This is a genomic window from Alienimonas sp. DA493, assembly GCF_043951915.1.
Classification (GTDB): Bacteria; Planctomycetota; Planctomycetia; order Planctomycetales; family Planctomycetaceae; genus Alienimonas.
In genome coordinates this window covers 1-57,671 of record NZ_JBINJD010000003.1, presented here as the reverse complement: position 1 = coordinate 57,671, position 57,671 = coordinate 1, and the positions used below count along the sequence as shown (strand labels likewise).

At 69.4% G+C, this 57,671-nt stretch carries 43 protein-coding genes and 1 tRNA gene (1 of these 44 running past the window's edge); 34 read left to right on the top strand and 10 right to left on the bottom strand.

What is annotated here, in order from left to right; genetic code table 11:
* Nucleotides 1–692 carry the beginning of a SpoIIE family protein phosphatase gene (locus ACG2DA_RS00975; RefSeq protein WP_395253585.1) on the bottom strand. Its footprint begins 994 nt before the window's first position, so 692 of the gene's 1,686 nt are visible here — the first part of the coding sequence; the start codon lies at nt 690–692; the stop codon falls past the left edge of the window.
* Between the two features lie 96 nt (nt 693–788).
* The gene (locus ACG2DA_RS00970) at nt 789–2,171 is read right to left on the bottom strand and encodes a glucuronate isomerase (protein WP_395253584.1); all 1,383 of its coding nucleotides are present in this window, start codon (nt 2,169–2,171) and stop codon (nt 789–791) included.
* Between the two features lie 88 nt (nt 2,172–2,259).
* Between ACG2DA_RS00970 and ACG2DA_RS00965 the strand changes: the two genes are divergently transcribed.
* Nucleotides 2,260–2,883, top strand: coding sequence for a Uma2 family endonuclease (locus ACG2DA_RS00965; RefSeq protein ID WP_395253583.1), 624 nt, complete (start codon nt 2,260–2,262; stop codon nt 2,881–2,883).
* A gap of 43 nt (nt 2,884–2,926) precedes the next feature.
* Entirely contained in the window at nt 2,927–4,168 is a 1,242-nt protein-coding gene (ribA, locus tag ACG2DA_RS00960; RefSeq protein ID WP_395253582.1) for a GTP cyclohydrolase II, read from the top strand.
* Nucleotides 4,169–4,431: 263 nt separating this feature from the next.
* On the opposite strand, the gene ACG2DA_RS00955 is transcribed toward ribA, so the two are convergent.
* Together ACG2DA_RS00955 and ACG2DA_RS00950 are read right to left on the bottom strand one after the other, a co-directional pair.
* Complete coding sequence (locus ACG2DA_RS00955) at nt 4,432–6,168, bottom strand: S41 family peptidase (protein ID WP_395253580.1); 1,737 nt, start codon at nt 6,166–6,168, stop codon at nt 4,432–4,434.
* Nucleotides 6,169–6,233: 65 nt separating this feature from the next.
* The gene (locus tag ACG2DA_RS00950) at nt 6,234–6,512 is read right to left on the bottom strand and encodes a carbon storage regulator (protein ID WP_395253579.1); all 279 of its coding nucleotides are present in this window, start codon (nt 6,510–6,512) and stop codon (nt 6,234–6,236) included.
* 365 nt (nt 6,513–6,877) lie between these two features.
* Here ACG2DA_RS00950 and gatC point away from each other — a divergent pair, with 365 nt between their 5' ends.
* The 3 genes from gatC to gatB all read left to right on the top strand — a co-directional run bounded on the left by gatC (nt 6,878) and on the right by gatB (nt 10,205).
* On the top strand, nt 6,878–7,189 hold the full coding sequence (gene gatC, locus ACG2DA_RS00945) for an Asp-tRNA(Asn)/Glu-tRNA(Gln) amidotransferase subunit GatC (protein WP_395253578.1): 312 nt from the start codon (nt 6,878–6,880) through the stop codon (nt 7,187–7,189).
* Nucleotides 7,190–7,251: 62 nt separating this feature from the next.
* On the top strand, nt 7,252–8,721 hold the full coding sequence (gene gatA / locus ACG2DA_RS00940; protein ID WP_395253599.1) for an Asp-tRNA(Asn)/Glu-tRNA(Gln) amidotransferase subunit GatA: 1,470 nt from the start codon (nt 7,252–7,254) through the stop codon (nt 8,719–8,721).
* A complete protein-coding gene (gene gatB / locus ACG2DA_RS00935) occupies nt 8,718–10,205 on the top strand; it encodes an Asp-tRNA(Asn)/Glu-tRNA(Gln) amidotransferase subunit GatB (RefSeq protein ID WP_395253577.1) in 1,488 nt (495 codons plus the stop codon). Before gatA ends, gatB begins: the two co-directional genes overlap by 4 nt.
* A 97-nt stretch (nt 10,206–10,302) precedes the next feature.
* Here gatB and ACG2DA_RS00930 read toward each other — a convergent pair whose 3' ends face one another.
* Complete coding sequence (locus ACG2DA_RS00930; RefSeq protein WP_395253576.1) at nt 10,303–12,030, bottom strand: alanine/glycine:cation symporter family protein; 1,728 nt, start codon at nt 12,028–12,030, stop codon at nt 10,303–10,305.
* A gap of 205 nt (nt 12,031–12,235) precedes the next feature.
* Between ACG2DA_RS00930 and ACG2DA_RS00925 the strand changes: the two genes are divergently transcribed.
* From ACG2DA_RS00925 to ACG2DA_RS00870, 12 genes are all read left to right on the top strand, one after another.
* Nucleotides 12,236–12,904: a helix-turn-helix transcriptional regulator gene (locus ACG2DA_RS00925; RefSeq protein WP_395253575.1), complete on the top strand. Its 669-nt coding sequence runs from the start codon at nt 12,236–12,238 to the stop codon at nt 12,902–12,904.
* Nucleotides 12,901–13,575: an NADH-quinone oxidoreductase subunit B gene (locus tag ACG2DA_RS00920; protein ID WP_395253574.1), complete on the top strand. Its 675-nt coding sequence runs from the start codon at nt 12,901–12,903 to the stop codon at nt 13,573–13,575. Before ACG2DA_RS00925 ends, ACG2DA_RS00920 begins: the two co-directional genes overlap by 4 nt.
* A 72-nt stretch (nt 13,576–13,647) precedes the next feature.
* Nucleotides 13,648–14,478: a Fe-S cluster assembly ATPase SufC gene (gene sufC / locus ACG2DA_RS00915; RefSeq protein WP_395253573.1), complete on the top strand. Its 831-nt coding sequence runs from the start codon at nt 13,648–13,650 to the stop codon at nt 14,476–14,478.
* Between the two features lie 64 nt (nt 14,479–14,542).
* Complete coding sequence (gene sufB, locus ACG2DA_RS00910; RefSeq protein ID WP_395253572.1) at nt 14,543–16,006, top strand: Fe-S cluster assembly protein SufB; 1,464 nt, start codon at nt 14,543–14,545, stop codon at nt 16,004–16,006.
* A 71-nt stretch (nt 16,007–16,077) separates the two neighbouring features.
* Entirely contained in the window at nt 16,078–17,400 is a 1,323-nt protein-coding gene (gene sufD / locus ACG2DA_RS00905; RefSeq protein WP_395253571.1) for a Fe-S cluster assembly protein SufD, read from the top strand.
* Nucleotides 17,401–17,455: 55 nt separating this feature from the next.
* Complete coding sequence (locus ACG2DA_RS00900; RefSeq protein WP_395253570.1) at nt 17,456–17,764, top strand: metal-sulfur cluster assembly factor; 309 nt, start codon at nt 17,456–17,458, stop codon at nt 17,762–17,764.
* 436 nt (nt 17,765–18,200) lie between these two features.
* Nucleotides 18,201–19,061 carry a sugar phosphate isomerase/epimerase family protein gene (locus ACG2DA_RS00895; RefSeq protein ID WP_395253569.1) on the top strand — a complete coding sequence of 287 codons (861 nt, stop codon included), beginning with the start codon at nt 18,201–18,203 and terminating at the stop codon, nt 19,059–19,061.
* Between the two features lie 97 nt (nt 19,062–19,158).
* A complete protein-coding gene (locus ACG2DA_RS00890) occupies nt 19,159–19,914 on the top strand; it encodes a PIG-L family deacetylase (protein ID WP_395253568.1) in 756 nt (251 codons plus the stop codon).
* A 156-nt stretch (nt 19,915–20,070) separates the two neighbouring features.
* Nucleotides 20,071–20,835 (top strand): PP2C family protein-serine/threonine phosphatase, encoded by a 765-nt coding sequence (locus ACG2DA_RS00885; RefSeq protein ID WP_395253567.1) that lies wholly within the window; start codon nt 20,071–20,073, stop codon nt 20,833–20,835.
* A 328-nt stretch (nt 20,836–21,163) separates the two neighbouring features.
* Complete coding sequence (locus ACG2DA_RS00880; RefSeq protein WP_395253566.1) at nt 21,164–24,139, top strand: zinc-dependent metalloprotease; 2,976 nt, start codon at nt 21,164–21,166, stop codon at nt 24,137–24,139.
* Nucleotides 24,140–24,255: 116 nt separating this feature from the next.
* A complete protein-coding gene (locus ACG2DA_RS00875; RefSeq protein ID WP_395253565.1) occupies nt 24,256–25,053 on the top strand; it encodes a hypothetical protein in 798 nt (265 codons plus the stop codon).
* Nucleotides 25,054–25,219: 166 nt separating this feature from the next.
* Nucleotides 25,220–26,896, top strand: coding sequence for a PQQ-binding-like beta-propeller repeat protein (locus tag ACG2DA_RS00870; protein WP_395253564.1), 1,677 nt, complete (start codon nt 25,220–25,222; stop codon nt 26,894–26,896).
* On the opposite strand, the gene ACG2DA_RS00865 is transcribed toward ACG2DA_RS00870, so the two are convergent.
* Entirely contained in the window at nt 26,893–27,240 is a 348-nt protein-coding gene (locus ACG2DA_RS00865) for an FHA domain-containing protein (RefSeq protein ID WP_395253563.1), read from the bottom strand. The two genes, ACG2DA_RS00870 and ACG2DA_RS00865, sit on opposite strands and share 4 nt — an antisense overlap.
* 255 nt (nt 27,241–27,495) lie before the next feature.
* Between ACG2DA_RS00865 and ppdK the strand changes: the two genes are divergently transcribed.
* The 5 genes from ppdK to trxA all read left to right on the top strand — a co-directional run bounded on the left by ppdK (nt 27,496) and on the right by trxA (nt 36,023).
* On the top strand, nt 27,496–30,222 hold the full coding sequence (gene ppdK / locus ACG2DA_RS00860; RefSeq protein WP_395253562.1) for a pyruvate, phosphate dikinase: 2,727 nt from the start codon (nt 27,496–27,498) through the stop codon (nt 30,220–30,222).
* A 388-nt stretch (nt 30,223–30,610) separates the two neighbouring features.
* A complete protein-coding gene (gene fusA / locus ACG2DA_RS00855) occupies nt 30,611–32,743 on the top strand; it encodes an elongation factor G (RefSeq protein WP_395253561.1) in 2,133 nt (710 codons plus the stop codon).
* A 71-nt stretch (nt 32,744–32,814) separates the two neighbouring features.
* On the top strand, nt 32,815–33,705 hold the full coding sequence (locus tag ACG2DA_RS00850; protein WP_395253560.1) for a triphosphoribosyl-dephospho-CoA synthase: 891 nt from the start codon (nt 32,815–32,817) through the stop codon (nt 33,703–33,705).
* 37 nt (nt 33,706–33,742) lie between these two features.
* On the top strand, nt 33,743–35,119 hold the full coding sequence (locus ACG2DA_RS00845; protein WP_395253559.1) for a DUF1598 domain-containing protein: 1,377 nt from the start codon (nt 33,743–33,745) through the stop codon (nt 35,117–35,119).
* Nucleotides 35,120–35,159: 40 nt separating this feature from the next.
* Nucleotides 35,160–36,023 carry a thioredoxin gene (gene trxA, locus ACG2DA_RS00840; RefSeq protein WP_395253558.1) on the top strand — a complete coding sequence of 288 codons (864 nt, stop codon included), beginning with the start codon at nt 35,160–35,162 and terminating at the stop codon, nt 36,021–36,023.
* Nucleotides 36,024–36,074: 51 nt separating this feature from the next.
* On the opposite strand, the gene ACG2DA_RS00835 is transcribed toward trxA, so the two are convergent.
* Both ACG2DA_RS00835 and lpxD read right to left on the bottom strand, forming a co-directional pair.
* Entirely contained in the window at nt 36,075–37,082 is a 1,008-nt protein-coding gene (locus ACG2DA_RS00835; RefSeq protein ID WP_395253556.1) for an LpxI family protein, read from the bottom strand.
* Between the two features lie 33 nt (nt 37,083–37,115).
* A complete protein-coding gene (gene lpxD, locus ACG2DA_RS00830) occupies nt 37,116–38,225 on the bottom strand; it encodes a UDP-3-O-(3-hydroxymyristoyl)glucosamine N-acyltransferase (protein ID WP_395253555.1) in 1,110 nt (369 codons plus the stop codon).
* A 173-nt stretch (nt 38,226–38,398) separates the two neighbouring features.
* Here lpxD and aroH point away from each other — a divergent pair, with 173 nt between their 5' ends.
* The gene (gene aroH / locus ACG2DA_RS00825) at nt 38,399–38,767 is read left to right on the top strand and encodes a chorismate mutase (RefSeq protein ID WP_395253554.1); all 369 of its coding nucleotides are present in this window, start codon (nt 38,399–38,401) and stop codon (nt 38,765–38,767) included.
* A gap of 19 nt (nt 38,768–38,786) precedes the next feature.
* Here aroH and ACG2DA_RS00820 read toward each other — a convergent pair whose 3' ends face one another.
* Nucleotides 38,787–39,242: a thiol-disulfide oxidoreductase DCC family protein gene (locus ACG2DA_RS00820; protein ID WP_395253553.1), complete on the bottom strand. Its 456-nt coding sequence runs from the start codon at nt 39,240–39,242 to the stop codon at nt 38,787–38,789.
* Between the two features lie 129 nt (nt 39,243–39,371).
* On the opposite strand from ACG2DA_RS00820, the gene ACG2DA_RS00815 reads away from it, so the two are divergent.
* The 6 genes from ACG2DA_RS00815 to ACG2DA_RS00790 all read left to right on the top strand — a co-directional run bounded on the left by ACG2DA_RS00815 (nt 39,372) and on the right by ACG2DA_RS00790 (nt 48,345).
* A complete protein-coding gene (locus ACG2DA_RS00815) occupies nt 39,372–41,030 on the top strand; it encodes an AMP-binding protein (RefSeq protein WP_395253552.1) in 1,659 nt (552 codons plus the stop codon).
* 145 nt (nt 41,031–41,175) lie between these two features.
* Nucleotides 41,176–41,248, top strand: a tRNA-Ala gene (locus ACG2DA_RS00810).
* A gap of 203 nt (nt 41,249–41,451) precedes the next feature.
* Complete coding sequence (locus ACG2DA_RS00805) at nt 41,452–41,778, top strand: hypothetical protein (protein ID WP_395253551.1); 327 nt, start codon at nt 41,452–41,454, stop codon at nt 41,776–41,778.
* Nucleotides 41,775–42,635, top strand: a complete 861-nt coding sequence (locus ACG2DA_RS00800) for a purine-nucleoside phosphorylase (RefSeq protein ID WP_395253550.1) — start codon at nt 41,775–41,777, stop codon at nt 42,633–42,635. Before ACG2DA_RS00805 ends, ACG2DA_RS00800 begins: the two co-directional genes overlap by 4 nt.
* Before the next feature lie 93 nt (nt 42,636–42,728).
* On the top strand, nt 42,729–46,295 hold the full coding sequence (locus ACG2DA_RS00795) for a class I tRNA ligase family protein (RefSeq protein WP_395253549.1): 3,567 nt from the start codon (nt 42,729–42,731) through the stop codon (nt 46,293–46,295).
* Nucleotides 46,296–46,488: 193 nt separating this feature from the next.
* The gene (locus ACG2DA_RS00790) at nt 46,489–48,345 is read left to right on the top strand and encodes a hypothetical protein (RefSeq protein ID WP_395253548.1); all 1,857 of its coding nucleotides are present in this window, start codon (nt 46,489–46,491) and stop codon (nt 48,343–48,345) included.
* A gap of 43 nt (nt 48,346–48,388) precedes the next feature.
* On the opposite strand, the gene ACG2DA_RS00785 is transcribed toward ACG2DA_RS00790, so the two are convergent.
* On the bottom strand, nt 48,389–49,561 hold the full coding sequence (locus ACG2DA_RS00785) for a hypothetical protein (RefSeq protein ID WP_395253547.1): 1,173 nt from the start codon (nt 49,559–49,561) through the stop codon (nt 48,389–48,391).
* Nucleotides 49,562–49,861: 300 nt separating this feature from the next.
* Between ACG2DA_RS00785 and ACG2DA_RS00780 the strand changes: the two genes are divergently transcribed.
* The 5 genes from ACG2DA_RS00780 to ACG2DA_RS00760 all read left to right on the top strand — a co-directional run.
* Nucleotides 49,862–53,497 carry a secretin N-terminal domain-containing protein gene (locus tag ACG2DA_RS00780; protein WP_395253546.1) on the top strand — a complete coding sequence of 1,212 codons (3,636 nt, stop codon included), beginning with the start codon at nt 49,862–49,864 and terminating at the stop codon, nt 53,495–53,497.
* A 1-nt stretch (nt 53,498) separates the two neighbouring features.
* A complete protein-coding gene (locus ACG2DA_RS00775; protein WP_395253598.1) occupies nt 53,499–55,181 on the top strand; it encodes a GspE/PulE family protein in 1,683 nt (560 codons plus the stop codon).
* 155 nt (nt 55,182–55,336) lie between these two features.
* Complete coding sequence (locus tag ACG2DA_RS00770) at nt 55,337–56,572, top strand: type II secretion system F family protein (protein WP_395253545.1); 1,236 nt, start codon at nt 55,337–55,339, stop codon at nt 56,570–56,572.
* Nucleotides 56,573–56,748: 176 nt separating this feature from the next.
* Nucleotides 56,749–57,213 (top strand): type II secretion system protein GspG, encoded by a 465-nt coding sequence (locus tag ACG2DA_RS00765; protein WP_395253544.1) that lies wholly within the window; start codon nt 56,749–56,751, stop codon nt 57,211–57,213.
* On the top strand, nt 57,210–57,671 hold a 462-nt coding region (locus ACG2DA_RS00760; RefSeq protein WP_395253543.1), incomplete at its 3' end, for a prepilin-type N-terminal cleavage/methylation domain-containing protein. The genes ACG2DA_RS00765 and ACG2DA_RS00760, both read left to right, overlap by 4 nt.

Sequence of the window (57,671 nt, the reverse complement as noted above, 5' to 3'; positions counted from 1 at the left end):
TTCTCCTCGACGACCTTTCGAAGGATCGTGCGGCTCATCTTGACCGTGGAGTCCTCCCCCTCCTGCCGCTGTTTTTGCGCAGCGGGGTAGAACCCGGCGCTGAGGTCCCCGCCCTTACGCAGCAGGATCACGCCGCGGTCGGCCCCGGGGAAGATGTTGAACAGCGTTTGCAGGACCTGCGGGAGCAACCCGGTGACGTCGTCCGCCGCGGCGGCCGCCGCCAGATCGCGGGCGATGCTGATGACGGCCTCGAGCTTCTGCTGCGGGCGGACGTCCAGCAGCCCGTACCCGCTGCCCGCCGAGGCGCTGCCGGTGACCGTCGCGCTCTCCGGCCCCTCCTCCGTCAGCGAGAAGGAGAGCACGGAATCGAGGTTCGGCGCCGCGGCCCGTTCGGCGGTTTCGTCTTCGAAGCGGGCCAGCACCGGGCCGAACTTCAGCCGGTCGCCGCTGTTGAGGTCGACCGGCGTCGTGATCCGCTTCCCGTTGAGGAAGGTGCCGTTGCCGCTGTCCAGATCCTCCAGGGTCCAGCCGCCGTTGCCGCCGGGCTTCTTGGTGAAGATCGCGTGGCGCCGCGAGACCATGTTGCTGTCGATCTGCACGTCGACCTCCGGCAAGCGGCCGACGATCGCCTTCTCGCCGCTGATGCGGCGGGTGTCGGCGGTGTCCCCTTGCAGGAGAACGAGCTTGGGCATCGGCGGGGCGGGGGGCGGGACGGAGCGGACCGCGGCGGGCCGGCGAAGATACCGCTCCCCCGGAGGCGACGCACCCCGTTCCGCCGGGCCCGACGATCAGCCGCCGAAGAGCCGTTCGGAGTTTCCTCGCAGGACTTTCAGCCCGAATTCGACGGCCCGCTCCTCGCTCCAGCCGCGGCTCTCGCAGAACTCCGCCGCCAGTTCCTTCGCCAGGATCTTGCGGTACATCGCGAACTTCGGCAGCACGAACTCCAGCTTGTAGGCGTCGGAGTAGTAGCCGACCACTTTGTCCCCCGGCACCGCCTGCAAACGGGCCCGCAGGTTCGGGGCGATGTGGGCCGGAATGTTCGAGTACCACCAGTGCCCGTTGGCGACGACGTTCGGGAAGATCCAGGCGTAGCTGACCAATTCCTGGTTCATCGTCGGCGCCAGCACGCTGACGGGGAACGTCACCTCCGGGAAGGCGTTGAACAGCTCGGCGTATTGGCTGAGGCTACACCGACTGTCGTACAGGTCCCGGCCCTGGTGCACGCCGGCCGGGTAGACGTTGCGGTTCACGCCGATCATCAGATCGAACGGCAGCCCGAACTCCCGGCAGTGCTCGGCGAGCGTCCAGAAGACGAACCGGCTGACGTCGTACTCGCCGCCTTCCACAAACATCCGATCGAGGTCCTCCGCCGTCAGACCGGCTTTCTCGGCTGCGTCGCTGACGACCTCCGGCAGTTCCATTCGTAACCCGGCGATCGCCTCCTCGTCGCCGCGGAATGCCTTCAGGTATTCGTTGATCGTCAGATCCTCGTCCGGTTCCCCTGGCTCGAAGTCCGGCGGCAGCGAGATCGCGCAGGCCCCCGCGCCCTTACTCGTGAAATGCTCGAACAGCTTGCGGATCGCCGCCCGCAGGCTGTCGGAGTCGCCGACTTCGATGCCGGTCGCCTTCGCCAGCCGTTCCCGCACCTCCGGCGTGTGCAGCTTGAAGACGAGGTCGTCCGTCCGCAGGCAGGGGACGTAGAAGTTCGTGTCGAAGTCTTCGAGCGGGTCGTCGAAGTCGTTTGTCAGGAAGACCTTTTCGAGGTTCGTTTGCCGGATGATCCGGTCGGTGTAGCCGGGCTCGGCCATCTGCTTGGCGGCCTCGTCGTACAGCGCCTCCCAGTTGTCGCGGGTCAGCCGGTCGCCGTCCCAGCCGAAGAAGGTCTGCGCAAGTTCGATGAACCAGCTCAGCTGGACGGTGTTGTCCAGCCGCTCCAGCGTCGGCACGAGGTTGGCGACGAGTTCCTTCGGGTCGAGCGGGCCGGCGGCCGGTTCGATCTGCTCCTTGGCCAGCCCGGCGGAGCGGGCGAGCTCCGTGTAATAGTGGTAGCCGAGGATGTCCGCGAGGGTCTCGCTGGTCGGCGAGTGCGGATTGATATGGGAGTGCGGGTCGAAGATCGGCGCCGCCTCCAGGCCGGAGAGGATGCGGTCGGCGGCGGTTTCATTCGGCATGGGAGCGACTCCGGAGGGGGGGGCGAATGATGCCGTTTCCGCCGTACCGCCGCGACCCACCGGGCGGGGCGGGGGTTATGATGCGGATATGGTCGCCGCCACGCCCCTCGCCGCCCTGCCGCCCGGCCCGCTCGTTCAGGACCCCCACGCTGCCCGACATCTCCTGGAGGAGCGTCGGCGCAGCGGCCTCGATCGTTACGACGAGGTGTGGGACGGGAGATACATCCTTATGCCGCTGCCCGGGAATCAGCATCAGTCGATCGTCAATCGAATCGCCTTTCAGCTGACGCGATACTTGGACGACGCGGGCGTTTCCGAGGCGGTACAGCCCGGCGCGAACGTCTCCGATCGATCAGACGACTGGACGAAGAACTACCGCTGTCCCGACGTCGTCGTCTACCTCCCCGGGAATCCCGCCGAGGACCGCGGCAGTCACTGGTTCGGCGGACCGGACCTCGCGGTGGAAGTCCTGTCAGAGGGGGACCTCGCTCTCGAGACTCTGCCGTTTTACGCCTCGGTAGGCGTGCGGGAGCTTTGGTTGCTCGACCGCGATCCGTGGCGGCTCTCCCGCTTCCGGTTGCAGGACGGGGCGTTGATCGCCGACGGCGTCGCGGAGCCGGGCGGGGCACCGGTCCGCAGCGTCGTGCTGCCGTTGGACTGGTCGCTCTCGTCGGAGGAGCCGCCGGCGGTGCGTCTCGCCGCGGCGAAGTGACGGCACGGTCGGACGAAGCGGGTCGTGAGCCTACGATGCTCCCATGACCGAGTCTGCCACCCCCGACCGCCGCGACACGATTGAGGACGCCCTCGCGGCGCTGAAGGCCGGCCGGCCGGTGATCGTCGTGGACGCCCATGAACGGGAGAACGAGGGCGACTTCGTCGCCGCCGCCTCGACGATCACCGCGGAAACCGTCGACTTCATGCTGCGGCACGGCCGCGGCGTGCTGTGCGCCCCGATCACCGCGGACACGGCGAACCGACTCGACCTGCGGCCGATCGTGGAGGAATCCGCGAACACGGCGCCGCACCGCACGCCGTTTCTGGTGCAGGTCGACCACATCGCGGCCGGCACCGGCGTTTCGCCGGAGGCCCGAGCCGGGACGCTGCGGGAGATGGCGAACCCGCACAGCGTCGCCTCGGACTTCGTCAAACCCGGCCACATCTTTCCGCTGCTGGCGAAGCCCGGCGGCGTGCTGCGGCGGGCCGGGCACACCGAAGCCGTCGTCGACCTGATGACGCTCGCCGGCCTGCCGCCGGTCGGCTGCCTGATCGAAATCGTCTCCGCCGACGGGAAGGGGATGGCCCGGGGCGAGGAGCTTCAGAGGCTCGCCGCGGAGCACGGCACGCCGGTCGTCAGCATCGAGGACCTCATCAAGTACCGCACCTCGCGGGAACGGCTCGTCACCCGGGAGGCCGAGGTGCCGATTCCCACCCGTCAATACGGCACGCCGCGGGTGATCGCCTACAAGGTCGAGCACCAGACCCAGGAACCGGTCGCGCTGGTGTGGGGCGACCTGAGCGAGGGAGCCGGCGACAAGCCGCCGCTGGTGCGGATGCACTCCTCCTGCTTCACCGGGGACCTGCTGGATTCGCTCCGCTGCGACTGCGGGGATCAGCTGCACCTCGCCATGACCCGCTGCCACGAGGCCGGCCGCGGGGCGGTGGTCTACCTCCCGCAGGAGGGCCGCGGCATCGGCCTGACGGCGAAGCTGAAGGCCTACGAACTGCAGGACGCCGGGGCGGACACCGTCGAGGCGAACCACAAGCTCGGCTTCAAAGCGGACCAGCGGGACTACATGGTCGGTCTGCAAATCCTGAAGGACCTCGGCCTCTCCCGCATCCGCCTGCTGACGAACAACCCCAAGAAGCGGGAGTCGTTCGTCAGCTCCGCGATGGGACTGGAAGTCGTCGAACAGGTCCCGATCATCGCCCCCCCGGAGCCCACCCGGGAGAAATACCTCGCGACGAAGCGGGAAAAGATGGGGCACGCGCTGCCCTAGCGGGCAAATTCCAAGAGACAAGAATTCAAGAACCAACATAGATGGGATTCGCTCCCTCCTGTTTTGGTTCTTGATTTCTTGGGATTTGAAGCTTCCGGCGAAGCCGGTCTTCTGCACGCTGTCGGGGGCCAGCTTCTTGATGGCCGCGGACGCCGGGCAGATGCTTCTCAACTCGCCTCGCACTCGGGTCGCCTCGTCGTGAGGCCGTTTTGAGAAGACGGTCCGCACTCCGTCTTGGAGTGGGCGGAGGTCTGGGCGGGTCGTTACCGAACCGAGCCGGGGTTCGCGGCCATCGTGGCGGCGGTCTGGCTGGTGGCGGCCTTGATCGCGGCGGCGACGTCGGCGTCGCGGTTCAGCGGCAGGATCTCCCGGTCTTCGCTGACCAGCACGTCCGGGGCGACGCCCTGGTCGGCCATCTGGCGGTCGTTGGGGCTATAGAACATCGCCGTGGTCAGCTTCAGGTCGCCGGAGACGGTGCGGACCGGGAAGTGCGTCTGAACCGTGCCCTTGCCGTAGCTGTTCCGTCCGACGATCACCCCGCGGCGGTTGTCCTGGATGGCGGCGGCGAAGATCTCGCTGGCGCTGGCCGAGCCGTCGTCCACGATCACCGCCATCGGCACCTTCCAGGTCCGGGTTTTCTTGGCCGTGGCGGACATGTTGTCCTCAGCCAGACGGCCCCGGGTGCTGACGATGGTGCCGGCCGGCAGGAAGGTGTCGCTGACGCTGATCGCCTGATCCAGCAGACCGCCCGGGTTGCCGCGGAGGTCCATCACGAGGGCCTTCATCCCGCCCTGGTAGAGCTGCCACAGGGCGGCGTTCAGTTCGGTCTGGGTCGTCGCGGCGAACCGGTCCAGCTTCAGGTAGCCGACCTTCGTGCCGTCGGCGGCGGTCATCAGCTGCACGACGCTCACCGTCTTCAGCTCGACGCGGGCCCGACGCAGGTTGAAGGTGCCGAAGCGTTCGCCCCGCATCACCCGCAACTGCACCGTGGTGCCCTCGCGGCCGACGATCAGGTCGGCGGCGGCGTTCAGGCCTTTGCCGGCCAGGTCCGTGCCGTTGACCGCGACGATCACGTCGCCCCGCTGCAGGCCGGCGTTGGCGGCCGGGCCGCCGGCCAGCGGCTTGACGATCACCACGCCGCGGTCGTGCTCCTTCAGTTCCACGCCCAGCCCGACGACGCTGGTGTCCAGCGGGCCGGCAGTCTGCTCCGCGGCGTACTGGGCCGGGATCACCGTGGCGTCCACGCCGTAGCCGGTGCGGGTCTCGCTGGGCAGGAAGCCGCTGAACTTGTCGAGGGACTCCACGGCGCCGAACAGAAACTCCGCCGCGACGGCGTCGGCGCTCAGGCCGAGTTCGTTCTGGGCGAGGCTCGCCGTCTGCCGCATCACCTCCAGGGCGCCGCTCCGGTCCCGCACGTTGCGGGCGTTCAGGCCGGCCAGCCGGCTGCGGAAGCTCTGCACCTTACGGCTGTCAGCGGTCAGCCGGTGGGCCTGACGGAACGAGTCGTTGCCGACGGCTTCAGACAGGTTCTCCAGGGCCATCGCCACGCGGTCGGCGTAGCTGTTCGGCTCCCGGTGACGGGCGTCGATCAGCTGGCTGCTTTCCACGTACAGGTTGACCAGCCGGCTCCAGCCGGTGCCCGTGGCGAACCGCACCACCTTCGGGTCGTCGTAGCGGTAGGCGAGACGCTCCGCGGTGCTCGGCTGCGGCTTCGGGGTCGCTTTCGGGACGGCCCGGCCGGCCGGCTCGGTCTGGTAGTCGCCGTAGGGGCTGCGGGTCGGGGTTTCGAAGCCGCGGTCGTAGCCGCCGTTCGATTCGTAACGGGCGGTCGCGGAGGGGTCCGGGCCGAAGTCGGCGGCGGTGCGGTCCTGGCCGCAGGCGACGGCCGGGACGAGCAGCGCCAGGCCCAGGGCGGCCAGCTCGATCAGCGAGCCGGCGGTGAACCCAACCTTGGCCTTCGGCCGAACGATCGGGGCGGTGCGGGTGAAAGAATCGTTCATCGCGTCAGAGTCCTTGCTGAGGCGGGCCACACGGCCCGGGTGATGAGAGGGGAGGGAGGTCGGCGTCAGGCGACCGCGGGCAGGGCGACGTACCCGCCGCAGGCGACGCTCATCGGGAGGGCGAACTCGTTGTCGGCGTCGAAGGCGAAGGCGTCGTCCTCCTCGTCGTCGTCGCGGCCCTTTGCGTCGCCGGCCGCGTCGGCCAGTTCGCCGCGAAGGATGCGGACGTCGCCGGGCGCTTCGATGCCCAGCTTCACGGTGCCCTTGCCGGTGCGAATCACTTTGATGACAATATCCTCGCCGATGCGGATGGCTTCGTCGGACTTGCGGGTGAGAACGAGCATCGTGCTGTCTTTCGTGGGGCGGCGAAGTCGGCCGCGGCGTTGGGGGGCGGCTCGCGTCGTCGCGGGCCGTCAGGAACGAAATAGCCTTGACGCATCGGGCGTGCCGTTTCCGGCGCCTGCCGGCGGAGGAGGGGTTGATTTGACGTAAGTCGTTGTCTGTCTTGAGGAAGAGTTTCACCGGGAGATCCCTTAGCACCCGAAGAGTTCCCCCGGCTTCTCCTGAGCGACCACGGAGAATCTGCAAACGACGGCCGGCAACGCAGTGACGTTGCACTTCTGACACACCTCCCGGAGGCCGCGTCGTCCAGACGGACGACAGCCGCGTGCCGCTTGCACCCGCGACGCGACCTGCCGACACTCCGCCCATGGCCAGCCCCGCGAACCCGCAGATCACCCGGAAAGAGGTCGCCCGCGTGGCGAAGCTCTCCCGGCTCGCGTTGAAGCCGAACGAGCTGAACGCCTTCACCGCTCAGTTGCGGGCGATTCTCGGCTACGTCCACCTGTTGGACGAGGTCGACACGGCCGACGTCGAACCGATGGCCCACGCCATCGACGTGCGGGACGTGCTGCGGGAAGACGTGCCCACGCCGATGCTGCCCCGGGAGGCGGCCCTCGCCAACGCCCCGGCCAGCGACGGGGAGTGCTTCCTGGTGCCTCAGATTCTCGGCGGGGAGTGACGACGCCCGTGCCGCCCGACCCCGCTCACCCGTTCCCGACCGCCGCGGACTTCGCCGCGGAGATTCGCTCCGGCAGCCGCTCCGCGGTGCAGATCGCCGCGGACGCCCACACCCGCATCGCCGCGGTGGACGGCGGAATCAACGCATTCCTGCACACCGACGCCGATCGCTCCGCCGTTTTCGCCGCGGAGGCCGATCGGCGGATCGCCGAGGGCAGCCAGTCCGGCCTCGCCGGCGTACCGGTGGCGATCAAAGACAACCTCTGCGTCGAGGGGGAGCCGTGCACCTGCGCCAGCCGAATGCTGGCGAACTTCCGCCCGCCCTACACGGCGACGGCCGTGCGGCGGCTGCTGGATGCCGGGGCGGTGCCGGTGGGCCGGACGAACCTCGACGAATTCGCCATGGGCTCCAGCACGGAGAACTCCGGCGCCGGCCCCACCCGCAATCCGTGGGAGCCGGTGCGGGCGCCGGGCGGGTCCAGCGGCGGCAGCGCCGCGGCGGTCGCGGCCGGCATGGCGCCAATCGCCCTCGGCAGCGATACGGGCGGCAGTATCCGCCAGCCGGCCGCCTTCTGCGGCGTGGTCGGTTTGAAGCCGACCTACGGGCGGGTGTCGCGGTACGGACTCGTGGCGTTCGCCAGCTCCCTCGACCAGATCGGCCCGTTCGGCCGGACGGTGCGGGACGCGGCCGCCGTGCTTCAGGCGATCGCCGGCCACGACCCGCTGGACAGCACCAGCCTGTCCGACCCGGTGCCGGACTACCTCACCGACCTCGACGAGCCGCTCGCCGGGCTGCGGGTGGGCGTGGTCGCGGATCACTTTGACGTCGGCCTCGACCGGGAGGTGTCCGACGCGGTGAAGGGGGCGATCGAGCTGTACCGCTCCCTCGGGGCGGAGGTGGTGGACGTTACGCTGCCGCACAGCAAATACAGCGTGGCGACCTATTACCTCATCGCCCCCTCCGAGGCCTCCAGCAACCTGGCCCGCTACGACGGCGTCCACTACGGGCACCGGGCGGCGAAGTTCGATTCGCTGGAGGAGATGTACGAACGCAGCCGCGGCGAGGGCTTCGGCGACGAGGTGAAGCGCCGGATCATGCTGGGCACCTACGCCCTTTCCAGCGGGTACTACGACGCCTTCTACCTGAAGGCGATGAAGGTCCGTCGCCTGATCCAGCAGGACTACGTCGCCGCCTTCAAGACCTGCGACGTGCTCGCCTCGCCGGTGACGCCGACGACCGCGTTCGCCATCGGGGAACTCGCCGACGACCCGCTGGCGATGTACCTCTCGGACGTCTACACGATCAGCGCGAACCTCGCCGGCATCCCGGCGATTTCGCTGCCCTGCGGGTTCTCCAAAGGCCTGCCGATCGGGCTGCAACTGCTCGGCCCGGCGCTGTCGGAGCCGAGCCTGCTGCGGGCCGCCCGGATGTACGAGGCGGCCACCGATTGGCACAAGCGGGTCCCGCCGCTTCAGGATCAGACGGGACAACCCACTCAGACGGGGCACAACGTGACGAGGACGACGCCGTGAGCGACGATCGGAAGGTCACGCCGGTCATCGGGTTGGAGGTGCACGTCCAGCTCGCGACCCGCACGAAGCTGTTCAGCGGTTGCGCGGCGGACTTCGCCCCGGACGAACCGAACACCCGCACTGACCCGCTGGTGCTCGGCCTGCCGGGCTCGCTGCCGGTGTTGAACGCCGCGGCGTTTCGCATGGCGGTGAAGGTGGGCCTCGCGCTGAACTGCGAGATCGCCCGCTTCTGCAAGTGGGACCGCAAGCAGTACTACTACCCGGACCTGCCCAAGGGCTATCAGATCAGCCAGTACGACCTGCCGGTCTGCGGCGAGGGCTGGCTGGACATCGACGCCGACGAGGGGACGAAGCGCGTCGGCATCACCCGCGCCCACCTCGAAGAGGACGCCGGCAAGAACATGCACGCCGGCGGCGTCAGCCGCGTCGACCTGAACCGGGCCGGCACCCCGCTGGTGGAGATCGTCTCCGAACCGGACATGAGCAGCGCCGCGGAGGCGCGGGCCTACCTCGAACGGCTCAAGCTGCTCCTCACGTACCTCGGCGTCTCCGACTGCAACATGCAGGAGGGCAGCCTGCGGTGCGACGTGAACGTCAACTTCAAGATCGCCACGCCGGAGGGCGTGAAGGCGACGCCGATCTGCGAGGTGAAGAACCTCAACTCCTTCCGCGGCGTCGAGGCGGCGATCGAGTTCGAACGCACCCGTCAACTGGACGAGTTCGACCGCACCGGCCACACGATCAAGGACGCCCCCAAGAGCACCCGCGGCTGGGACCCGGACAAGCAGGTCACCGTCGCCCAGCGGACCAAAGAGGAAGCCAGCGACTACCGCTACTTCCCGGACCCGGACCTCGTCCCCGTGACCCTCACCGAGGAGGCGATCGAGGAGCTGCGGGGCGAACTGGGCGAATTCCCGGCCGACCGCCGCGTGCGGATCGGCGAGGTGTGGGAGCTGAGCGACTACGACGCCGGCGTGATCATCGAGCGCGGCAAACCGTTCGCCGACTACTACGAGGAGGTCGCCCAGACCGCCGACGACGGCAAGCGGGCCGCGAACTGGTGCACCCAGGACGTGCTCCGCGACCTGTCGGAGCTGAATTACGAGATCGAAACGTTCCCGATCCCCGCGGGGACGCTCGGCCATCTGCTCAAGCGGGTCTCGGCCGGGGAACTGAACACGAAGGCCGCCCGCGACGTCTACGCGGACCTGCTGGCCCGCCCGCGGGACCAGAACACGCCGGAGACGGTCGACGCGATCGTCGACGAGCGCGGCCTGATCGCGGTGACCGGCGGGGCCGAATTGGAGGCCGCCATCGACGACGCCCTGGCGAACCCGAAGAACGCCGTCGCCGTGGAGACCGTCCGCGGCGGCAAGCAGCAGGCGGTCGGCCCGCTGATGGGTCAGGTGTTGAAAGCCGTCTCCGGCGCCGACCCGAAGACCGTCCGGGCGATGCTGCTGGAACGGATCAACGGCACGGCCTGACGGCCGCGTTCGAATCGCACCGCCAGAACGGGACCTCACGCCAGCGTCCCGGACCCTCGAAGGGTCCGAGACGCGACGCTCTCCGGACCTCGCCGACTCAGCTGGCCGCTTTTTCAGCCGCTTCGAACTCCGCGGCGACCTCCCGCTTCAGCTCGCCGCTGCGGTACTTCGACCAGTAGGCGTTCAGATCCCGCTTCACGACGGGGGAGAGCAGCACGACGCCGATGATGTTCGGGATCGCCATGCCGAGGATCATCAGGTCGCCCAGTTCCAGCACGTTCGTCGCGCTGATGATCGAGCCCAGGAACACGAAGATCAGGAAGATGATCCGGTAGACGATGGAGGCGGCGTCGCCGAACAGGTAGCACCAGCTCCGCTCCCCGTAGTAGCTCCAGGAGATCATCGTGGAGTAGGCGAACAGCACCGCGGCCCCGGACAGCACGTAGGGGAACCAGGAGATTTCGCTGCCCATCGCGGCGCTGGTGAGGGCGGCGCCGTTGTTGTTTTCGACGTACGTGGCGAGTTCCGGGTCGGCGTAGGCGCCGGTAATCACGATGACGAGCGCCGTCATCGTGCAGACGACCACGGTGTCGATGAACGGTTCCAGCAGGGCGACGATGCCTTCCTGAATCGGGTACTCGCTCTTCGCCGCGGAGTGGGCGATCGCCGCGGAGCCGACGCCGGCCTCGTTGGAGAACGCCGCCCGGCGGAAGCCCATGATCAACACGCCGATGAACCCGCCGTAGGCGGAGTCCCATTTGAACGCCTCGCCGACGATCGTGCCGAACGCGTCGGGGATCTCGGTGAAGTTCTTGCCGAGGATGAACAGGCAGGCGGCGACGTAGATCCCGCACATCAGCGGCACGATCTTGCCGGCCGTCGCGGCGATCCGCTGAATCCCGCCCAGGATCACCAGCCCGACCAGGAAGGTCATCACCAGCCCGTAGACCCAGCGATATTCGAGCAGCTCGGGAAACTGCTTACCGACCGCGCCGAGGGACTGATTCACCTGGAAGGCGTTGCCGCCCATCATCGACCCGCCGACGCACAGCACCGCAAACAGCCCCGCCAGTACCACGCCCAGCGGTTTGAGATTGATGCCGCTCAGCCCGTCGCTGAGGTAGTACATCGCCCCGCCCATGATTTTGCCGTCGGCCCGGACCTTCCGGTACTTCTGCCCCAGCGTGCATTCCATGAATTTGCTGGACATGCCCAGCAGGCCGGCGATCACCATCCAGAAGACCGCCCCGGGGCCGCCCATACTCACGGCGATGGCGACGCCGGCGATATTGCCCAGGCCCACCGTCGCCGACAAGGCGGCCGCCAGCGCCTGGAAGTGGCTAACCTCGCCCTCGTCGCCGGGGGTGTCCCATTTCCCGGCGGTGATCTCCAGCGCGTGCTTAAAGGCGCGAAGGTTGATGAAGCCGGTGTAGACGGTGAAGAAGATGGCGGCGAGCACCAGCATCACCACGACCGCGGCCAGTCCGATCGGTTCCTCCATGAACGGGGAACTGAGGTCGTAGAACATGACGGTCGCCATCGCCCCCGCGACGGCGCCGGCCCCCTCGTTCACGGTCGCCTGCCAACCCGTCGCCTCCGGCGTGAGCGCCTCGACGCCTTCGACGTCGGCCTCCCCCTCCGCCGCGACTGTTTCCGGCGGGGCGTCCTCCCCGATCTCTTCGCCGCCTTTCACGGCGATCGGGTCGGTGGCCGCTTCCGCGGCGGGCTCATCAGCGAGGGGGGCGTCCTGTGCCGGGGCCGGGCCGGCTGCAAAGAACAGTGCGAGCAGGAGTGCGAACGAGGTGGCTCGGGGCGAAGTCGACATCTGCCAGGGGGCGGGGGGTTCGAACATTCGGCCGACGCGAGGCCCGTCGGCGGGAGGCGGCCATCATGGCTAGAGCGACTCCGCCGCGGTAGGCAAGGCCAAAAGGGCGGGACAGTTGGTGGGATCGCATCTCAATGCGGGCTCATCCCCCGGCATTTGTCACACCCCCAGTTGTTGAAACGTTCGGCCCCCGTACGATGACCCCGTGAGCGAACCCGTCTCCGCCGCCGACCGCACCTTGCTCGCCCGCCTGAACCGGCGGTCGCGGGCAGGAATTGAAGAGTTGTGCGACGATCTCGGCGTGACCGCGACCGCCGTGCGGCAGCGGCTCACCCGGCTCTCGGACGCCGGGTTGGTCGATCGCCGCCCCGTCAGCGTCGGCCGCGGACGGCCCCGCCATCTGTACGGGCTCACGCCGGACGGCCGCCGGGCCCTCGGCTCCAACTATCAGGAGTTGGCCGACGCGATGTGGTCCGCCCTGTCCGAGGTGGAGGACGAGAAGGTGCGGGCGTTCCTGTTCGGCCGTTTGCAGGACACGCTCGTGTCCCGCTACGGCGGCGACGCCGAGGGAGAGGGCGAGTTGCGCCAGCGGCTCGCGGGGCTCCGCGACGCCCTGCAGGTGCACGGCTTCACCGTCGAAATCGACGACAGCGGTCCGCTGCCGATCCTGCGGGAGCACCACTGCCCGTATCTGGACATTTCCGAGGACGATCCTCAGATCTGCGAGTTGGAACAGAAGGTGTTCGAGCGCGTGCTCGGCACCGGCGTCGCCCTGACCCGCTGCTGCCGGGACGGGGATTCCTGCTGCGAATTCACGCCGAACGGCTCGGCCCTCGTCGGGGCGGCTCCGGCCAACGCGGGGGGTCGATCATGAGCGTCGCCGCCGTTCCCGCCGCCGCCTTCGCCGACGATCCCGGCACGCTCCTGGAGCGTCCGCCGACCTCCCAGCCCGCCGACGGCGGCTGGCTGGAGGGCCGGTTCGAGGAAAACGTCGTCCTTACCACGGTTTCGCAGGCTCTCAACTGGGGGCAGGCGAACGCGATCTGGCCGATGACCTTCGGCATCGCCTGTTGCGCGATGGAGATGATGGCCATCGGCGGCCCGCGGGTGGATCTCGAACGGTTCGGCTGCGGCGCCTTTCGGGCCTCGCCCCGTCAGGCCGACCTCATGATCGTCGCCGGCACGGTGACGCACAAAATGGCTTCCCGGCTGCGTCGGCTCTACGAGCAGATGCCGGAGCCGAAGTACGTGCTGGCGATGGGCGCCTGCACGGTCGGCGGGGGACCGTACTTCAAACACGGGTATCACGTCGTCAAAGGCGTGGACCTGGTAGTGCCGGTGGACGTGTACGTCCCCGGCTGCCCGCCCCGGCCCGAAGCGTTGCTGGAAGGCATCCTGCGGCTTCAGGACCGGATCAACGCCCGCACGCTCGCCCGCCGGTCAGGAGCGACCGAGGAGCGGCTGCCCGTCCCGCATCATTCCGGTCGCGTCGCCCTGCCCGTGTTGGCCGGCGACGCCGTGACCGTCCGGCCGCTCGCCGTCTGACGCGACTTTTTTATCCATCCAGAGTGACGACCGGTCGCCGCGACCGGTCAATAACGAAGCTATCCGAGCGCAATGAGCACCCTCCAAATCACCGATCTGCACGTCTCCGTCGGCGACACGCCGATCCTGCGCGGCGTGAACCTCACGCTCAACAGCGGCGAGGTGCACGCCCTGATGGGTCCGAACGGCAGCGGCAAAAGCACCCTCGCCTACGCCCTCGCCGGGCATCCCGGCTACGCGGTGACCTCCGGCAGCGTCACGCTGGACGGGGAGGAGATCATCGAACTGGAAGCCGACCAGCGGGCCCGCAAGGGGCTGTACCTTGCCTTCCAGTACCCGGTCACGATCCCCGGCGTGAAGGTGGCCGACTTCCTCCGGCACGCGGTCTCCAACGTCCGCAACCCGGACCGCAAAGAGGGCGGCGACCTCATCCCGATGCGGGAATACCGCCGCGAACTGTACGAGCGGATGGACGAACTGAGCGTCGACCGCGCCTTCGCCCGCCGGTACCTCAACGAGGGCTTCAGCGGCGGGGAAAAGAAGCGGATGGAGATCGTCCAGATGGCGATGCTCCGCCCCCGCTTCGCCTTCCTCGACGAAACCGACAGCGGCCTGGACACCGACGCGGTGAACGTGGTCTCCGAGGGAGTCGCCAAACTGGCCAAGGAGCAGGACACCGGCGTCCTGATCATCACCCACCATGATCGTCTGCTGCACTACAACACGCCGCAGTACACGCACGTGATGCTCGGCGGGCGGATCGTGGAGACCGGCGGCAAAGAGCTGGCGGAAGAACTGTACTCCCAGGGGTACGCCGGCGTTCGCGAGCGGCACCCGGACGCCGCCGCGGAGGCGGATTCGCTCAAGGCCGGGACGGAGTCCGAATTGGCGGGGGTCGCCTGAGCCGGCCCGCACCGGCCGCCGCCCCGCCGTCACCGCTGCTATTTCCTCCTTCCGACGCACGACCATGCCCGCCGCCCTCGACACCCCGACCGCCGACGCCCCCGCCCGCGACTTCGAGTCCCCGGTCGCCGACCGGCCGGACGTGGACCTCGGCGATTATCGCTTCGGCTTCCACGATCCGACCGACAAGTACGCGTTCAAGTCCCGCAAGGGGTTGAACCGCGAGGTCGTCGCGCAGATCTCGGAGATGAAAAAGGAGCCCGCCTGGATGCGGGACTACCGGCTCGACAGCCTCGCCCTGTTCGAGCAGCGCCCCACGCCGGACTGGGGCGGCGATCTCGGTAAGATCGATTATCAGGACATCTATTACTACATGAAGGCCAGCGCCGGGCAGGAGCGCAGCTGGGACGACGTGCCGGAGGACATCCGCAAGACGTACCAGAAGCTCGGCATCCCGGAGGCGGAGCAGAAGTATCTCTCCGGCGTGAAGGCCCAGTACGAGAGCGAGGTCGTCTACGGCTCGCTCCAGCAGGACCTGACCGATCAGGGCGTGATCTTCACCGACACCGACAGCGCCCTGCGGGAGCACGAGGAGTTGTTCCGCGAGTACTGGGCGACCGTCATCCCCGCGGACGACAACAAGTTCAGCGCCCTGAACAGCGCCGTGTGGAGCGGCGGGAGCTTCATCTACGTCCCGCCGGGCGTGTCGATCCAGTTCCCGCTGCAGGCCTATTTCCGCATCAACAGCGAGAACATGGGCCAGTTCGAGCGGACGCTGATCATCGTCGACGAGGGTGCCAACATTCACTACGTCGAAGGCTGCACGGCCCCGACGTACAGCAGCAACTCGCTGCACAGCGCCGTGGTGGAGATCGTGGTCAAGAAGAAGGGCCGCTGCCGGTATTCGACCATTCAGAACTGGTCGAACAACGTCTACAACCTCGTCACCAAGCGGGCTCACGTGTACGGCGACGCCACGATGGAGTGGGTCGACGGCAACCTCGGCTCGCAGCTGACAATGAAGTACCCGGCGTGCCACCTGTTGGAGGAGGGCGCCCGCGGGGAGACGCTGTCGATCGCCTTCGCCGGTCCCGGCCAGCACCAGGACGCCGGCGCCAAGATGGTGCACGCCGCCCCGAACACCTCCAGCCGGATCATCTCCAAGAGCCTGTCCAAGGACGGCGGCCGCAGTTCCTACCGCGGCCTGGTCAAGGTCATGGACGGGGCGAAAGGCTCCAAGAGCAACGTCGTCTGCGACGCGCTGATCCTCGACCCGGAGAGCAAGTCCGACACCTACCCGTACATCGAATGCGAGGAGGCGGACGTTTCGCTGGAGCACGAGGCGAGCGTCTCCAAGATCGCCGAGGACCAGCTGTTCTACCTGATGAGCCGCGGCCTGTCGGAGGCTGAGGCCAGCGGGATGATCGTCACCGGCTTCATCGAACCGCTCGTCAAGGAGCTGCCGATGGAATACGCCGTCGAGATGAACCGGCTCATCGAACTGCAGATGGAGGGCAGCGTGGGCTGACGCCCCGTTCGCCGGTTTCCCGTTCGTCCTCCCAGCCGTCGGTTCGCCCGACGCGCGCCCACTCGTTCTCCATGAAATCCGCCCTCACCGCCGCCCCGGCCCCCGCCACGTTCGACGCGGACGCGTTCGAACGGTTCCTTGAAACCCGCACCGAGCCAGCCTGGGTGACGGAGCGGCGGCGGGAGGCGTTCGCCGAGTACCTCGCCCACCTCGCCAAGCCGGACCCGGCGGAGGAATATCGACGGGTGGAGCTGCGGTTCCTGCGGCCGGAGAAGTTTTCGCTCGCGGAATCGGGGGCGAACCCGGCGGAATTCGCCGGCGGCATGACCGACGCCGCCGGGTTCGGCGGCCGGGCGGTGCACGCCGACGGCGCCGCCGCTCACGTGGAGCTGTCCGAGGAGTTGAAGGAGGCCGGCGTCGTCTTCGGTTGCCTTTCGGACCTCGTCAACACCCACGGCGAGCTGCTCGAGCCGTATCTGATGACGAAAGGCGTCAGCCCGGAGGCCGACCGCTTCGCCGCCTGGCACGGGGCCTTCTGGACCGGCGGGACCGTGCTGTACGTCCCGCGGAACGTATCCCTCGAACAGCCCCTGCACAGCCTGATCGGGCTCAGCGGGACCGGGAACTGCGACCTGTCGCACACCCTCGTGATCCTTGAGGACGGGGCGGACGCGGCACTCCTCGAAGAAACCGCCAGCCTCGGCGAAGACGCTGGGCTGCACGTCGGAGCGGTCGAGCTGTTCGTCGGCGACGGGGCGAAGCTCCGCTACGCCCAATTGCAGAACTGGAACGCGAACACGCTGCACTTCGCCCATCAGTGCGGCCGCGTGGGCCGGGACGGCTTGCTCCAGTGGACTGTCGGCGGCCTCGGAGCGAAGCTGGCCCACGTCCATCAGGACGTGAAGCTGGACGGCCGCGGCGCCCGCGGGGAGGTCAACGGGGTCACGTTCTCCACCGGCCGTCAGAACCTGTCCTATTACACCCAGCAGGCGCACAACGCTCCCGACACCGACAGCGACCTGCTCTACAAGACGGTTCTGCGGGATAAGTCGAAGGTCGTCTGGCGGGGGATGATCAAGGTGGAGGAGGTCGCCCAGCGGACCGACGGCTACCAGCGCTGCGACTCGTTGATGCTCTCCGAGGACGCCCGCAGCGACAGCATCCCGGGGCTGGAGATTGAGGCGGACGACGTCCGCTGCACCCACGGGGCCACGACCGGCCGCGTGGACGAGGAACAGCTGTTCTATTGCCGCAGCCGCGGGCTGATGGAGTCGGAGGCGATGCACATGATCGTCGCCGGGTTCTTCGACAAGGTGCTGGACCGGGTGAACGTCGACCCCGTGCGGCAGGCGCTCGCCGCCGCGACGGAGCGTAAACTCGGTATCGGCGACTGACGCCGCGTCCCGTCTCCGCCCCCTTCGCTCCCTGCTCTCCGACCGCTCCGCCCCGATGCCTGCCGAATCTGAACTCGTCGACGCCCTCAAGGAGGTGATCGACCCGGAACTGATGGTCAACATCGTCGACTTGGGACTGGTCTACGACGTCGTCCCGCCGGAGGAGGAGGGCGGGCAGGCGAAGGTCTCGATGACCCTCACGAGCCCGGCCTGTCCCGCAGGCCCGCAGATCGTGCAGAACGCCAAATCGGCGGTCGAACGGGTGGAGGGCGTCGGCGAATGCGACGTGACCCTCACCATGGATCCGCCCTGGTCGCCGGAGCGGATGACCGACGACGCCCGCGATCAGCTCGGCATTTTCTGATCGTCTCGGGGACTGAACGTCCGGCTGCCGGGGCTGACGACAGCCCCGGGGAGGCCTGTCGCGGATTCGCCCACGCCGTCACGCCGAAAGCGGTGCGGAGCCGCGACAACCGCCGACCTGAACAGAAGTTCCTAAGAAAAATTGTCAGTTCCGGGGCCGTTCGCCGGATCTTCACGTGACGTTTGGACTTGGGCCGGCGGCACGCCGATCGCTCCGGCCCCGACAGCCCGCAGGACGCAAAAAATCGGAGCGCTGGACAGTGTTTCGCTGCGTCCCTGGACGCTAATCCTTGCTCCGCCGGGGGAGCGCCGACCCCCGATGCCGGATCCGCCCGCGAACCCGCCGCCGATCGATCGTGCCGCCCGTCCCCGCGTCTTCCTCAACCTCCCCCTCGGCGTCCGCGGGACCGTCTCCCGATCCGCGGCTGTCCGGATTGATGCTGGTTTGCGAGGACGCCCCGCGACCGCTGCCCCGGCCGCGGCTGGCTCTCGGCCAGCCGACCACCCGCCGCTGGAGCATGGAGCGGGACCTGTCCGCCGTCGCGGACTGCGGCTTCGATGCGGTCGGCCTCTGGAACGGTAAGTTCCGCTCGCGCTCCCGGCGGGAAGTCGCCAAGGCGGTCCGGCGGTCGGGCGTGAGCGTCAGCAGCCTCTCCTGGATCGGCGGATTCACCCACGGCGACGAGTTCGATCGGCGGCAGGCTTGGTTCGAGGCGGCGGAAGCGATCAAGCTCGCGGGCGAGGTGGGGGCGAAGTGCGTGTGCGTCGCCACCGGCGGCAACGGCTGTTTTACGGAGCGGCACGCCTCCCACAACCTGATCCCGGGCACGCTGCGGAAGCTCGGCGCGATGGCGGCGGAGTTCGACGTCTCGATCGCGGTCCAGCCGCTCCCGGGTCGGCTGGTACGGGACAGCGTGGTGCGGTCGGTGTCGGACACGCTCAAGCTGTTGGATCGGGTGGGCCGGCCGAACGTCGGCATGGCGCTGCCCACGTTGCTGATGGCCCGGAATCCCTCGCTGGTGAACCGGGTGCACGAGTTCGCCCACGCGGTAAAGCTGGTCAAACTCGCCGATTGCCGGGTCAGAGCGGGGCGGGGCGAACGCCGCGGTCAGGGGCAATACCCCGGCAACGGATCGCTGCCGCTGACGACGCTCATCCACCGGCTGGCCGAGTGCGGCTACACGGGCGACTACGAGCTGGACGTTTGGAACCGGCCCGCCTGGGAGCGGGAGGATCACACGGAGAGCCTGCGCCGCACCGTCCGCTGGTTCGCCGATCTGCACGACGAGGTTCATTGAGCCGGGGCCCGTCGCGGCGAGCGGGCCGGCGGGGGTGACGCGGCGGCGGGGTCGGCGGTACCGTGCCGGCCCGTTCCCGACCTCTCCGCCCGCTGCTGTGACCGACGAACTGCCGCAACCGTTGGACGTGATCGCCGTCGGGGCCCACCCGGACGATGTGGAGATCGGCTGCGGCGGCACGCTCGCCCGGCTCGTGGAGCAAGGCTACCGCGTGGGGCTGGTCGATCTGACCGACGGCGAGCCGACCCCCGGCAGCAGCGGCCGAGAGGAACGCCTCGCCGAGGCGAAAGCCGCCGCCGAGACTCTCGGGTTGCATCACCGGCAGACGCTCGAACTGCCGAACCGGCGGCTGTTCGACTCGTTCGAGGCCCGCTGCGAACTGGCGAAGGTCTTTCGCCGCTTCCGGCCGAAGGTCGTGCTGGGCATCGCGGACAAGACGCCGATGGCCTCGCCGGACCATTGGCAGGCGACGCAGATTACCGACGCGGCCGTGTTCTACAGCCGGCTGTGCAAATGGGACGAACACTTCGACCACCTGCCGGTCCACCGGATCGACAAACAGGTCTGGTACCCGCTCGGCTTCAGCACGACCGCCCTGCCGCCGCACGGCGGGGCCTTCGTGACGGACATCACCGCGACCTACGAGAAGAAGGTCGCGGCGGTGAAGTGCTACAAATCGCAGTTCCCGGCGGAGAAGAAGCGCGTCTGGAGCATCTTGGAGGGCGCCAGCCTGTCGAACGGGGCCGCCGCGGGGTTCGAGCGGGGCGAGATGTTCCTCTCCGCCACCACGGTCGGCACGCGGGACTTCCTGCAAACCGTGCTGCCGGCCGTCGAGCCGGTGGACGCCCCCTGAGCGGCGGGCCCGGCGGCCCCGCACGACCGGCGGGATGTGGGGCCGTCTTCACGGAACGCAAGCGGGTCGTGTGTTTCCGGAGGGGCGGTGCCGTAGACTGTGCATTGACTTCCCGCACCGCTTCGGCCTCCCAATCCCCCGCCCGCCGTGCTGTTCATGGGCCGCTCCGCGTCATCCAAGCCGATCAAATTGCGGCACGGCGTGCTGAGCATCACGGGGAACTTTCGGAAGAACAACGAGGACAGCGCCCACGTCGATCCGGACGGGCGGTTCTTCATCGTCGCCGACGGAATGGGCGGACAGGCGGCCGGCGAGAAGGCCAGTGCCATGGCCGTCGAGATGATTCCGGAAGCCCTGATCGCCAAGCTTGACTTCAAGCGGGCGGGGAAGGAGGCGGTCTCCCAACTGCTGGACCGGGCCGTCGCGGAGGCGAACTCGGAGATCATGGCCGCCGGGGCCCTCGACCCGGAGCAGAACCAGATGGGCACCACCGTGGTGTTCCTCGTGGCGGCGGGCGGGTTGCTGCACGTCGGCGGCGTCGGCGACAGCCGGGTTTATCGGCTGCGCGACGGTCAACTCAAGCAGCTCACCACGGACCACAGCCTCGTGCAGGCTTTGGTGGAGGCCGGCACGATCAAGCCGGAGGAGGCGGCGACGCACCGCTATAAGAACGTGCTTTACCGTTACCTCGGCAGCAAGGAGGGCGGACAGGGGGCGTGCGTGAAGGCGCTGGAGCCGAAACGGGGCGACCGCTTCCTGCTGTGCAGTGACGGGGTGACGGACGGGTTGGACGGGGAGCCGCTCCGCGATCTGCTGGTGTCCCAGCCGGACCCGCAGGCCGCGGCGGAAGCCGTCGTGCGGGCGGCCCAGGAGGGCGGTTCGAAGGACAACATCACCTGCCTGATCGTCGACGTCGTCTGACGGGCAGCTTCTCTCCGGGGGCGGCTTCCGCCCGCCCCCGCGGCGGGGAACGTCCGTGAAACGCCCGGGCGTTTCCCGGTTCTCTGCCTGACACGTCCGACCGCACGACCCTCGGCGCCGCTTTTCGCGCGTCGATCGGTTCCGCTCGACCACCGAGATTCCCGCCTCCCGGCGCCGGGGGCTTGCCCACCCCCGTCGGTCGGGAAGAATATGGAAAGTCTGACGACGTCGCTCCAGCGCACAGGTGCGTCGGCGTGTCCGGCCGCAGGTCCTCCCGGACTCGGCCCCGCTACGGTCTTCTTCCCACGAACCACCAGTCCTGCATCCGATGAGACGTCGAACTCATTTCTTCCAGCCCCTCGCGTGGGCGGCCGCCGCCTGCCTCCTCGGGGCGTCCGCCTCCTTTGCAGAAGCGGAGGACAAATCGGACTTCCCGGAACACGCCAAGGTCTTGGAAGGGTTCGATAAAGTCGCCAGCCCCACCAAGGCTGACGGCACCGCCGAAAAGCCCCTCTGGACGCTCTGGACGCGGTCCAAAGACGGCCAGATGTTCGCCGAGTTGCCCGGCGACTTCGCCTCGCAGCAGTACTTCGTCGCCCTGACCGTCGCCAGCGGCGAGGAGTTCGCCGGTCTTCAGGCGGGCGATCTTTACGTGAAGTTCAAGCGCTACGACAAGGTGCTGGCGGTCATCGCCCCCAACGTCGACGTGCGGACCTCCGAGAAAGAGGCTAAGGCCTCCGTTGAGCGGCTGTTCACCGACCGCGTGCTGATGGAGATCCCCATCGTCACGATGGGCCCCGGCGGCGGGCCGGTGATCGACATGGACGCCCTCTGCGTCGGCAAGGCCGGCGATTTTTTCCAGGGGCTCTCGATCAACCGTAGCACCCCGCGGATCTTCGGCATCAAGCAGGCCAAAGCGTTCACGGAGAACGTGGAAGTCGCCTTCGAGGTTCCCGGCTCCGGCGGTCAGCTCAAGACGCTGCACTACAGCTTCAGCGTGCTGAAGCCCAGCCCCGGCTTCAAACCCCGTGAGGCGGACCAGCGCGTCGGCTACTTCACGACCGCCTACAGCGACTACGGCAAGTACGACGACGACGAGACCCGCGTCCGCTACATCACCCGCTGGCACCTGGAGAAGGCCGACCCGAAGCTGAAGGTCAGCCCGCCGAAGGAGCCGATCGTCTTCTACGTCGAGCACACCACGCCGGTCCGCTACCGGCGTTGGGTCAAGGAGGGTATCGAGTCCTGGAACAAGGCGTTCGAGGAAATCGGCATCGAAGACGCGATCCAGGTCGAGTACCAGGACGCCAACACCGGTCGCCATATGGACAAGGACCCGGAGGACGTCCGCTACAACTTCGTCCGCTGGCTGAACAACGACGTCGGCACGGCGATCGGCCCCTCCCGGATCAACCCGGAGACCGGCGAGATCCTCGACGCGGACATCATCCTGACCGACGGCTGGATCCGGCACTTCCAGATGCAGTTCGACAAGGTGATGCCGAAGGTCGCCATGCAGGGCATGGGGCCGGAAACGCTGGCCTGGCTGGCGGAGCACCCCAACTGGGATCCGCGGGTGCGGTTCGCCGAGCCGGGCGACCGGGCCGCGGTGGCCGCGGAGATCGCTCGCCGCGCCTTCGACCCGCTCGCCGGGCACGCCGCCGGGCGGGTGAACGCCGAGATGATGGGCGACGACCAGTTCGACGGCCTGATCGGCACCGGCGTTCAGAAGAACGGTCTCTGCCTCGCCGCCAATGAGAAGGGCGCCGAATTGGCCGCCCTCCGCATGGAACTGGCGATGCGGGCCTACGACGCGAAGAAGGCCAAAGCCAAGGCCGAGGCGAAAGAGGACGACGCCGACGGCGACGACGACGGCGACAAGAAGGACGAAGACCCCGCCGAAGACGGCGAGGAGGAGTCGGACGAAGAGGCCAAGAAGTCCGAGGGGGACGACGAGGAGGAGTCCGACGAACAGATGCTCGACGGCATGCCGGAGAGCTTCATCGGTCCGCAGCTCGCCCACCTGGTCGCCCACGAGGTCGGCCACACGCTCGGCCTGCGGCACAACTTCAAGGCGACCGCCGTTTCCAGCTTTAGCGAGATCAACGGCGGCAAGGGCCTGATCGCGACCAGCGTGATGGACTACACGCCGATCAACATCCGCTTCAACGCCGGCGAGGAGCAGGGCGCCTACGCGATGGAAGGCATCGGCCCCTACGACGTTTGGGCGATCGAGTACGGCTACACCGCCGACGCCAAGGAGCTGCCCAAGCTGCTCGCCCGCAGCACGGAGCCGGAGCTCGCCTTCGGCACCGACGAGGACACCTCCGGCCCAGACCCCTTCGCCCGCCGCTACGACTTCGGCTCCGACCCGTTGACCTACGCCAAGGATCAGATGGAGCTGATCAGAGACCGCCGCACCAAGCTGCTCGAAGCGTTCGTCGAAGACGGCGACGGCTGGTTCAAAGCCCGCGAAGGCTACGAGATGACGCTCTCGATGCAGATGCGTCAGCTCGGGATGATGTCCAACTGGATCGGCGGCGTGTTCGTCCGCCGCGACGTGAAGGGTCAGGACAGCGAAACCCCGCCGCTGAAGGTCGTCGACGCGAAGGATCAGCGCGAGGCGCTGGAGTTCGTCATCGAGAACAGCTTCCGCGACGACGCCTACGGCCTGACGCCGGAACTGCTCTCCCACCTGACCACGGCCAAGTGGCTGGACGGGAGCGGCTGGCGGAGCGCCATGAACGACAGCGTCTTCCCGGTGCACGACCGCATCGAGGGGATGCAGGCCTCCGCGATGACCCAGGTGCTCAACCCGACCGTGCTGCGGCGGGTGTACGACAATGAGCTACAGGTCCCCGCCGGGGAAGACGCCTTCACCCTGCCGGAGCTGCTGGAAACGGTGCGGTCCGCCGTTTGGACCGAGCTGAAGGACGTGCCGGAGGGCGAGTTCACCCCCCGGCAGCCGATGATCTCCAGCCTGCGGCGGAACCTGCAGCGGGAGCACGTCAACCGGTTGATCGACCTCAGCCTGCCGGGCGCCGGCAGCGGGGCGGCCTTCAAGCCGATCTCCAACCTCGCCACGATGCAGCTCACGGAGACGGCCGATCAGATCGCCGCCTTCCTGGAGGCGCACAGCGACGCCGCGGACGCCTACACCAAGGCCCACCTGATGGAGGCCGAGTCGATGATCCGCAAAGCGTTGGACGCGGAGTACATCTACAACGCGAACGACATCGGCGGCAGCTCCGGCCGGCCGACGATCATCTTCGGGAACGAGCCCGCGGCCCTGAACCGCCGCTAACGCTCCGTCCGATCCGCTGAGATTCGACCGCCCCGCCGGGCCTCCCGGCGGGGCGGTTTTGCGTGCGCGGGCGGTCGGACTGGCGTGCGGCGCCCGGGCGGACGACTCGGAAGAACGTGAGAACCTCCCTCGCCGCCGCCGTGGGTCTGACTGTCGGGCTGACGCTCGCCGGGTGCGGGGAACCCCCGCCGGTCCGCACGCTCTCGGTACGGATCGACGCGGCGACGCCGGTGTCGGAGCGGGACTTCGCGGACTTTCTGCGGCTGGCCGAGACGCTGGGCCCCGAGGGGATGGCGTCGCTCGCCGAGGCGCTGCCGTCGGCTCCGGACTGGCCGGCCGCGTCGACCCGCACGGTGGCGGCGCTTGCTGAGGCGGAGGATCACGCCGTGCGCGACCGCCTGCGCGGCTCCGCCCTCGCCGCCTCCCTGGCGAAGTCGCCGCGGGCGCCGGGGTGGCTGAAGGAACTAGGCTGGTCCGCCGAGCGGTTCGCCTCGATCGCCGCCGCGATCGGTGTGGCGACCGCCGTGAACGATCTGCCGGACGAGCGGGAGCTGCAACGACTGCGGGGGGAGGCGGCGATGCGGCTGGCCCCGCTGGCCGACGACCACCGCCTGTTCGGCCGTCTGCCGGAGGCGGACGCCGCGGCGGTCCGGCGACGGGCCGCCTGGATTCCGCGGTCGATCCTGCTGGAAGCGTTGATCGCCTGTCCGGCGGAGAACCGGCGCCTCGCCCGGGTGCACGCCGCCGAGTTGGCCGACGTCCTGCCGCCGGACTTCGACCGCAGAGCGCTCGATCGCCTGCTGACGGACCGGGAGCGGGCCGCCATCCCGTTCCACGAGTCGAACCCGGAGCGGGACGACGCCCGCCTCCGCTGGGACGGCGCCGCCGTCGTCGTCCGACCGCTGCGGGACTGAGTCGACGGGGCCGGGCCTTGCCGAGCGGCGGGGGCGAACCGACACTCGCCCGTTCGCCCCCTCCCGCCCGGCTGCCGTGACCGACGCTCCCGCCCCCGAGCCCACTCCCCCGGCCGCCGACGCCCCACAGGCAGCCCCGGCTCCGCCGGCCTCCGGACCGCGCCGCGTGTGGCGGACCGTGGGCCTCGGCGCGATCGTCGTCGGGCTGCTCGCGCCGTTCGTCGCGTGGTCGCTCGCCGACTGGCTCACCGACGGCGACGGTACGATGGAGGGGTTCGTGCTGCTCGGGGCCGTCTCCGCCGCCGCGTTGGCTGCGGTTTGCCTCGTCTGGTTCTACACCGGATGGAGCTGGCGGACGCGGGCGGGGGTCACCGCCGCCGCGGTCGCCGTCGGCGGGGGGCTGTGGTTCCTGTTCCCCCCGCAGTGGGACGGGGCGATGCAGATCACCGGCTTCCGCTACCGCTTCGCCCCCGACGCCGAGGAGCGCCTCGCCGCGTTCGTCGCCGCTCACCCCACTTCGGCCGCCTCAGCCGAGGCGCGGCGGGCCGCCGACGCCCCGCCCCTGGTCGCCGACGCCGACGACTGGCCCGGCCTGCGGGGTTCGGACCGGGACGGCGTCGTCCTCGACGCAACCGTGCGCACTGATTGGTCCGAGGAGGTCCCGAAGACGGTCTGGCGGCACCCGGTGGGGCTGGGCTGGGGCGGGTTCAGCGTGGTCGGCGATCGCTGTTTCACCCTGGAGCAGCGGGGGGACGAGGAGACCGTCGCCTGCTACGACGCCGACAGCGGCGCCCCGCTGTGGAGCCACGGCGAACCGGTGCGGTTCTCCCGCATCGCCCCCAACGGCGGCGACGGCCCGGCCAGCACGCCGCTGTTCCACGAGGGCGCCGTCTACTCGATGGGCTCCACCGGGCTCGTCACCTGCCTCGACGCCCGCACCGGCGAACTGCGATGGAAGCGTGAACTGATCCCCGGCGGGAGCGAAAACATTGAATGGGGGCTGGCGTGCAGCCCGCAGGTCGTGGACGGAGCCCTCGTCGTGCTGCCGGGCGTCGCGGCCGGGGAGGGCTCCGCGTTCATGGGCCTCGATCCGGCGAACGGCGAGACCCTCTGGGCCAGCGGCGACGACGTGGGGAGCTACAGTTCGCCCGTCACGGCAGACTTGGACGGCGTGCGGCAGATCCTCGCCTACGGCGGCACGGCGCTGCACGGCCTGTCCGTCGACGGCGCCCCCCTGTGGCAGATCCCCTGGTCGAACCAGGCCCAGGTCAACGCGGCGCTGCCGCTCGTCTCCGGCGACCGCGTCTTCCTCTCCAGCGGCTACGGCACGGGCGCGGGGCTCTACGACGTCGCCCGCTCCGGCGGCGACTGGCGGGCCACAGAGGTTTGGCGGACGGAGAATCGCTTCAAGCTGAAGTTCAACGACGCGATCCTGCACGACGGTTTCGTCTACGGCCTCGACGAGGGCATCCTCAGCTGCGTCGATCTCGAAGACGGCTCGCGGGTCTGGAAGCGGGGCCGCTACGGCTACGGGCAAGTCCTGCTGGTGGGAACCGCGGACGGCCCGCCGGCACTGCTCGTCACCTGCGAGGACGGCGATCTGGCGTTGGTCGCGGCCTCCCCGGACGGCTTCGAGGAATTGGCCCGCTACAGCGACGCCGCCGGGGAGACGCTGCTGTCCGGCGTCTGCTGGAACCACGCCGCGCTGGTCCGCGGCCGGCTGTACTGGCGCAACGGCACCGAGGCCATCTGCGTCCGCATCGGGGACGAAACGGCGTCCGCTGATCCGGACGAGGACGACGGCGCCGAAGACGGCGCCGAGGAGGCCGCGGCGACCGGCTAACCCACCGCCCGCACGGCTTCGGTCTTCTGGCTGGCTTCGCCCGTCCCGAAGTCCTCGGTGCCGGGGCCGAGCTTCACCCGGAACTTCACCCCGCCCACGCCGAGTTCGTCGTCCGGCAGCAGGGCGCCGCGGGTGATGCGTTGGCCGTTGACCGTGGTGCCGTTCGTGCTGCCGAGGTCGCGGACGAACAGCAGGCCGTCGGTTTTGACCAACAGACAGTGCAGGGCGGAGACGCTGTCGCGTTCGATCACGACGTCGCAGACGTTCCGCTTGCGGCCGATGACGGTGAGGTCGCGCTTCAATCGGACCGCCGGACCGACGGGGGGCAGCAGTTCGGCGCGCATCGGCTGGGTCTCCGGGAGGCGTCGTTCGCCGCTCCCTTGAAGAGAGCGGCTAACCGAGCGTCACTCTAACACCGCGGGGACCGCGACGGACCGGTTGCGGGTGGACTCTGCGCCCGATACGGTTCCGCCCCGTCGCACGCGGCCCGCGCCCCCGGTCTAACCGGATCGAACCGGCTCGCCTCGGCTTCTTTCGGAGCCCTCCCTCGCGTGGCGGCGTTCGCAACCAAATCGCACTCGCATCAGTCCCCGCGCCAGATGGCCCAACAGCACGTTTACACCTTCGGCGGTCAGTCGGCCGACGGCGACCGCACCATGAAGAACACCCTGGGCGGGAAGGGCGCCAACCTCGCGGAGATGGCGAAGCAAGGGTTCCCCGTCCCCGCCGGGTTCACCATCACCACCGACGTCTGCGTTCACTACAGCAAGAACGATCGGCAGTACCCCGAGGGGGTGAAGGAACAGGTGGAAGCCGCCCTCGGCAAGATCGAGGAGACGATGGGCGCCAAGTTCGGCAGCGACGAGAACCCGCTGCTGCTCTCCTGCCGCTCCGGCGCCCGCGAGTCGATGCCGGGCATGATGGACACCGTCCTCAACATCGGCCTGAACGAGAAGACGGTCGCCGCCCTCATCAAGCAGTCCGGCGACGAGCGCTTCGCCTGGGACAGCTACCGTCGCTTCGTGCAGATGTACGGCGACGTCGTGCTGGGCGTGGAGCGCGACGAGCAGAATGAAGACCCCTTCGAGACGATCCTCGACAAGGCCCGCGAAGACGCCGGCGTCGAGTACGACTACGAGCTGACGGTCGATCAGCTCAAGGACATCGTCAGCAAGTTCAAGGCGGTCGTGAAGGAGCAGAAGGGCCGCGACTTCCCCGAGGATCCGATGGAGCAGCTGTGGGGCGCCATCGGGGCCGTCTTCGACAGCTGGGACAACGACCGGGCCGTCGTCTACCGCCGGCAGTACGGCATCCCGCACGAGTGGGGCACCGCCACCAACGTGCAGGCGATGGTCTTCGGCAACCTCGGCGACGACTGCGCCACCGGCGTCGGCCTGACCCGCAACGGCGCCGACGGGACCCCGGGCTTCAACGGCGACTACCTCATCAACGCCCAGGGCGAAGACGTGGTGGCCGGCATCCGCACCCCCAAGCGGATCGAGGAGACCCTCGAGAAGGACATGCCCGAGGCCTACCGCGAGCTGAACGACATCGGCAAGCGGCTGGAGGCTCATTACAAAGACATCCAGGACATCGAGTTCACCGTCCAGAAGGGCAAGGTCTGGATGCTCCAGACCCGGAACGCCAAGCGGACCGGCTTCGCCGCCGTGCGGATCGCCCACGACCTCGTCGAAGAGGGCGTGATCGACAGCAAGGAAGCCCTGAACCCCCGCCGCATCCCCGCGGACGACCTGAACCAGCTCCTCCAGCCGATCTTCAACACGGCGGACAAAAAGAAGGCCCAGGACGCCGGCCAGCTGCTGACGACCGGCATCAACGCCGGCCCGGGCGCCGCCAGCGGCAAGGTCGTCCTCACCGCCGAGGCCGCTGAGGCCCAGGCGAACAAGGATCCAGACGTTTCCCTGGTGCTGGTCCGTAAGGAGACCAGCCCGGAGGACCTCCGCGGCATGCGGGTCGCCAAGGGCATCCTCACCGCCCAGGGCGGGGCGAGCAGCCACGCGGCGCTGGTCTCCCGCCAGATGGGCAAGGCGTGCATCGTCGGCGCCCAGGAGCTCCAGATTAATTACGCCCAGAAGACCGTCTCCGTCGGCGGCACGACGCTGAAGGAGGGCGACGACATCTCCATCGACGGCTTCACCGGAGAGGTCTTCGCCGGCCTCATCCCGACCAGCCCGTCGGAGGTGATGCAGGTGCTCGACGGCGAGATGAAGGCCGAAGATAGCGAGACCTACCAGCGGTACAGCAAGATCATGAGCTGGGCCGACGAGCACCGGAAGCTGAACGTCCGGGCGAACGCCGAGAGCGACGACGCCGCCGAGGCCGTCGCCTTCGGCGCCGAGGGCATCGGCCTCTGCCGGACCGAGCACATGTTCTTCGGCCACCTGGACGAGATCCGCGAGATGATCCTCGCCGAGACCGCCGAGGCCCGGCAGAAGGCGGTCGATCAGCTCCTCCCGTTCCAGAAGGAGGATTTCACGAAGCTGTTCACCACGCTGGCCGGCAAGCCGGTCACGATCCGCCTGCTGGACCCGCCGCTGCACGAGTTCCTCTCCGACCGGCACCTCGAGGAGGAGCCCGGCCTGGACGAAAAGCTGGCGAAGATCGCGGGCGTCACCAAGGAAGACGTGCACCGCCGGGTGAGCGAACTGCACGAGCTGAACCCGATGCTCGGCCACCGCGGCTGCCGTCTGGGCGTGGTCTACCCCGAGGTGACCCGCATGCAGGCGACCGCGATCTTCGAGGCCGCCGTCGCCACCAAGCAGGCCGGGCACGAGGTGTTCCCCGAGGTGATGATCCCGCTGGTCGGCTTCAAGACGGAGTTCGAGAACCAGGCCGCCGTGGTCCGCGAAGCGGCGAAGGCCGTGTTCGAGAAGGCCGGCGTGGAGATCCCGTACACCGTCGGCACGATGATCGAGATCCCCCGGGCCGCCCTGCGGGCCGACGAGATCGCCGAGGGGGCCGAGTTCTTCAGCTTCGGCACGAACGACCTGACCCAGACGACCCTGGGCATCTCCCGCGACGACTACGGCAGCTTCATGCCGCAGTACCGCGAGATGGACATCGTCCCCGCCGACCCGTTCCAGACGATCGACCAGCCGGGCGTCGGCCGGCTCATGAAGATCGGCATCGAGGGCGGCCGCAGCACGCGGAAGGATTTGAAGATCGGCATCTGCGGCGAGCACGGCGGCGACCCGAAGTCCGTCATGTTCTGCCACGACGCCGGGCTGAACTACGTCTCCTGCAGCCCCCGCCGGATCCCCATCGCCCGCCTCGCCGCCGCCCAGGCGGCAATCGCGGCCGGCTGACCGATTCTCTGTAACACGTCCGTAACGCCGGGGTCCCGCGGGGCCTCGGCGTTACGCATGCGCGGATTCTTATCGGAAACGCCCTTTTCGGGCGAGGACGACTCGCTATGATGCCCCTGTCGCAACCGGGACAGGCGCGGAGGGACCGCACCGCCCGCGATGTGCGGCCCGCAGCCTCCGGACCCATGAAAACACCTCGCTGACCGCCGCGGACCTCGCCCCCGTACCCCGGTACGGTTTCTCGGTCCCGGCTCAGTGAGTGACGACCGCCGACGATGCGGCCGTCAGGGTTCAGGTTCTATCGAGTGGGTGTCGTGCCCGCTCCAGGCGTTCACACCCCTCTTCTTTGCCCGGCGAATCCCCGCCGCGCCCCCGCAAAAGCGACCTCATGAACGACTTCCTCAAGAATCTCGATAAGCATCGCAACATCGGGATCTCCGCCCACATCGACAGCGGCAAGACCACGCTGACGGAGCGAATCCTGTTTTACTCCGGCAAGACGCACAAAATCGGTGACGTTAAGAAGGAGGGGGCCGTCATGGACTCGATGGAGCTCGAGAAGGAGAAGGGGATCACGATCGCCTCCGCGGCCACTTCGGTGACGTGGAAGGACTACTCGATCAACATCATCGACACCCCGGGCCACGTCGATTTCACCGTCGAGGTGGAGCGTTCCTTGCGCGTGCTGGACGGCGCCATCCTGGTGCTGTGCAGCGTCGGCGGCGTCCAGAGCCAGAGCCTGACGGTCGACCGTCAGATGAAGCGGTACCAGATCCCCCGGATCGCCTTCATCAACAAGTGCGACCGCACCGGCGCCGATCCGTTCAGCGTGACGGAGCAGATGGCCGCCAAACTGCACGTCACCCCCGTGCCGCTGCAGATCCCGATCGGTCTCGAGGAAAGCCACGAGGGCGTCGTCGACCTGATCGCGATGAAGGCCTACTACTTCGACGGCGAGAAGGGCGAGAAAGTCCGCGTGGAGGAGATCCCCGCGGAACTGCTCGACCAGGCGAAGGAGAAGCGGGGCGAGATGCTCGAGTCGCTCAGCCTCTATAACGACGAGTTGATGGAGAAGCTGCTCGAGGAGGCCGAGATCCCCGAGAAGATGATCCACGACATCGTCCGCGAGACGACGCTGAGTCACCAGATCGTCCCGGTGATGATGGGTTCCGCCTATAAGAACAAGGGCGTGCAGCCCCTGCTGGACGCGATCAACCAGTACCTGCCCAGCCCGCTGGAGCGGGACATTTCGGCGTTGGACCAGGACAACGTCGACGAGGACGGCAAGGCCTCCCGCGTGCCGCTGAAGCCGGAAGCGGACCTGCCGACGGTCGCCATGGCGTTCAAGATCGTGCAGGAGCAGTTCGGCCAGTTGACCTACACCCGGATCTATCAGGGGACGATCAACAAGGGCGACAGCTACATCAACACCCGGACCGGCCAGAAGACCCGCTTCGGCCGCCTGGTGCGGATGCACGCCAACGACCGCGCCGACGTCGAGACCGCCGGCCCCGGCGACATCATCGCGGTCGTGGGCATGGACTGCGCCTCCGGCGACACGTTCTGCGGCGACGGCGTGAACTACTCGCTGGAGAACATCTTCGTCGCCGACGCGGTCATCACCCGCTCCCTCACCCCGTTGAAGCGGGAAGGGGCGGACAAGCTCGGCAAGGCGCTGGAACGCTTCCGCCGCGAAGACCCGACCTTCCGCGTCTTCAGCGACGAGGAAACCGGCGAGACCCTCATCGCCGGCATGGGCCAGCTGCACCTCGACATCTACGTCGAACGCATCCGGCGTGAATACAAGGTGGAGTGCGAGGTCGGCCCGCCGCGCGTGGCCTACAAGGAGCGCCCGACCAAGGCGACCGACTACGACCACAAGCACAAGAAGCAGACGGGCGGTTCCGGCCAGTACGGCCACGTCAAAGGCACCCTGGAGCCGATGACGGACGAGGAACTGGAAGCCGCCGAGGAGCCGTTCGAGTTCGTCAACGACATCACGCAGGGCCGTATTCCCCGCGAATACATCCCCGCGATCGAGAAGGGCATGCGACGCGGCATCGAGAAGGGCCCGCTGGGCGAGTTCGAGGTCGTCGGCGTGCGGATGATCCTCAACGACGGCTCGTACCACGACGTCGACTCCTCCGAAATGGCCTTCAACACGACCGGCTTCCAGGCGATGCGGGAGACGTTGAAGAAGGCCAACGTGAAGCTCCAGGAGCCGATCATGAAGCTGGAGATCGAGTGCCCCGAGGAGTTCCAGGGCCCGGTCACCGGCCACGTGAGCAGCAAGCGGGGCATGATCGTCGACAGCTCCACCAAGCACGGCACGGCCATCGTCGAGGCCGAGGTCCCGCTGGCGGAGATGTTCGACTACGCCAACGAGCTGCGGTCCATGACCCAGGGCAAAGGCAACTTCAGCATGGAGTTCTCGAAGTACGCCCAGGTCCCGGCGAACATTCAGGAAGAGGTCCTGAAGGCCCGCCAGGAGCAGCAGGAAGCCAAGGCCGCGATGAAGTAGTCGCGAATCTGTCCTGACCCGGAGGAGCCCCGCTTGCGGTTTCGCAGGCGGGGCTCTTTGCTGCGCGAAGAATGGTCCCGCTGGAACTCGTCCGCCGCGCCTGCCTGACCGAATGCACCGCCCGCAAGCCGGGGAACGTGTTTCCGGGGGTGGACTTCGAGGATCTGACCTACAGCCACTTCGTCGCCGCGGCCCACGTCGCCGCGGCGACGCTGCCGGCCGCGGCCGAGATCGGCGTCGGTCCGGCGGTGCTGAACTGCGTGCGGGCAACCCGTGAGGAGTGCGGGACGAACGTGAACCTCGGCATCGCCCTGCTGCTCGCCCCGCTGTGCACCGTGCCGGCGAGCGAATCGCTGGCGGTCGGGATCGGATCGGTCCTCGCCGCGACGACCGTGGAGGACGCCTGCGCCGTATACGAGGCGATCCGTGTGGCGAACCCCGGCGGGCTCGGTGACGCGGCGGAGCAGGACGTGCGCGACGAGCCGACGGTGACGCTGACTGAGGCAATGGCCCTCGCCGCCGACCGCGACCGGATCGCTCGGCAGTACACGGACGCGTTCGCGGACGTGCAGCGGGACGCCGAGGTTCTCGCCGGGACCTGGCAGCGGGCGGGGTGGGAGGCGGCGACGGGGGCTGCGTTCCTCCACCGGCTGGCCCTCGTGCCGGATTCGCACATCGTCCGCCGCTGCGGACGGGCGACGGCGGAGCGGGTCCGGCTGCGGGCCGGCGAGGCGTGGAACCGCCAGGAGGGCGTGCCCGGTCGGCCGTTCGAGTTGAAGGCGGTCGCGCGACTCGACCGCTACCTCCGCGGCGGCTCGCCCCGACGCAATCCGGGGACGACCGCCGACCTCACCTGCGCCGCCCTGTTCTGGGCGGGACGGGAGCGGCTGATCGAACTGCCGACGGAGGACGAACTCGCCGCTCACGCGGCGCGTCTCGTCCGGACGGCTGGCCGCGGGTAGCATCGGTCGTTCCCGCCCCCGCTTCCGGAGCGATCCCGTGCGACTCTCGTTGCTACTCGCCGCCTCGATGCTGGCGGCACCGGCCTTCGCTCTCGCCCAGGGGAACGGCGGGGGGAACAACGGGCTCGGCGGCGTGCTGATCGACCCGTCCGGCGCCCTCACCGCCCGCGACGACAAAACGCTCGGCACCAAACTCGACAAGGAACGGCAGGCCGCCTTCGCCGCCGACAACCTGCCCGCGGACCTCAACGCCGACAGCGACGCCCGCAAGGTCTCGCTAAGGAAGCTCGAAGCGGCCCTCGCCGCGGCGGCCGCGGCGGGGGAGGAGCCGGACGAGGCGATGCGGTTCCTCGCCGGTCTCACCCGGATCGACGCCGTCCTCGTCCAGCCGGGCACGGCGGAGGAGCCCGGCGACGTGGTGCTCGTCGGCCCCGCCGGCGGGTTCGGACCGGACGCGCTGGGGCGGATGATCTCCACCGCCGAGGGCGAGCACGGCGGACGGCCGGTGCTGCACCTGTTCGATCTGCTCGCCGCCCTCCGCGGCGGCGAGGCGAGCCGGGGCGGGGCGATCGGCTGTTCCATCGACCCCGTGCCGGAGCGGCAGGCCGCGCTGGCCCGGGCGACGGCGAACCTCGGGCCGGTGCGGTCCGTCTCGCAGGCGGCGAGCGTCTACCGCAAGCTGGCGGAGATCCTCGGCGATCAGACGATTCGCATTTACGGCGTGCCCGCCGGTTCGCACTTCGGCGTGACGCTGGCGGAGGCGGACTACCGCATGAAGCTCGTCTCCCTCGGCCTCGAACCGTCCGGCGTGCGGGGCTTGCCGTCGCACCTCGCCCTGATTGGCCCCGGGGCCAACAGCGCCCAGCGATTCTTCATCGTCGCCGATTACGAACCCGTCGGGGTGAATGCCGACCGCACCGCCTTCGCCCTCCGCGGTCAGCGCCTGCGGATGCTGACGGAGGACGAGGTGATCGCCGCCGACGGCAGCCGCCGCGACGCCGGGCAGCAGGGGCGGTCGAACGTGGCTTGGGCGAACCGTTTTACGGAGCAGGTCCCGGACCTTGCCGCCGAGCGGCCGATCTTCGCCCAATTGCAGAACCTGTACGATCTGGCGGTGACGGCCGAATTGCTGCGGGCGGAACGGCTGACGGAGAAGGCCGGCTGGACGCCGGGCCTGCTGCTCGACGAGGCGGCGTTGCCGGTGCCGGTCGGCCCGGCGCCGAAGACAGTGCCGACGGCGTTCAACACGAAGAGCACGGGCCGCACGGTCGTGGGGCTGATCAGCGGCGGCGTCTCGATTCGGGCCGCCGACGCCCTGCGGGAGGCCGGGCAGGCGCCGGACGCAAGCGGCGAACTGGAACGGGCCCGCGCCGACGCGTTCGCCGCGGCCGGCGAGCGCTGGTGGTGGGACTGAGACGATGGCCGGCCGCCGCGGGGGAGGGCACACTGACGGCATGTCCGCCGACGCCTCCTCCGCCCCGCCGCACACCGTGGACGTCACCGCCGCGACGTTCGAGCAGACGGTCCTCCGTAGCCCCGTGCCGGTGGTGGTCGACTTCTGGGCCCCCTGGTGCGGGCCCTGCCGGACGCTTGGCCCGCTTCTGGAAGGTCTCGCCGCGGAGGCGAACGGGGCGTGGACGCTGGCGAAGGTGGATATCGACCAGGAACAGCAGCTCGCCGCGGCGTTCCGCGTCAGTTCCATCCCGCACGTGATCGCCTTCGCCGACGGCCGGCCGGTCGATCAATTCGTCGGGCTGAAGACGGAGGTCGAGCTGCGGGCGTGGCTCCAATGTCTGGCGCCGGACGAGGCGGATCATCGCCTCGCCGAGGCCGCCCAGCTGGAGCCGGACAACCCGGCCGCGGCGGCCATTCGCTACGGCCTCGCCCTGGACCTGCGGCCCGGCTTCCCGGAGGCGACGCTGGGCCTCGCCCGCTGCGCGATGCGGACGGGCGAACTCGAGGAGGCCGCGGCGGCGTTGGCGGAGTTGGAGAAACGCGGTCCGCTTCCTCCGGAGGCCGCCAAGCTGAAGGCCGAACTCGCCCTGCGGCAGTCCGGCGGAGCGACCGACCTGGAAGAGGCCCGCGCCGCCGCGGAGGCCGCCCCGGACGACCCGACCGCCCAACTGGCCCTGGCGGACGCCCTCGCCGCCGCGGGCGAGTACGAGCCGGCCCTGCAAACGGCTCTCTCCGTCGTCGAACGCTTCCCCGGCGACCCGCGCGACGCCGGCAAAGCGGCGATGCTGCGGGTGTTCGAGGTCCTCGGCGCCGACCCGCTGGTCAGCGAGTACCGACGCCGGTTGGCGTCCGCGCTGTATTGAGCCGGCCACGCGTACACGGCTCGGCTTGCGCTTCGGGCTGCCGGGCGCCCTCTACGCCGCGGCTTTGAGCGACAGTTCTTCGGCGTTCAGGCTGACGACGGCGATGCCGAGCCGGTCGGCGAGGTCCATCATCGGGCCGCGGTCGATCATGATCGTTTTGCCGCTCTCGATCGCCAACACCCGGGCGCCGGCGGCGTGCATCGTGCGGAGGGTCGTCTCGCCCACGGTCGGCACGTCGAAGCGGCGGTCCTGCTGCGGCTTGGCGACCTTCACCACGGTGAAGCCGCCCCGCCGGCACAGTTCGCCGGCCCGTTCGATGCACTTGTCGGTGCCCTCGATCGCCTCGACCGCCATCACGGCCTTGTCGGCGACGCAGATGCTCTGTCCGACGTCCAGCCGGCCCATCTCTTTGGCGAGAGTCCAGCCGAAGCGGATGTCCTCCCACTGCTTGGGCGTGGGCTGACGATCGGTGAGGAAGCCGTGCGGCACGAGAAGCTCCGGGGCGTAATCGAGGGCGGACCCGACCGTCAGGCCGCTGCGGGCGAACTCGGCGATCACCGCCAGCAACAGGGTGTCGTCCTTCTTATCCCGCCGGGCGTGGTGGAACCAGATGGACAGCGCCCGCCAGTCGGGCATCAGCTTGAAGACCCGCCACGGCTCGAAGAAGACGGTTTTCGTCACCTTGCCCGCCATCACGACTTCCCGCACGCCCGCCCGGCGGAACTTGCGGATCATGCTGCCGGCTTTGCAGATCGGCGCCTCGCGGTAGCCGTCGCAGTAGTCGGCGAGTTCCGGGTCGCACATCCCCTGCACGCCGACCGCGAACACCTCGTGCCCGCCGGCCCGCGCCGCCTGGGCGAACCGGAAGGGGAACTTGCCGGCGCCGGCGAGCAGCCCGACCCGGCCCGGCGGCGGGGCCTGCAGCGGGCGGTCGAGCGATTGATCGTCCGGATCCACGATGACGGACGGCACCGTGTGCGCCGCGAGGCGGAGCGCCTGCGGGCCGGCGGCGGGATCGATCGCGGCGTCCATGCCGGCGGGGGGCCTGTCGGGGACCATGGGGTCTGGGGCGGGGCGGAGCGGGAGGCGCGCTCAGGCCGCTTCGCGGAGGCTCAGTTCGGGTGCGGCGGCGGGGTCGTCCCCAGCTTCCATGCGTTCGGCTTCCAGGCGGTGAACCGTCTCGGTCAGGGCCACGACCTGCTTTTGCAGGGCTTTGAGGGTCTGCCGCATCTCGGGCAGCTTGCCCGCGGAGATCAGGATGCGGGCTTCCTCGTCGGCCGGACGGGCCGGGGCGCCGAGGTAGGTCACGCCCGGCTTGTGACAGTCGCGATGCACGCCGGACTTGCTGCCGAGCGTCACCTGATCCGCCACCGTGACGTGATCGGCGATCCCCGCCTGACCGGCGGCGACCACGAACGCCCCGGTCGTCACGGAGCCGGCGATGCCGACCTGACTGCAAAACAGGTTGTGCGGACCGATGTCGCAATTGTGGGCGATGACCACCTGGGCGTCGGTGACGGTGCCCTCGCCAACGTACGTGTCGGCGATCATGCCGCGGGCAACGGTGGTGTTGGCGCCGATCAGCGCCCCGGGACCGACCCGTACGCCGCCGTGGTGGGGCAGGTGGTGGTGGCCGGAGGCGTCGCTGTCGAAACCAAATCCGTCCTGGCCCAGCACGGCGCCGGCCTGGACGGTCACCCCGTCGGCCAGGTGCACGCCGTCATGCAGTACGCAGTTCGGGTGCAGGACGACCCCCCGACCCAGCGTGCAGCCGGGACCGACGAACGCGCCCGGGTAGACGACGCACTCCTCGCCCAGCACGGCGTGCTCGGAGATGGTCGCCCCGGGGTAGACGGTGGCGCTGTCCGCGATCGTCGCGGAGGGGTGCACGTAGGCGGCGTTGGAGACGCCCCGCTTGTCGCCGGGACGCCGCGGGGCGAGCGTCGGCAACAAGCCGAGGAACGTCGCCCGGGCGCCGGTCAGCGGCACGACGACGCCGGGGAAGTTCTTCGCCTTCGCTTCCAGTCCCGGTTCGACCAGCACCGCGGCCGCGGGGCAGTCCGCCGGCAGCGGCGACGCCTTCGGGTCCGCCAGGAAGAGCAAATCGCCGGGCTTGGCGTGCGTGGCGGTGCCCACCCCGCGCACCTCCACTGCCGCCGCGGCGGGCGGGCAGTCGGGCAGGAGATCGCCGAGGAGGGGCATGGCCGCTTCCCTGCAGGGGAGGAAGAAGGAAACCGCCCGGGCGTCGCCGCGGGGCAGGCGTAAGTTAGGCTATCCGACTTCGCCGGGACGTGGGAAGGCCGAACCCGGCCGCGTCCGATACCCTACGGGGACCCCGCCCCTGTTTTTCGCGCCGACCCGAACGAGTCCAACCCATGATCCGCGGTATCCGGGGGGCCACCAGCGTCGAATCCGACACCCGGGAGGAGGTCCTCTCCGCGACTGCGGAGCTGCTCCGCGAGGTGCTCCGGCGAAATGACGTGACGGACCTCGAACGCGTCAGCAGCGCCTTCTTCACCACCACGCCGGACCTCACGAGCTGTTTTCCCGCCGAGGCCGCCCGCGGGGTGGGCTTCGGGGCCGTGCCGCTGTTGTGCGCCTCGGAGATCAACGTCGCCGGGGCCCTGCCGCGGTTGATCCGGGTGCTGCTCCACGTCGAGACCCCGCTGGGCCAGCACGACGTGCAGCACGTCTACCTCCACCGGGCCAAGGCTCTGCGGCCGGACCTGGGCGAGGCCCAGTGACGGCCACGCCCGGCACCGGTCACGGCAGAAAGCGGGCCCGCTCCTCCGGCGTCGGCATCCGGCAGGTCTCCTTCTTCCCCCAAATCGCGTACCGCACCTTGGCCACCAGCCGATAGCCGAGGTCCCGCAGCGGTCCCGGAACGAGCCACAGCGCCCAGGCGGCGACCGTCCAGCGACCGCCGAGTTTTCCCAGCGCCCGCACCACCGCCCGGCTGCGGCGTGAGCGGCCCGCCTCGTCGAGGAACACCAGCGAGTCGAGGCACTCGCGGTCGCTGTCCGGCAGCGTCTTCTCCGCGGTCTCGCCCTGGAGCGGGGCGAACCGCAGCACGCCCCGCGGATCGCGGGCCATCAGCCAGTCGACGGCCGCGTTGCACAGGCCGCACTGCCCGTCGAAGAACAGCACCGGATGGCCGTCGTCGGCGGCGGCGGGCGGGCCAGCGGCGGAGACGGCGGGGGGCGTGTCGGTCGCGGTCATGCGGGACGAACCGTCGCCGGCGGTCGGGATGAACCGCCGGGGGCTCAGCGGGCGCCGGGTTTCGTTGGGGCGGGGCCGCAACCCCTTTACCCTGCGTCGTCCCCCCGTCGCCAGCCGCTCCGCACCTCGATGCCCGAACCTTCGTCCGACGACGCCCCCGCCGCGATTCTGCCGCCGCTGGGACTGCTCGCCCGCTGCAAGGCGGACGCCGGCCGGTTGAAGGTCGCCGACGCCCTCGGCACGGAACTCACCGGCAAACGGCTGCTGATCGGCTCGCTGCTGTTTCGCTCGCTGCTCCGCAAGCACGTGCTGGCCGACGACGAGGAGCACGTCGGCATCCTGCTGCCCCCCAGCGTCGGTGCCGCGCTGGCGAACGCGGCCCTGACGCTCGATCGGCGGGTGACGGTCAACGTGAACTACACCCTCTCCGACGACGTGGCGAATCACTGCCTGCGGGCCGCCGGGGTGCGGCACGTGCTGACCAGCCGGGCCTTCCTCAAGAAGAAGCCGATGGCGCTGGACGCGGAGTACGTCTACCTCGAAGACCTCAAGGAGAAAGCCGGCGCCCTCGATAAACTGAAGGCCGCCGCCCACGCCGCCCTGCCGCTGGGCCTGCTGACGAAATCGCTGGGTCTGGACCGGCTCGATCCGAACGCGACGCTCACGGTGGTGTTCACCTCCGGCAGCACCGGGGAGCCGAAGGGGGTTGAACTAACGCACAAGAGCGTCGGCAGCGTGCTCGCCGCGATCGAACCGCTGGCGCACCCGGTGGAGGAGGACGTCACGCTCGGCGTGCTGCCGTTCTTCCACAGCTTCGGCTACACGGCGACGCTCTGGTGGCCGCTCACGCTGCCCGGGGCGGGGGTGTACGGGCCGAACCCGCTGGACAGTCGGACCGTCGGCAAGCTGGGGGAGAAGTACCGCCCCACGATCACCTTCGCCACGCCGACGTTCCTGCGCGGCTACCTCAAGCGCTGCACGCCGGAGCAGTTGGGAAATCTGAACCTCGTGGTCGTCGGCGGGGAAAAGCTGCCCGTCGATCTGCGGGAGGCGTGGGCGGAGAAGTTCGGCATCGCCCCCACCGAGGGCTACGGCGCGACCGAACTGAGCCCCGTCGTCGCCTGCAACGTCCCGCCGGAGCGGCAACGCCCCGGCGACGTCCCCGGCCTGAAGCACGGCACGATCGGCCGCCCCCTGCCGGGCGTGAAGGTGCGAATCGTCTCCTCGGAGAACGGCGAGGAACTGCCGGTCGGGGAGGAGGGCGTGCTCCAGGTGGGCGGGCCGACGGTGATGAAGGGCTACCTGAACGACCCGGAGAAGACGGCCGCCGCCGTCCGCGACGGCTGGTACGACACCGGGGATATGGCGCTGCTCGACGAGGACGGGTTCATCCACATCACCGGACGCCTCAGCCGGTTCAGCAAGATCGGCGGGGAGATGGTTCCCCACCTGAAGATCGAGGAGGCCCTGCTGAAAGCCTGCGCCTGCGGACCGGAAGAGCCCGGGGAGGAAGGCGGGGAGTCCGAAGGACCGCCGCTGGCCGTCAGCGCCGTGCCGGACGCCCGAAAGGGGGAGCGGGTCGTGGTGCTCCACCGCCGCCTGCCGCTGCCGGTCGCGGAATTGCGGGCGAATCTGAACGACAGCGGTCTGCCGAACCTCTGGCTGCCGGATGCGGACGCCTTTTACGAGGTGGAGGCCCTCCCGGTGCTCGGCACGGGCAAACTGGACCTCAAAGCGCTGAAAACGTTGGCTCTCGAGCGGGCCGCCGCACCTTCGCAGACGAACTGACACAGAACTGGGACAGAATCGGGGCCGATCGGGTTGACGGGCCGGGCCCGGTTCTCCTATCGTTCCGCCCCGCGAGCGGTTCCCGTGAACCGAACGCGGGGCGGCCGTGTCCGACGGCCGTCCGGCGGCTCACGCCGCACCTCACGGGGGATTAGCTCAGCTGGGAGAGCGCCTGCATGGCATGCAGGAGGTCAGGGGTTCGAGTCCCCTATCCTCCACTGAACCGGTCTTCGGACCGACGCCGACCGCCGGACCTTCGGGTCCGGCGGTTTTTCGTGCGCGTCCGGCGCCGCCGAAAGAGGCGGCGAAGTCGTGGAAAATCGGGCGAGGGAGTGCTTGACACCCTGTGCCGCCCCCTCTACTTCGGAGCCCCCCGGCGGGTGGTCCGCCGTGGCGCCACCTTGCCGACGCTCTCGCCGCGATGCTCACGGTTCAATCTGCCGCCCCTTCCGTTCCGTTCCCGACCGGAACCTTCGACCCCGACCCCGCGATCAAGCCGTACGCGCGGCCGTTCGACCTGTGGGCGGTGATTGAGGACGAAGAAGAGTTCGAGGAAGACTTCGACGACGAGGACGACGAGTTCGAAGACGAACTGGACGACGAGGACGACGAGTTCGAGGACGAGGAGCTCGACGAGGAGGACGAAGACGAGCTGGACGACGAAGACCTCGACGAGGACCTCGACGAGGAGGACGACTTCGAAGACGACGACGAGGACTTCCTAGACGACGAGGACGACGATTTTTGAGCCCCGTCCCCGCCTCCCCCGACGGCGTCTCCGCAATGCGTGACCTGGCGAAGAAGATCGACGCGGCGGCCGCCGCCGTGCGGGAGCGGTGCGGCCGGTCGCCGCGGGTCGCGGTCGTCACCGGCACGGGCCTGGGCGGCCTGACCGAGACCGTCTCCGTCGAGGCGGAGATCCCCTACGCGGAGATCCCCCACTTTCCGGCCTCCACCGCCCCCGGGCACCGCGGCCGGCTGGTGCTGGGGGAACTCGGCGGGGCGAGGGTCGCCGTGCTGGACGGGCGGTTTCATTCCTATGAGGGCTACACCCTCACGGAATGCACCTTTCCCATCCGCGTGGTGCGGGCGCTGGGGGCGGAGACCCTCGTGCTGACCAACGCGGCCGGGGGATTGAACCCGGCGTTCGAGTTGGCGGACACAATGCTGATCGAAGACCACATCGATCTGCTCCCCGGCAACCCGCTGACCGGCCCGAACGACGATTCGCTCGGCCCCCGATTCCCGGACATGTTCGAGCCGTACGACCGCGGCCTGCTGGAACTGGCCAGGGCGGAGGCCGCCGCGACGGGGATGACGCTGCGGGAGGGCGTGTTCGTTGCGGTGCCCGGCCCGAACCTGGAGACGCGGGCCGAATACCGCATGCTCCGCGGCTTCGGGGCGGACGTCGTCGGGATGAGCACCGTCCCCGAGTGCATCGTCGCCAAACACTGCGGCCTGAAAACGCTGGCCTTCAGCGTGGTAACCGATCTGTGCGACCCGGAGCGGCTGGAGCCGGTCGACATCGCCAAGATCATCGCGACCGCCGAGAAGGGCGGGGCCGCGCTGAGCGCCCTGCTGCAACGGGTCATCCCGAAGCTGTAGCCGGCGCCGAGGCGCCGCGGTCGGCGAACTGTCTGTGAGGCGAGCGGGTCCGTAGTATCCCGCCCCGCGCCTCCCGAGACCCGCCCGCCGCCCGTGCCCTCGCCGTTCCCGAAACTCGCCGGCCCTGATTTCCTCGCCGGCGAGCACGACACCCTCAAGTTCTGGGAACAGAACCGCACCTTCGATCAGCTCCGCGAGCAGACCGAAAACGGCGAGCCGTGGACGTTCCTCGACGGCCCGATGACGGCCAACAACCCCATGGGCGTGCACCACGCCTGGGGCCGCACCTACAAGGACGCCTTCCGCCGCTACCACGCCATGAACGGCCGGCGGTGCTGGTGGCAGAACGGCTTCGACTGTCAGGGCCTCTGGGTGGAGGTCGAGGTGCAGAAGGAGTTCGGTCTGCAATCCAAGGCCGACATTGAAGCCTTCGGCGTCGACCGCTTCGTCACGGAGTGCAAAAAGCGGGTGCTGCGGTTCGCCGCCCGGCAAACGGAGCAGTCGGTCCGCCTCGGCTACTGGATGGACTGGGACGACCCGGACGAACTGCGCCGGCTCGCCGACGCGCTCGGCGAGAGCCGGGAGGTCTCCTACAAAACGGCCTCCGGCGAGGTCGTCACCGGCCACCCGGAGGAGATCACCGCCCGCCTCGGCTCCCCCCGCGACGCAAACGGTTGGGGCGGGAGTTACTTCACGTTCTCCACGGAGAACAACGAGACGATCTGGCAGTTCCTCAAGAAGTGCCACGAGCGCGGCAAGGTCTACCGCGGCAACGACGTGATGCCCTGGGGCGGCACCGCGGGCTCGGCGTACTCCCAGATGGAGGTCGCCGACGGCCGGAAGCTGACGACCCACCGCAGCGTGTTCGTGCGGTTCCCGATCCGCGGACGGGAGAACGAGTACCTGCTCGCCTGGACCACCACGCCCTGGACGCTGACCAGCAACGTCGCCTGCGCCGTCGCCGGCGATCTGGACTACGCCCGGGTGAAGCTGAACCGCGACGGGGCGATCCTACACGTCGCCGCCGAGGCCCTGAACAATCAGCGGCTCGCCAAGGAATTCAAGGAGGGCTTCGGCAGCGACGGCGACTGGCCCGACGGCGTGCCGAAGCTGAAGACGCTCGCCCAGATCTTCAAGGAGCAGGGCGGCTACGAGGTCGTCGGGACGGTGAAAGGGGCGGAGCTGATCGGGCTCCAGTACGACGGCCCGTTCGACCACCTGCCGGCCCAGCAGTCGCCGGGCGGGTTCCCCGCGGAGCCGGGCGGGGAGGGGCGGCCGTCCGCGGCGGCGGCCCACCGGGTCATCGACGGCGGTCGGGACAGCCGGGGGAACTCGGTCGTCACCGCCGCGGAGGGCACCGGCATCGTGCACACCGCCCCCGGCTGCGGCGACATCGACCATAAGCTCGGCGAGCAGCACGGCCTGCCGATCGTCGCCCCGCTGGACGAGGCCGGCCGCTTCGTCGAGGGCTTCGGCGAGTTCACCGGCCTGGCCGCCTACGAGCCGGACGCCGCGGCGCTGGTGCTCGAACGGCTCAAGGAGAACGGCTTCCACGTTGCCGACGAGCTCTACCCGCACGTCTACCCGCACTGCTGGCGGACCGGCGAGGAGTTGATCTTCCGGCTCGTCGACGAGTGGCTGATCCGCATGGATTGGCGGGATGAGATCAAAGCGGTCGTTAAGACGATCGACTGGCGGCCGGAGAGCATCGACGGCGAACGGCGCGAGCTGGAATGGCTCGAAAACATGCGGGACTGGATGGTCTCCAAAAAGCGGTTCTGGGGCTTGGCGCTACCGATCTGGGCCGACCCGGAGACCGGCGAGTTCGAGGTGATCGGCTCGCTGAAGGAACTTGAGGAGCGGGCCGTCGAAGGCTGGGACGACTTCGCCGGCCGCACCCCGCACAAGCCCTGGATCGACGGGGTGAAGATCAAGTCGCAGACGACCGGCAAGCTGCTGTCCCGGGTGCCGGACGTGGGCAACCCCTGGCTGGACGCCGGCATCACGCCGTTCAGCACGACCGGCTACAACGTGGACCGGGCGGCGTGGGAGGCCCTGTACCCGTTCGACCTCGTCAGCGAGAGCTTCCCCGGGCAGTTCCGCAACTGGTTCTATTCGCTGCTGGCCCTCGGCACGATGATGCGGTCGGAGCAGGCCGCGCCGGAGGAGAAACGGCCGTTCAAGGCCCTGTTCGGCTACAAGCTGGTCCTCGACGAGACCGGCCGGCCGATGCACAAGAGCGACGGCACCGCGATCTGGTTCGAGGAGGCCGCGGAGCAACTCGGCGTCGACACGATGCGGTGGATGTACCTCGCCCAGGATCCCGCCCGCGACCTGCGGTTCGGAACCCGCCATCCGGACAAACGCGTCCCGCTGACGACGCCGGAAGGCACGATCGAGGAGACCCGCGAGGGCTTCCCGACCTGCGAGGTCACCAGCGGCCCGGCCGACGAGACCCGGCGGCGGATGCTCATCCCGCTGTGGAACTGCCTGACCTTCTTCACCGAATACGCTCGGGCCGACGGCTTCGACCCGTCCGCCCCGACCGTACCGGTCGCGGAACGGCCGGAGATCGACCGCTGGCTGCTGGCCCGCTTGCAGGACACGATCGCGACGGTCGCCGAGGGCTGGGAGGATTACCGTCCGGTCGACGGCTGCGCCGCGGCGGAGGCGTTCATCGAGGACCTGTCGAACTGGTACATCCGCCGGAACCGCCGCCGCTTCTGGCGGACCGCCGGCGGCGACGACGCCGACAAGCGCGCCGCCTACCAGACGCTGCACACGACGCTGGTGACTCTCTCGAAGCTGCTCGCCCCGGCGCTGCCGTTCCTCTGCGAACGGATGTACGCCGCCCTCGTCTCCAGCTGGGACGAGAGCGCCCCGCACAGCGTGCACCTCTGCGACTACCCGACGCCGGACGAGTCCCTGCGGGACGCCGACCTCGCCGCCCGCACCGCGGCGGCCCAGACCGTCGTGCGGCTGGGGCACCGGCAGCGGGAGGAGACCGGCCACCGCGTCCGCCAGCCGCTGCCGGAGCTGAAGGTCGCCTCCGACGACCCGGCCGTCGCCGCGGCGATCGCCTCGCTCGCCGACGTCATCGCCGACGAACTCAACGTGAAGGCGGTCACGCCGGCGGAGTCGCTGGACGACCTGGTGAAGTACACGTTCAAGCCGAACCTGAAGACCCTCGGCCCCCGCTACGGCAAGCGACTGGGGGCGATCCGGCAGGCGCTGCCGACCCTTTCGGAGGAACTCGCTCCGCTGCGGCGCGGGGAGAACGTCACGGTGACCGTCGGCGGCGAACCGCTGGAACTCGGCCCGGAGGACGTACTCGTCACCACGGAGCAGTCCGGCGACTGGGCCAGCGCCAGCGAGACGCTGCCGGGCGGCGAGGGCGTGACCGTCGCCCTCTCCACGGCCCTCACGCCGGAGTTGGAGGTGGAAGGCCGGGCCCGGGACTTCGTGCGGCTCGTGCAGGAGGCCCGCAAGGCCGCCGGGCTGGAGCTGAGCGACCGCGTCGCCGTGACCTACGACCCGGCCGACGCCCAACGGGCCGCCGCGGTGGAAGCCTGGGCGGACTACATCCGCGGCGAAACGCTTGCCGACGACCTCGCCCCCGGCGACACCGGCGGCGCGGCGGTGACGGTCCGCAAGGTGTAGAGAGCGTTCCCATACCAACCCGATGCGCCAGCGAGGGCCGGCCGCCCCGCAGGGGCGGGCAGCGCCGCAGCCCTCGCTGACGCGTCGCATTGCCGTCGAGCGTCCGAAACGGTGTGCGTCCTCCGACACCCGCGAAACCCGCGGGGGGTTGGAACGGTATCGCTTCGCGTTCCGTCCCCCACGATCCGCCGCCATGCGCCGCTGCCTGTCGCTCGCCCCGCTGCTCGCCCTCGCCCTCGCATCGCCCGCGGTCGGGCAGGAGGAGGAGGCGCCCCTCGAACGCCTCGAACCGGTGGGCGTGATCACGCTCGCCGGCGTGGATCGGGCGCGGGCGGACGTCGACTTCATGTTCTCCACGGTCGAACGGGAGGACATGTCCGAGGTGATCGACGGCTACCTGGAGTTCGCCAACAACCTTGAGGGCCTGGATCGCACCCGGCCGCTGGGGGTGATGGTGTTCCTCAAGCCGGGCTTCGTGCCGATCCCGACGCCGGTCGGCTTTCTCCCGGTGGAGGACCTGTCGGACCTGCGGGGCTCCCTCACCTCGGCCCCCGGCGTGACGACGGAGATGCTGGCGGACGACCTGATGGAGGTGAAAGGTCGGATGTCGCTGTTCGTCAAACTACAAAACGACTACGCGCTGATCTCCAACGAGCGGGCGTTTCTGGAGGAGCGCATCCTGCCGGACCCGCTGACCTTCGCCGCCCCGTTGGCCGCCCGCTACGACTTCGCCGCCCAGGCCCTGCCGAAGAACATCCCGCCCGGGATGCGGAAACTCTTTCAGAATCTGCTCGTCCAGAACACGCAGACCCAGATGCAGCGGCGGGACGACGAACCCGAGGCCGCCTTCCGCGTCCGCAAGAACCGGGCGAAACGCACGTTGACGCAGCTTGAGGCCCTGCTGGAAGGCTCCGACGAAATCACCCTCGGGATCGACGCTTCCGCCGAACGGCGGACCATCGAGGTGGACCTCACCTTCGAGGCCGTGCCCGGCACCGCCTGGGAGGAAGAACTCAGCCGCATCGAGGCCCGGCCGACCTCCTTCGACGCGCTCTACGAGGAGACGGCCCCGCTCAGCCTCGTCGCCGGGCTGACCTACAGCAGTTGGGACCAGGAAGCGACGATCGAACAGCTGCGCGTCGCCCAGGACGAACTCGGCGCCGCCCTCTCCGGCCTGCGGCCCCTGGGCTCCGAGGAGCCGTCCCGAATCGGCGAATTGGAGGAGGCCCGTGAAGCCGGCCAGAGCGACTACGCCCTGATCGACCCGGCCACCCGGCAACTGACGAACGACGTGTTCGAGCCGCTGATCGTCACGGTGGAGAACGGCGAACTGAACTTCTTCACGCAGGTCCGCCGTCGGGAGGCGGGCGGGAAGATGTTCCTCGGCGGCATGTCGATCGCGCAGGGCGACCGGTTCAGCCAAGCCGTCCCGCAGGTGTTGGAGCGACTGCTCGACAAGCTGCCGGAGAACAACGACCTCGTCCGGAACCTGACGATGAACGTCGCCCAGGAGAACGGCGTGACCTGGCACCGGCTGGAGATCACGGACGGCGGTGACGCCGAACCGGCCGACGACGCGGCCCCGGTCGAGGGAACGGACGAATCGCTCCAAAATCGGCGGGACGTGCGGGCCGCCCGGCAGGAGCGCCGGGCGGAAGACCGGAACCGCTTCTTCGGCGGTCAGCCGGCGATCCACGTCGGCCTGGGCCGGCAGCACGTCTGGGCGGTGATCGGGGCCGAGGGGTCGCTGGAGGAAGCGATGGCGGCGGTCGAAGCCGTGCAGGCGACCGCCGGCCGGCTGGGCGTGGCGCCGGAGGCCCCGCTGCGGGGGGCGATCAACGTGAACGGCTGGTTCTCCGACAGCCTCGACGACGTGAGCGACGAGGGCCTCCGCGCCCGGGACGCCTTCGCGGACGGCAGCGACCGCCTGCTGGTCCGGTTCGGCCCCACCCCCTCGGGCGGCGGCCGGCTGCGACTGGTGTTCGGCGAGGGCTTCATCCGGTTCCTCGCCCTCTCCGTCACCGATCGCTACGACGAATCGCAGCTGTGACGGCGCCGGAGGAGCGGGGGGCGGACGCCCCCCGCTTGCGGTCTTACTCCAACGTCTTGGCGTAGTAGGCGACGAACGTTTCGAGATCTAACTCCGAGGCGAGGTCCGCCCCGGCGGCTTCGAACTTTGGCTTGAGCCGTTCGCTGCGGTCCCACTCCGGCAGGCTGACCCGGCCGCTGCGGTCGCGGTCCAGCAGTTTGAAGTAGCGTTCCGCCGCCGCCCGATCGCGGGGATCCAGCTCGGCCGGCTCCTCCACGGCCGCCGGGGCGGAGGCGACCGGGACGCCGACGGCGTCGGAGCGAACGACGGACGCCGTCGGTCGCATCGGGCCGGGGGAGAGTCTCTCCGGCGGCAGGGCGGCCGCGTCGCCGCGGGCGTAGTCGCGGGCGTCGGCCTCGGCCAGTTCGCGGGGGGTGAGGTAGCCGTCGCCGTCGCGGTCGAGGGTGAGGAATTCGGCGATCAGGGCCCGGTTCCAGAGCCGCCACTCGTAGAGGCCGATCTGGCCGTCCTCGTCGGTGTCGAACTCGCCGAACGCCTCCGGGAGATCGCGGGTCACGCGGACCGGCCGCCCCCGGCTGTCCCGGGCGCCGCCGCGGACGAAGCTCGGCCCGGCGGACCGCTCGGACCGTTCGCGGGACTCGCCGCCCCGAGAGTCCCCGGAACGGCGCTCGTCGTCGTTTCCTTCCTCCTCCCGCCCGCGGGCCCGTTCGCGTTCGAAGGCCTCGGCGCCGCGATTCCACTCGTCACGGCTATAGGTTTTCTCCGGGTCGAGCCCGCGATCCTGCATGAACCGCTTCATGCGGTCGTCGCCGACCTCGTCCGGCGTGAGTCGGCCGTCGTTGTTGCGGTCCGCCCGGCTCCAGACCCAATCGAAGATCCGCCGCTCACGGGAGACCTCCTCGCCCCCGCCGCGTCCGCCGCGGTCGCCGCCGCGCTGGGCTCCGCGGTCGCCGCCGCGGTCGCCCCGACTCTCGCCGCCGCGGTCGTCCCGGGGGCCGCGGTCGCCCCGGTCCGGCGGGCCGCCCCGGTCGAAGCGATCGCCGCGACTGAACCGGCCGCCGCGGTCGCCGCGGTCTGCGGACTCTTCGCCGCCCCGCGACGGGGGTCCGCCGCGCATGCCGCGTCCCGGCTGGGCGAAAGCGGCGTCGGCGGTCAGCAGAAGGGCGGCGAAAGCCAGCAGAAACGGGCCGGCAGTCGGGAAGGGGCGGCGATTCATAGCTTTCGAGATTTTGAGAGGTCCTCCGCCGCGGCGGCGGGGTTGAACTATCCTAGGGAACACCGGTCGCGCCCCGAAGGTGTCGGTTCGACCCTTGTTTTCCGACGTGCCCCATCGGCGACGCGCCCGCGTCGTCGCTCGAACCGTCGTCGCCCGTCGCCGTCCCGGCCGCCCGCCGACCGAGATTGAACCGCCCGTCGACCGCCCCCCCGGCCGCTCGTAGCATTCGACCCTGCCGTATTGAAATTCGCCCTCGCGTCCCTCGTTTCGTCCGCCCCTTCCGCCTGCCCCCAGCGCCGCATGTCCCGCTCAATTGCACTCTCGCCGCATCCGCTCGCGGGCGGCTTCGGTCGCCATGTGCTGTGGGCGGCGACGCTGGCCCTGGTCTGCTCCGCCCCCGCCTTCGCCCAGCGCGGTCCCGGGGGGGGCCGCGGTCCCGGCGGTCCGCCGCAACTGTTTGAGAACGAAGGCTTTCGGGAGGAAGTCGGCCTGACCGACGAGCAGGTCGAGAAACTTCGCGCCTTGCGCGAGGAGACCCGGGGCATGGACCGAGAAAAAATCGGCGAGATGTTCCGCAACGCCACCACCGACGAGGAACGGCAGAAGGTCCGCGAACAGATCGGCGAGCAGATGCGGGCCGCCGAGCAGAAGTTCCAGGAGCAGGCCTCGGAAGTCTTCACCGACGAACAGCAGGAACGCTACCGGCAGCTCCAGATCCGGCAGCGGGGCGTGTCGGGCCTGATCGAGAACGACGATCTCGCCGGCGACCTTAACCTGACCGACGAGCAGCGCGCCGCGATGCGGGAAATCCGCGACGCGGAGGTCGCCAAGCTGCGGGAGAGCGGCGACTGGGGCAAGTTCCGCGACCCGGAGTGGCGCCAGCAGCTCGAGGAGAAAATGTTGGAGAAGGTCTCCGAGGAGCAGCGGAACGCCTACCAGCAGAAGATCGGCGAGGAGCCGTCCTACAACCTGTTCGGCGGCGGCGACCGTCGCGGCGGCGCCGGGCCGCAGAGGGTCTCCGGCCGGTCGGTCGGGACCCTGCGCGAGTTCGACACCGCCGTGCCGGAGGGCGCCACGGCCACCATCGACTTCGGCCGCCGCCCCGCGGCGGAGCCGGCCATGTCGGACGCCGCGTCGGCAACGGAGGCCGCGGACGCGGCGGCGAGCGAGCCGGACCGCGAAGCCGGGCCGGCGGCCGTCGCCGAGGGGCAGGTCGGCGTGGAGGAGGAGACGATGAGCTTTAACTTCCGCTACGCCCCCTGGGAGCCGGTGCTGCGGGAGTTCGCGGAGTTCGCCGGACTGACCCTCGACCCCGGGCCGGTCCCGCCGGGTACGTTCAACTACTTCGACGACGGCCAGTACACCGCCACCGAGGCGCTGGACATCCTCAACGGCTACCTGCTCCAGCGGGGCTACGTGCTGGTCCGTCGCGACCGGTTCCTGATCTGCGCCAACATCGACGAGGGCATCCCGCCGAACCTCGTGCCGGACGTGGCCCTCGAGGACCTGCCGGACCGCGGCGACAACGAACTGGTCCGGGTCGTGATTCCCCTGCAGGCGGGCGACGCCAAGACCGCGGTGCAGGAGATCGAACCGTTCCTCGGCCCGCAGGGGACCGCGGCGTCGCTGACGGCGATGAACAGCGTCGTGGTGCGGGACATCGGCGGGAACGTCCGCCGGATCGCCGCCCTGTTGGGGGAACTTGGTCAGGAGATCGTCTTCGAGCAGATCCCCCTCAAGCACCTCGACGCGTACGACGCGGCGATGGCCGTGCGGACGCAACTCGGGATCGAGACGAATAACAGTCGCGACCCCCGCCGTCGGGGCGGCAACAACAACGACGACGAGGAGATCTCCGTCGCCGCCGACGAGCGGACGCAGACCCTGCTGGTCACCGCCCGGCCGGAGCAGATCCTGCTGGTGAAAGAGATTCTGAAGGCGGTGGACGTGTCCGAGGACGCGGACGGCAACCCGATCGCCTACGCCTCCAGCCGGCCGGTGTTCCGCTCCTACGCGCTGCAGTCCGCCGATCCCGACGACGTGCGCGACACGATCGTCGGCCTGTTCCCGGACGCGATGGTGAACGAGGACGACCGCGGCCGAGCCGTGCACGTCAACGCGGCCCCGGGCCAGCAGGAGCGGATCGCGGAGATCATCGAGCAGATCGACGGCAACGTGCGGGCGGAGACGCAGTCGGTGGTCATCCCGCTGTCGCGGCTCGACCCGCTCAGCGTCACGCTGACCCTCAACAACATGTTTATTACCGAGGGCGAGAACGCCCCGGTTGTGGAGCCGGACCCGCTGGGCCGGCGCCTGCTGGTGCGGGCCTCGCCGGATCAGGTGTCCGAGATCAAGCAACTCCTTCTGCAACTGGGCGAGGACGGCACCGGCCAGCGGGCCGCCGGCGGGACGTTGCGGACCCTCTCGCTGGGCGGCCGCGACCCGGACCGGATGATCCCGCTGCTCCGCCAGATGTGGGAGGTCCGCGATCCCTCGCCGATCCGCATCGTCACCCCCGCGGCGCCCAACGCGGTCGACCGCCGCGGCGCCCCGGCGTCCCGGACGCAGGAGGAGGACGAGGGCGCCCCGCAGACGGAGGCCCGGTTGGACGACCCCTTCCGCGTCCTCGGCGGCCCTAACTTCTCGCTCCCGCAGGAAGACCCCGCCGTCCCGCCGCCCGCCGAAGCCCCGGCCGAACCGCAGCCGGCCGATTCGAACGCGTCGGCGGCCGAGCCGACTGGATCCCTGGAGGACGCCCTGGAAGCGGCGGCCGGGAACGCCTCCGACGAATCCCCCACCGCGAGTGATCCGAACGCCCCGGTCACGATGACGGTGCTGGACGGTCAGCTCGTGCTCTATTCGGAAAACGAGGAGAAGTTGAACGAATTGGAGGACCTGGTCGCCCGCCTCGGCGCCCTGATTCCGCCGGATAACGGCTGGAACGTCTTCTACCTCGTCAACGCGGACGCCACGACGACCGCGGAGACGCTCGAACAGCTGATCCCCTCCGCCAGCGTCGCCGGGACGAGCAGCGACGGCTCGATGATGGGCACGATGGCCTCCGGGCTGTCGGAGTTCGGCGGCAGTCTAATGGATGTCGCCGGCGTCAGTTCGCTCGGGGGCGTGACCTCGCTGAAGATCGTCCCGGACGTGCGGGCGAACGCCCTCTACGTGCAGGGTCCGCGGGAGGGGGTGCGGCAAGTGGAGCAGTTGCTCACCGTGCTGGACGCCGACAGCCGGCCGGACAACGCCCGCGAACGCCTGCCCCGCACGATCCCCGTGCAATACGCGGACGTAAACGAGGTGGCCGAGATCGTTCGCGAAGTCTTCAAGGAACAGACCGCCGACGGCATGGCCGCCCAGATGGCCTCACGAAGCCGCGGCGGGCGGGGCGGCGGCGGCGGCGATAATCCGCTGGCGATGCTGATGGGCGGGATGGCCGGCGGTCCGGACGCCGCGGCGGTGCAGCTGTCGATCGGCGTGGACACCCGGACCAGCCGGTTGGTCGTCTCCGCCCCGGAAAGCCTGTTCCAGCAGGTCGAGGACCTCGTGCAGGACCTCGACGACGCCGCCAAGGACGCCGAACGCGGAGTGCAGTTCATGACGCTTCGCGACGCCAACCCCAGCAGCGTGACGGCCGCCCTCAGCTCGATGATGCCCCGCGTCAGCAGCGGCGGCGGCTCGGTGGTGCGGTCGCCTCGGTCGACCGGCGGCGGGTCGTCGTCCTCTTCCTCCTCGTCCAGCTCCGACGATAACGCCCGGGGCGGCGACGCCGCCGCGCGGGCGCTGATGTTCCAGCAGCTCATGCGGAACCGCGGCGGCGGCGGAGGCGACGGCGGCGGCCGCGGGGGCTTCGGCGGTCGCGGAGGTGACGACGACGGCGGCGGACGCGGCGGGGGCGGCGGCCGGGGCCGCGGCGGACGCGGGGGGCGGTGAAATGGACCTTGGCGCCATGCTCGCCCGGCGCGGGCTTCTCACCGCCGATCAGCTCGAAGCCGCCCGGGCCGGCCGCAACGGCCGGCGGGTCGATCAAGCCGCGGTGGATCTCGGCATGGTCTCCGAACAGGCCGCGCTCGCGGCCATCGGGGACGAACTGGGCTACCCGTTCATCGATCTGAAGGATTTCGAGATCGAGGAGGGCCTGCTGGAACGCTTTCCGGCCGCCCCGATCTTCCGCCACACGCTCCTCCCGCTGTACGAGCAGAACGGGCGGGTGGTGGTCGCCACCAGCGATCCGTTCGACTTGGAGGGGCTGGACGAACTCAGCTCCCTCTCCGGCCTCAGCCTGATCCCGGCGCTCGCCCGCCGGGAGGACATCGCGGGGCTCATCAAGGCGCACCTCGGCGTCGGCGGCGACACCGTCAGCGCCCTGGTCGCTCGGCGGGAGGAGGAGGGGGTCGAACTGCTGGAGGAGTTGGGCGAGGACCTCGGCGAGGAGGCCGAGGAGGCCCAGGCCGCCAGCGTGATCAAGCTGGTCAACGAACTGCTGGTCGAGGCGCTGGACAAGGGCGCCTCCGACATCCACGTCGAGCCGGGCGAGCGGGGGCTGACGATCCGCTTCCGGATCGACGGGGTGCTGCGCATCCAGCCGATGCCGCCGGAGATCACGCACTTTCAGAACGCGATGATCACCCGGCTGAAGATCATGTCGCGGCTGAACATCGCCGAGAAACGCCGCCCCCAGGACGGCCGCATCCAGCTGCGGGTGAAGGGCCGGGAGATCGACGTTCGCGTCTCGATCATCCCCATGATCCACGGCGAGGGCATTGTCATGCGTCTGCTCGACAAGAGCCGCATGACGTTCGACCTGAAAAACGTGGGCATGCCGCCGAACGTGATCGAGCCCTTCCGGCAGGCGTGCGCCCAGCCGAACGGCATCATCCTCGTCACCGGCCCGACGGGCTCCGGTAAGTCGTCGACGCTGTACTCGGCCCTGAACGAGATCAAGTCCCCGGAGGTGAAGGTCATCACCGTCGAGGACCCGGTCGAGTACCAATCCGAGGGCATCAGCCAGATTCAGGTGCATTCTAAGGTTGGGCTGACGTTCGCCGCCGGGCTCCGCAGCATCCTCCGGCACGACCCGGACGTGGTGCTGATCGGCGAAATCCGGGACGGCGAGACGGCCCAGGCGGCAATCCAAGCGAGCCTCACCGGCCACCTCGTGTTCAGCACGCTGCACACCAACGACGCCCCCGGATCGTTCACCCGTCTGATCGACATGGGCGTGGAAAGCTACCTCGTCGCCAGCACGGTCGAGGCGATCCTCGCCCAGCGGCTGGTGCGGAAGCTCTGCCCGGACTGCAAACGGGAATACGACTTCGATCCCCGCGACCTGCCGCCCGGCATCAAGGGCGAACCGCCGGCGACGCTGTGGAAGGCGGTCGGCTGTCGGGCCTGCGGGGAGACCGGCTACCGCGGCCGAACGGGCATCTTCGAACTGCTCATCTCCGACGACGAGCTACGGCAGATGGTCTCCGAAAACGCCCCGACCGACGCGATCCGCCGCCACGGCCGCAAGAACGGCATGACCACCCTCCGCGACAGCGGCTGGCAACGCTGCCTCAGCGGCGAAACGAGTCTGGAGGAGGTTGTGCGGGTCACCAAGGGGGACATGGACTGATGTCGGATTGCGAATTTCGGATGTGGGATGTGTCGTTTGGCTCCTCTGCTGAACAAACGGCGGACGGACGGCCCACCGCGCCCCATCCGAATCCCCCTTCCTGAGAAGATTCCCGCTGCACATCCGACATCCGACTTCCCACATCCGAAATCCCCTTGCCTGACTTCGCCTACACCGCCCGGGACGCCTCCGGCGCCTCGCTGACCGGCACGATCTCCGCCGCGGGGGAGCGGGACGCGCTGACCACGCTGGCCGGGCGGGGGCTGTTTCCGCTGTCGGTCGAACTGGACGACGCCGCCCGCTCCAAGGCGAAGGCCGGGACGAAGCGGGTGGGGGGCAAGCACCTCGCGGCGTTCTACTCGCAGCTCTCCGACCTGCTGAAGAGCGGGGTGCCGCTGCTCCGCAGTCTCGAACTGCTGGAGCGCAAGAGCCCGGCCCCCGCCTTGCAGGCCGTGTTGGAGGACGTGCGAACGGAGGTTGCCGACGGCAACCGCCTCGCCGACGCCATGCGGCGGCACCCCAAGGCGTTCAGCGAGTTGGCCGTCAGCATGATCACGGCCGGCGAGGAGGGCGGCTTCCTCGAGGACGTGCTCAAGCGGATCGCGGCCTTCACCGAGCACCAGCAGGAACTCCGCGGGCGGGTCGTCGGGGCGATGGTCTACCCGCTGTTTTTGATGGTGATGGGCAGCGCCATCGTGATCGCGATGGTCACCTTCTTCGTGCCCAACTTCGCCCCGATCTTCGAGCGGATGGCCGAGAGCGGCGAACTGCCCGCGGCGACCAGTCTGCTGATGTCCGCCAGCGACGTCCTCCGCAGCCAGTGGGCCGTGGTGATCGTCGCCGCGCTGGCCGCGGGGCTGTACTTCCTCGTCCGCTACGTCCGCGAGACGGAGGAGGGGCGGCTGAAGTGGGACCGGGTGCGACTGTTCGGGGTGAAGGTGGGGAAGAAGGAGGTCGGCTTCGGCCCGATCGCCCGCAGCCTGGCGATCGCCCGGTTCTGCCGAATCCTCGGCACCCTGCTGCACAACGGCGTACCGATTCTGCAGAGCCTGCGGATCGCCAAGGACGCCACCGGCAACCGGGTGCTGTCGGCGGCGATCGAGCAGGCCTCCGAGAGTATTACCGCCGGCCGCAGCATCGCCGGACCGCTGGCCTCCTCCGGGCAGTTTCCGGAAGAGGTCACGGAGATGATCGCCGTCGGCGAGGAGGCGAACAATTTGGAACAGGTCCTCATCGACATCGCCGACGCCACCGAGCGGAACACCGCCCGCCAGCTCGACCTGTTCGTCCGCCTGCTGGAGCCCATCATGCTGACCGTCATGGCCGGGGCGATCCTGTTCCTCTGTATCGCCCTGATGCTGCCCATCCTCAAGAGCAGCGGCATCGCATGATCCCCGCCCCCGGCTGACTTCGCCCCGCCGACCGCGAACAATCCCCCGACCGCGACCGATCGCCGGGAGAATGTCGCACCCGCGGCGGTCTCCCGAAACCTGCGTTCCCCGCCGGGGTTTCCTCCAGAAGCCCCGCATCAATTCCGCTGAGCTTGCCTCCCATGCGTTCCCTTCCCGTGTCCGACCGCCCCGTCCTCCGCTCCGCCCGCCGTCGGGCGGGCTTCACGCTGGTCGAAGTCCTGTTGGTGCTGGCCATCCTCGGGGTGATCGCCGCCCTGGTCGTGCCGAACCTGCTCGGTTCGCAGCAGAAGGCGAACATCAGCGCCACCCGCGTGGCGATCTCCAACTACCAGAGCGCCATCGAGCAGTACGCGATCGACCACAACGGCCGCCCGCCGCAGGGCTCCGCCCAAGAGGTCAATCAGATGCTGATGGCGCCGGAGCCGATCGACGGCCGGCAGGTCGACCCGTACATCGACGAGCAGCCCAAGGACGGCTGGGACCAGCCGCTGTTCTACCAGTTCCCGGCCACGCACCAGACGATCAGCACCAAGCCGGACATCTGGAGCGCCGGCCCGAACGGCGTGAACGAGGACGGCAGCGGCGACGACGTCAACAACTGGTCCACCGTCGGCACGTGAGACGGTCGACCGCCCCCCGCCGCTATCCCGAGCCGGCCCATGCGCGTCCGTTCCTACGGGCGCCGCGCGGGTTCACCCTCGTGGAGATTCTGCTGGTCCTCACGGTGCTCGCCGTGCTGGCGGCGGTGGTGGCGCCCTCGGCGTTGCGGTTCTTCGGCGACTACGCCCTGCGATCCAGCGCCGAGGCCGTCCGAAGCGACCTGGCCCGCGCCCGTTTGGACGCGGTGCAGGAGGGCGTGCCCTACGAGTTCCGGGCCGAGGCGAACGGCGAGCGATGGGTTGTCGTCCCCGCGGAGCGCGAGACGGCCGTCGTCGGGGCGGTCGGGAGCGGAGCCGGTCTGGCGGGCGCCGCAGCGACTGGCGCTGCGGCCTCCGCCGCGGGGGACTGGGTGCCCGTCCGCAGCGGCACGCTGGCGGAAGGAGTGACCTTTCCGGCGACGTCCTCTCTGCCGCCCACC

Coding starts and splice junctions, on each gene's coding strand:
- ACG2DA_RS00865 (WP_395253563.1), bottom strand. CDS start 27,240: ATGCGCGCCGAACTGCTGCCCCCCGTCGGTCCGGCGGTCCGATTGAAG.
- ACG2DA_RS00885 (WP_395253567.1), top strand. CDS start 20,071: ATGGGCCGCTCCGCGTCATCCAAGCCGATCAAATTGCGGCACGGCGTG.
- sufD (WP_395253571.1), top strand. CDS start 16,078: ATGAAATCCGCCCTCACCGCCGCCCCGGCCCCCGCCACGTTCGACGCG.
- fusA (WP_395253561.1), top strand. CDS start 30,611: ATGAACGACTTCCTCAAGAATCTCGATAAGCATCGCAACATCGGGATC.
- trxA (WP_395253558.1), top strand. CDS start 35,160: ATGTCCGCCGACGCCTCCTCCGCCCCGCCGCACACCGTGGACGTCACC.
- ACG2DA_RS00780 (WP_395253546.1), top strand. CDS start 49,862: ATGTCCCGCTCAATTGCACTCTCGCCGCATCCGCTCGCGGGCGGCTTC.
- ACG2DA_RS00785 (WP_395253547.1), bottom strand. CDS start 49,561: ATGAATCGCCGCCCCTTCCCGACTGCCGGCCCGTTTCTGCTGGCTTTC.
- sufB (WP_395253572.1), top strand. CDS start 14,543: ATGCCCGCCGCCCTCGACACCCCGACCGCCGACGCCCCCGCCCGCGAC.
- ACG2DA_RS00955 (WP_395253580.1), bottom strand. CDS start 6,168: ATGAACGATTCTTTCACCCGCACCGCCCCGATCGTTCGGCCGAAGGCC.
- ACG2DA_RS00880 (WP_395253566.1), top strand. CDS start 21,164: ATGAGACGTCGAACTCATTTCTTCCAGCCCCTCGCGTGGGCGGCCGCC.
- gatC (WP_395253578.1), top strand. CDS start 6,878: ATGGCCAGCCCCGCGAACCCGCAGATCACCCGGAAAGAGGTCGCCCGC.
- ribA (WP_395253582.1), top strand. CDS start 2,927: ATGACCGAGTCTGCCACCCCCGACCGCCGCGACACGATTGAGGACGCC.
- sufC (WP_395253573.1), top strand. CDS start 13,648: ATGAGCACCCTCCAAATCACCGATCTGCACGTCTCCGTCGGCGACACG.
- ACG2DA_RS00970 (WP_395253584.1), bottom strand. CDS start 2,171: ATGCCGAATGAAACCGCCGCCGACCGCATCCTCTCCGGCCTGGAGGCG.
- ACG2DA_RS00820 (WP_395253553.1), bottom strand. CDS start 39,242: ATGACCGCGACCGACACGCCCCCCGCCGTCTCCGCCGCTGGCCCGCCC.
- ACG2DA_RS00815 (WP_395253552.1), top strand. CDS start 39,372: ATGCCCGAACCTTCGTCCGACGACGCCCCCGCCGCGATTCTGCCGCCG.
- ACG2DA_RS00895 (WP_395253569.1), top strand. CDS start 18,201: ATGCTGGTTTGCGAGGACGCCCCGCGACCGCTGCCCCGGCCGCGGCTG.
- ACG2DA_RS00900 (WP_395253570.1), top strand. CDS start 17,456: ATGCCTGCCGAATCTGAACTCGTCGACGCCCTCAAGGAGGTGATCGAC.
- ACG2DA_RS00920 (WP_395253574.1), top strand. CDS start 12,901: ATGAGCGTCGCCGCCGTTCCCGCCGCCGCCTTCGCCGACGATCCCGGC.
- ACG2DA_RS00805 (WP_395253551.1), top strand. CDS start 41,452: ATGCTCACGGTTCAATCTGCCGCCCCTTCCGTTCCGTTCCCGACCGGA.
- ACG2DA_RS00950 (WP_395253579.1), bottom strand. CDS start 6,512: ATGCTCGTTCTCACCCGCAAGTCCGACGAAGCCATCCGCATCGGCGAG.
- ACG2DA_RS00775 (WP_395253598.1), top strand. CDS start 53,499: ATGGACCTTGGCGCCATGCTCGCCCGGCGCGGGCTTCTCACCGCCGAT.
- ACG2DA_RS00850 (WP_395253560.1), top strand. CDS start 32,815: ATGGTCCCGCTGGAACTCGTCCGCCGCGCCTGCCTGACCGAATGCACC.
- ACG2DA_RS00930 (WP_395253576.1), bottom strand. CDS start 12,030: ATGTCGACTTCGCCCCGAGCCACCTCGTTCGCACTCCTGCTCGCACTG.
- ACG2DA_RS00835 (WP_395253556.1), bottom strand. CDS start 37,082: ATGGTCCCCGACAGGCCCCCCGCCGGCATGGACGCCGCGATCGATCCC.
- ACG2DA_RS00965 (WP_395253583.1), top strand. CDS start 2,260: ATGGTCGCCGCCACGCCCCTCGCCGCCCTGCCGCCCGGCCCGCTCGTT.
- ACG2DA_RS00790 (WP_395253548.1), top strand. CDS start 46,489: ATGCGCCGCTGCCTGTCGCTCGCCCCGCTGCTCGCCCTCGCCCTCGCA.
- ppdK (WP_395253562.1), top strand. CDS start 27,496: ATGGCCCAACAGCACGTTTACACCTTCGGCGGTCAGTCGGCCGACGGC.
- lpxD (WP_395253555.1), bottom strand. CDS start 38,225: ATGCCCCTCCTCGGCGATCTCCTGCCCGACTGCCCGCCCGCCGCGGCG.
- aroH (WP_395253554.1), top strand. CDS start 38,399: ATGATCCGCGGTATCCGGGGGGCCACCAGCGTCGAATCCGACACCCGG.